The organism is Streptomyces sp. NPDC034670, assembly GCF_055574875.1.
Map to the genome: position 1 here is coordinate 1 of NZ_JBVITR010000036.1, position 47026 is coordinate 47026.

Below are 47026 nucleotides of genomic sequence, written 5' to 3' on the forward strand. Positions count from 1 at the left end.
CCCCCCCCCCCCCCCCCCCCCCCCCCCCCTCCCCCCCCCCCCCCCCCCCCCCCCCCCCCCCCCCCCCCCCCCCCCCCCCCCCCCCCCCCCCCCCCGCCGCCTCAGCAGGGGCGCAGGGACCAGATCGGGTCCCAGGTCGCCGTTCCCGCCTGGTAGGCCGTGGACGTCCAGCGGACGCTGCCGTCCTTGTTGTAGAACCGGGCCACCGTGCCCGGCGTCTGGTTGTTGGTGAACGGACCGTCTCCGGTCCAGTTGGTCAGCTTCCAGGTCTGGCACTTGTAGAAGTCGAACTTGGTGCCGTTGACGACCATGCACAGGTGCCCGTAACCGCAGGCCAGAGCCTTGGCGGAGACCTCGCCCCGGGGTGCGGCGGTGACGGTCAGGCCGTCGTACCGGACCGCGTCGGCGGACGCCTCCAGGACCTTCGGGCTGCCGGCCAGCACCCGGTCGGCCGTCTCCTGGAGGGAGGTGACCCTGGTGCCGTCCGGGTCGGGGGCGGCGGAGGCCGCGACCGTGGTTCCGGCGACGAGGGCCGAGGCCGCGACGAGCAGCGCGGCGGACTTGAGCGTGTTCACTGTTTCCCCCATGAACGTCGTGGTGGTACCGCCGAGGCGGTGTGCTCACACCGTGCCGGGGGCGGGCGCCGCGCGGTACCTCGCACCTCCCAGGGTCAGGTCCGGCCCGGCGGGGTGTACTCCTCGAGGTAGTGGGCGACGCGGTCGGCGTAGGAGCGGTACTTCGGGGGAACACCGCCCGCGTCGTTCACTCTCCGGTACGACGTCCGGTAGGCGGCGGCGAGCAGCACCCGGCGGTCGTCCGGGAGGTCCGCGTGCAGGCGCGGCGCGATCCAGCAGAGGTAACGGCCCATGGCGGGGACGGACTCGGCGGGCGGGAACGGCGGTTCGGGGACGGTCTCGCCGGGCGTGCCGTCCTCGTTCATCCACCAGCGCAGCACGCTCGGCGTCCAGCGGGCGATGCCGTACTCGTCCTTGACCGGGTCGGCGAGGTCGGGGTCGAAGTCGCTCTCCACCTTCAGCATGGCGGCGATCAGTGCCGGGGTGACGCCCTCGCGCCCGCAGTCGTGCGCCGTCTCCACGATCAGCAGCCGGTAGGCGGGCGGTACGCCCCGGTCGGTGCGGAGTTCGCCGGCGCCGTACGAGGCGGCGCCGGCGTTCGCGGTTCCCCCCGCGTCCCGGCCGCCGCGGTCGGACGCGGCCCAGGTGTCGATGCCGTACCCGAGGGCGGCCGCGGCGGCGGTGGCGGCGGCGGTCGAGGCGACGACGGCCCGCCGCGAGCGGCGGCGGGCGGGCGGCAGCCGGGGCAGCCGGAACGGACGTCCCGTGCCGGCCGCCGCCCGCACCCGCCGCAGCAGCGCCTCCCCGTCGACGCGGTCCTCGTGGGTCCGGGTCAGGCAGGCCCGCACGACGTCCCGCCAGGCGTCCGGCAGTGCGGGGGAGAGCCGCAGCCCGTCGGTGCCGGACGCGTAGGCGGCGGCCGCGTCGCGGCGGACCGTCGGGGTGGCGCCGGGCAGCGGGAAGGAACCGGTGAGGACGAGGTGGGCGAGCACGCCGAAGGCCCACACGTCGGCGGACGGGCGGATCCGGCGGCCCCGTTCACCGATCTCGGACCACAGCAGCTCGGGCGGGGTGTAGTCGGGGGTGGAGAAGGCGGACGTGTAGGCGTGGGTGCCCTCGAGCTCGGCGGCCGTGTTGAAGTCGGCGAGGCGGACCGAACCGTCCGCCATCAGCAGCACGTTGGCCGGTTTCAGGTCCCCGTGCACCCAGCCCGCCCGGTGCAGCTGGGCCAGCCCCTCGCAGACCTGGAGGAGCAGCCCGGGGCCCGACTCGGGCCGGGGCGAGTCGGCGAGCAGGGCGGACAGGGAGCCCTCCGCCCTCTCCAGCACGAGCACGGTGGCGCCGTCCAGGTCCGGGCGGCCGGGGTCGTCGACGGTGAGCGTCTCGTACATCCGGATCAGCCGCGGCCGTCTGAGCCGGCGCAGCACGTCGACCTCCCGCTCGACCAGTTCGCGCAGGTGGTTCAGTCGGCGGGGCGTGTTCGTGCCGGTGGGCAGGAACTTCAGGGCGGCGGTCCGCGGCAGGTCCTCCCCGCCCCCGGTGCGCCGGCCGGCGTACACGCTGCCGAAGGCGCCGGTCGCGATCGGCTCGCGCACCTCCCACTCGCCCACCCGGTATCCCTTGGGGACCGGCACGGCGTAGGCCTCGGTCACCGGACCCCCTGACGCGGCGGTGCCCCCAGGACCGCCAGGTCGTCCTCGCGGACCAGGTCGAAGCGGAGCGCCAGGGAGACCAGCGACTCCTTCTTGCCGTTCAGCCGCGGTCCCGGGTCCGCGGTCCCGGGGTCCTGTTTGAGGCGCAGCTTCACGGCGAGGTAGTCGATGTTCCACTGCACCGAGGTGCGGGACGCGGCGGGCCAGGCCGGCCGCAGCCGCTCCACGACCTGCTCGACCGTGGGCAGCGGGGCGTGCGGGGCGCCGCGCAGCCGGGGTTCGCACAGGGCGGCCAGCACCGCGAAGTAGCGCGTGGCGCGGTCCAGGGAGAAGGCGGGCGCGGTGGCGGCGCCGTCGGGATCGCCGTCGAGGCGCACGTGGTCGTGGCACGGGGCCCAGACCTCCAGCGGCAGCAGCTCGCCGGAGGCCGGCAGCACGATCCGCGAGAACTCGAACGGCACCGGCGCGTCCAGCCGCCCCGGCCCGACCTTGATGTGCTCGCCCGCGCCCTCCGGGTTCTCCACGACGTACGTCTGCTCCCGGCTGAGGTTGCTCAGCAGCCAGAAGGCGCCCTGGGCGGTGATCTCACCGGCCCTGCGGGAGACGCCCCCGTGCTCGATGCGCAGGTCGTTGCCGTGCGCGGAGCGGCCGAAGGCGAGGCGCTCGCCGGGGGCGAGACGGAAGTGGGCGCGGTGGTCCGGGTCCTTCTCCGCGGTCGGCGGAGGTACGACGATGAGGCTGTACAAGGCGCATCCCCCCGTGCCTGACGGCTACTCGGCCAGGGTAGGGCGACGCGCCGGGGCCGTGTCTCCCCCGTTCGGGTGGGACACGGCCCCGCGGCGTGTTTGGCGGGAAAGGCGCGGTCCGGTGCCCGTGCGGGCGGGGGACGCACCAGGGCCGTGTCCCCCTCGTTCGGGTGGGACACGGCCCTGTGGCGCGTTCGGCGGGGAAGGCGTGCGAACCGGGAGGGGTTTCAGTACTTCGGCCGGTTGAACCAGAGTCCGCCGTTCTTGTTGGCGCAGAACACGATGATCAGGATGCCGAGCACCAGGCTGACCAACGCGAACACGTTGGCGCCGAGCAGGCTGATCACGCTGAACAGCGTGACCAGCGAACCGTAGATGATCGCGGAGATGCGTATGCCGCCGCGGCCCGTGGCGAACTTGGCAGCCGTGAAGATCGCCCAGAACGCGAACCCCAGCACGATCAGCCCGATGAAGATCATGACGCCCGCGCCGATGCTCGCGGCGGCGTCCGCGTCCTCCGCGGAGATGGTCGGGTCGGAGGAGACGATGTCTTCGAACTGGTCCGCGAACCAGGCGCTGGCGATCATCATCAGCAGGCCGCCGAGCACCTGGAAGCCGCCGAGCACGAACAGCATCACGCGCGCGGCCTTGACGCCGCCGGGCATGACCGCCGGCGCGCCGGGGTGGCCGTAGGGCTGGAGCGGCGGGGCCGCGGGGTAGCCGTAGCCGGGCTGGCCGGGCTGCTGCGGGTAGCCGTAACCGGGCTGCTGGCCCTGCGGGGCGCCGTAGGGGTTGTTCGGGTCGCCGAAACTCATGGCGGTTCTTCCTCCGTTGTCATCAACGCGTGCGGGGACGATGCGAGGCACGGCGCGGAGGAATTTCTACAGGTGCTGTCCGTCCCCCCGGTTCTGCCTGCGGCACTGTGCGACTCATCGTTCTTGACCGGCCTCTTTCTTGTCCAGTCGCATCCCGTATGTGTTGTGCAAGTGCAACATCACTGATCTTGACCGGAAACGGGTGATCCGTGTTCGGGGCGGGACCGGGGCGTCGCGGCCGTCCGCCGTGCGGGCGGATTGGAACCCGGGGCCGGTCATCCGCGAGGATGGGGCCATGACCGCCCAGATTCTCGATGGCAAGGCCACCGCAGCCGAGATCAAGTCCGATCTGACCGCCCGCGTGGCGGCGCTGAAGGAGAAGGGCGTCACGCCCGGCCTCGGCACGATCCTCGTCGGGGAGGACCCCGGCAGCCAGAAGTACGTCGCCGGGAAGCACCGCGACTGCGCCCAGGTCGGCATCTCCTCCATCCAGCGCGAGCTGCCGGGCACGGCCACGCAGGAGGAGATCGAGGCGGTCGTCCGCGAGCTGAACGAGGACCCCTCCTGCACCGGTTACATCGTCCAGCTGCCCCTCCCCAGGGGCATCGACGAGAACCGCATCCTCGAACTGATGGACCCGGACAAGGACGCCGACGGCCTGCACCCGATGAACCTCGGCCGCCTCGTCCTCAACGAACCGGCCCCCCTGCCCTGCACCCCCAACGGCATCCTGACCCTGCTGCGCCGCTACGGGGTGGAGACCAAGGGCGCCGAGGTCGTGGTCGTCGGCCGCGGCGTGACCATCGGCCGTCCGATGCCGCTGCTGCTGACCCGGCGCAGCGAGAACGCCACCGTGACCCAGTGCCACACCGGCACCCGCGACCTGTCGGCCCACCTCAGGCGCGCGGACATCATCGTGGCCGCCGCCGGTTCGGCCCACCTGATCCGCCCGGAGGACGTCAAGCCCGGCGCGGCCGTCCTCGACGTCGGCGTCTCCCGCAGCGCCGAGGGCAGGATCGTGGGCGACGTCCACCCGGGTGTGGCCGAGGTGGCCGGCTGGGTCGCCCCCAACCCCGGCGGCGTCGGTCCGATGACGCGGGCCCAGTTGCTGGTCAACGTGGTCGAGGCGGCGGAGCGCAGTGTCGGCTGAGCACGGCGCCCGCGACGGCCGGGACGCCCCGGACGCGGCCGGGCGGGACGAGGGGACCGGTGAGGAGATCACCGTCCGCGATCCGGTCAGCGCGCCGGACGCCGAGGGCCGGCCGCGTCGTGCCACCCGCCGGTTCCCGCTGTTCACCCGGGACACCGCCCGCCCGGAGGGCGGTGGCCGGGCAGCTCCCCGCGACGCCCCCGCGCCCGCCCGCCAGTGGCCGATCCTCGCCGTGCTGCTCACGGTCGGACTGGGGCTGCTGCTGACCGCGCTCGACCTGTTCCGGTTCGGCGCGCTGCTGATCGGCGCGGCGCTGCTGACCGGGGCCGTGCTGCGGTGGCTGGTGCCGCACGTCGGGATGCTCGCGGTGCGCTCCCGCTTCACGGACATCGTCACGTACGGCGTGCTGGGCCTGGCGATCGTGCTGCTGGCGCTGATGGTGCAGCCCAAGCCGTGGCTGGAGATCCCGTTCCTGAAGGACACGCTGCACTTCACGGTCAGCGGGTAGCGGCCCGCGGAGCGCAGTGCCGCGTGCGGCGGCCCGTCCTCACCCCCGTGAGAGGGCGGGCCGCCGCCGGGAACAACCTTCCTGCACGGCGAAGCGCCTGTTCAACGGCTGTCCGGCCGCTGTGGCACGGAAGTGACCATTCCGCTACGCGCTCCGGAACCCCCTGACCACTCCAGGACCTCCCCCTGCGCGAGGCGGAGGGCCCGGCCGGGTTTGTGCGGGGTTCCGTTCGGTCGCGGGGGCGGCCGGTGGGACACTGGTCCGCGAGCGAGTACGAGCGGGCGCGCGACGGCGTGCGCCCCTGGCCCGATGCTCTCGTGCGCCCCCACCTCGGGAACTGAGCCCCTGCCCGGCGGCATCCCTGTGGGTAGCCGGAGCGGGGCTCGGCGGAGGGCACCATGCGCGAGGGAAACACCAGCACGAACCCGGGGGAAGAGGGGGGAAGCAATGCCTCGTTGGAAGGCCTTGCCGGATGAACTCGATCCGCAGATCAGGGAGTTCACGAGCCAGCTCAGGCGGGTGGTGGACCGCAGCGGCCTGAGCGTCGCCTCGGTCGCCGACAGCACGGGTTACAGCAAGACGTCCTGGGAGCGCTACCTGAACGGCCGGCTGCTCGCGCCCAAGCGCGCGATCGTGGCCCTGGCCGAGGTCACCGGGACCAACCCGGTGCACCTGACCACCATGTGGGAGCTCGCCGAGCGTGCCTGGAGCCGCTCGGAGATGCGGCACGACATGACGATGGAGGCGATCCGGATCTCGCAGGCGCGCGCCGCGCTCAGCGAGCTCGCCGGCCCGCCGGCGGGCCCGGGCGGCAGGAGCCGCAAGGGCGGTGCCGCCGTCCGTCCGGGGGTCGCGGGGCCGGCCGGTGTCTCCCCGGGCGTGCCGCCGCAGCCGACCGCCGCCGACGCCCCCGACGCCTCCGCGGTGAACTCGTGGGGCGTCGACGGACGCGCCGGGGCGCCGCAGCCGGGCCGCGGCGCCGGGGCCGTGGCCGCACCGCCCGCCGGGTACGGCGGGACGCCGGGAGCGCACGGCGCGCCGCCCCGGGGCACGGCCGACCGCGGCCGCTCCGGCGGTGCCGGGGGCAAGCGGCGCACGGCGAGGTTCGTCGTCGGCGCCGTGGGAGTGCTGGTGGTGATCGCCGCCGCGCTCTACGTCACCGGGACCGAGGGCGACGGGAAGAACGAGGCCGCCGCGTCCCCGTCGCCCACCGCCACCACCGACGCGAACCTGCCCCCCGGCGTGAAGTGCAGCGGCGACGGCTGCGCGGGCAAGGACGCGGAGAGCATGGGGTGCAGCGGCGACCTCGTGACCACCGCCGGGACCGCGACCGTCGGCACCACCACCGTGGAGGTCCGCTACAGCGAGGTCTGCGGCGCCGCCTGGGGCCGCATCACCCAGGCCGCGCAGGGCGACAAGGTCGAGATCACCGCGGGCGGGGCGCGGCAGAGCGACACCGTCACCGAGGCCGGTGACGCGGTCGCGTACACCGCGATGGTGGCGGTCGAGGACGCGGCGCAGGCGAAGGCCTGTACGGTGCTCGCCTCCGGCGAGGAAGGCTGCACGGGGTGAGGGGCCGCGCGGGGCCGACGCCGTACGGGTGAGGGCCGCGCGGGACGGGAGCCGTGCGGAGCGGCCGGACGGACCGAAGGCTCGCCCCCTTCACCCGGTCGGGGGGTGCTTCCCGCCTCCTCGCGGAGTTCTCCGGGAGATATGTGGGGAATGTGTGACGGGCCCGCATGGCCCGGCGAAAGCCGGGCACGCGCACCGTACCCCCACGGGAGTCCGGCACGGTCGGCCCCCGACGGCGGCCGACCCGTCCCCCACCTCTCCCGGACGGGCGGCCGCCTTTTCGCGTCCGTACCGCGTACCGGAGGGGGCCGCTCTGTGGGATGGGCCACAGAGAGCCCTGCCCTCCGTGATCGCGGATGCCGCGATAGCCTGACCGCTGGATCTCTCTTGACGCCAAGAGATCGATCATTCCCATCCGTGATCGATCATCGCGGCGGACGGCGCCGGACCAACCCGTTCCGGCGACCGGTCACCGCGAACCGGCCGCGGGGATCCCGCACCCCGGGGCAGGGACCGCCCCACCGCCAGCTGTCATACGGAGAACGCCATGACCCGCACTCCCGTGAACGTCACCGTCACCGGCGCGGCCGGCCAGATCGGTTACGCCCTGCTCTTCCGCATCGCCTCCGGCCAGCTGCTCGGCGCGGACGTACCGGTCAGGCTGCGCCTGCTGGAGATCACCCCGGCGCTCAAGGCCGCCGAGGGCACGGCCATGGAGCTGGACGACTGCGCGTTCCCGCTCCTGCGGGGCATCGACATCACGGACGACCCGAACGTGGCCTTCGACGGCGCCAACGTCGCCCTCCTCGTCGGCGCCCGCCCGCGCACCAAGGGCATGGAGCGCGGTGACCTGCTGGAGGCCAACGGCGGCATCTTCAAGCCGCAGGGCCAGGCCATCAACGCCCACGCCGCGGACGACATCCGCGTCCTGGTCGTCGGCAACCCGGCCAACACCAACGCGCTGATCGCCCAGGCCGCCGCGCCGGACGTCCCCGCCGAGCGGTTCACCGCCATGACCCGCCTGGACCACAACCGCGCGCTGACCCAGCTGTCGAAGAAGACCGGCGTCCCCGTCTCCGAGATCAAGAAGCTGACGATCTGGGGCAACCACTCCGCCACCCAGTACCCGGACATCTTCCACGCCACCGTCGCCGGCAAGAACGCCGCCGAGGTCGTGAACGACGAGAAGTGGCTGGCCGAGGACTTCATCCCGACCGTCGCCAAGCGCGGTGCCGCGATCATCGAGGCCCGCGGCGCCTCGTCGGCCGCCTCCGCCGCCAACGCCGCCGTGGACCACGTCCACTCCTGGGTCAACGGCACCCCGGAGGGCGACTGGGTCTCCATGGGCATCCCGTCGGACGGCTCCTACGGCGTCCCCGAGGGCCTGATCTCCTCCTTCCCGGTCACCGTCAAGGACGGCACGTACGAGATCGTCCGGGGCCTGGAGATCAACGACTTCTCCCGCGCCCGCATCGACGCCTCCGTCAAGGAGCTCGAGGAGGAGCGCGAGGCGGTCCGCGGTCTCGGCCTCATCTGACGCGCCCCGTTCGACGCACCCCGTTCCCCCGGTGATCCCCGGCCCGCCCACGCGGGCCGGGGATCACCGCTTGGTGGGGCGGACGGCCGCGAGGACGAGCGCGCACGGTGCGGGCGGCCCCCGGCCGCTTCCGTCCGCCGCGCACCCCCTGCGGCACGGGCGCCGGCGCGGGAACCGGCCGGGCCCCCGGCCGGCGTTCCCCGCCGCACGCCCCCGGTGACGGAGCGCTCACGGGGCGGGGGATTCGCACCCTTTCGCCCTCGCTATCCGTGAGACGGCGCACTTTCGGCCGGTCCCGCGCATGGATCCGCGGGGCAGGGGCAGGTGCACCCGGTCCCCTGGGCGGCACCCGTGCGCCCCGGGGACGCGGCACAGAACGGAAGGTCAGTAAGGGATCATGGCGGACAGTACGGAACTCCGGGCGCGCGACACCATCCACGCGGGGGGTGCATGGCGAGCGGCCGTCTCGGGGGCCACGCGCGAGGTCCTCGACCCCGCGGACGCCCTGCCGTTCGCCGTGGTCGCCGAGGGCGACGAGAAGGACGCCGACCTGGCGGTGGCCGCCGCCCGGCAGGCCTTCGACGAGGGCCCGTGGCCGCGCACCCCCGTCGCCGAGCGGGCCGCGCTGCTGCGCCGCGTCGCCGACCTGCTCGTGCGGGACCGGGAGGAGCTCGGCCTGCTGGAGAGCCGGGACGCGGGCAAGACCGTCGAGGAGGGGCGCGTCGACATCGACTGCGTCGCCGACGCCTTCCGCCACTTCGCCGACCTGGTCGCCGCCGAGGCGCCCGGCCGGGTCGTCGACGCGGGCTCGCCCGACGTCCACAGCGTCGTCGTGCACGAGCCGGTCGGCGTGTGCGCGATGATCACGCCCTGGAACTACCCGCTGCTCCAGGCCAGTTGGAAGATCGCCCCGGCTCTGGCGGCCGGCAACACCTTCGTCGTCAAGCCCAGCGAGATCACCCCGATGACCACCGTCGCGCTCGTCGAGCTGCTCGTCGAGGCGGGGCTGCCGGCCGGGGTCGCCAACATCGTCACCGGGCCGGGCCACACGGTCGGCGCCCGGCTCGCCGAGCACCCCGACGTCGACCTGGTCTCCTTCACCGGCGGGCTGGCCAGCGGCGTCAAGGTCGCCCAGGCCGCCGCCCCGGGAGTGAAGAAGGTCGCCCTCGAACTCGGCGGCAAGAACCCCAACGTCGTCTTCGCCGACGCCTGCGCCACCGAGGAGGGCTTCGACACCGCCGTCGACCAGGCCCTGAACGCGGCCTTCATCCACAGCGGCCAGGTCTGCTCGGCCGGTGCCCGGCTCATCGTCGAGGAGTCGGTCCGGGACCGCTTCGTCGCCGAACTCGCCCGCCGCGCCGAGCGGATCAGGCTCGGCCGGGGCACCGAGGAGGGCGTCGAGTGCGGACCGCTGGTCTCCGAGCAGCAGCGCGCGAAGGTCGAGGCGTACGTCGAGTCCGCGCTCGCCGAGGGCGCGGTGCTGCGCTGCGGCGGCAAGCGGCCCGAGCCGTCCGCCGCGCGTCCCGCGGCCGGTTACTTCTACGAGCCGACCGTCCTCGACCGCTGCCACCGCGAGATGCGCGTGGTGCGCGAGGAGGTCTTCGGCCCGGTGCTCACCGTCGAGACCTTCCGCACCGAGGACGAGGCCGTCGCCCTCGCCAACGACACCGAGTACGGGCTGGCCGGCGCCGTCTGGACCGCCGACGCGGGCCGCGCCCGCCGCGTGGCCGGACGGCTGCGCCACGGCACCGTGTGGATCAACGACTTCCACCCCTACCTCCCGCAGGCGGAGTGGGGCGGTTTCGGCAAGAGCGGAGTGGGCCGCGAACTCGGCCCGGCCGGTCTCGCCGAGTACCGCGAGACCAAGCACGTCTACCAGAACCTGGCGCCGAAGCCGGTGCGCTGGTTCGCCGGCTGAGCCGCGACCGGCGCCGCGGCGTCACGGGCGCGAGGACGCCCCCGTGACGCCCGCACGGCGCGCGGGGTGACGCGACGGGGCGCGACCGGGCACCTTCCCGCGCCCGCGGACCGGCACCTTCCCGCGCCCGCGGACCGCCGCGCCCCGCATCGCCGTCCCCACGCCGGCCGGAACGCCGTCCCGAGCGCATCCGGCGTCACCACCCGTCCACCCGTCCCGAGTTCCGGAGGAGTACCCCTGTCATGTCCGACCACACCCGTGAACAGGAATACGACTACGTCGTCATCGGCGGTGGAACCGCCGGTTCCGTCATCGCCTCCCGGCTGACCGAGAACCCGGACGTCACCGTCGCCGTCATCGAGGGCGGCCCCACCGACGTCGGCCGCGACGACGTGCTCACCCTGCGCCGCTGGATGGGCCTGCTCGGCGGCGAACTCGACTACGACTACCCCACCGTCGAGCAGCCGCGCGGCAACTCGCACATCCGGCACAGCCGGGCCCGCGTCCTCGGCGGCTGCTCCTCGCACAACACGCTCATCGCGTTCAAGCCGCTGCCGTCCGACTGGGACGAGTGGGAGGCGGCCGGCGCCGAGGGCTGGGGCGCGGTGCAGATGGAGGCGTACTACGCCCGGCTCGAGAACAACATCGTCCCGGTCGACGAGAAGGACCGCAACGCCATCGCCCGCGACTTCGTCGACGCCGCCCAGGCCGCGCTCGGCGTGCCCCGCGTGGAGGGCTTCAACAGGAAGCCGTTCCACGAGGGCGTCGGCTTCTTCGACCTGGCCTACCACCCGGAGGACAACAAGCGCTCCTCGGCGTCGGTGGCCTACCTGCACCCGGTGATGGACGAGCGCCCCAACCTCACGATCCTGCTGGAGACCTGGGCGTACCGGCTGGAGCTGAACGGCACCCGCGCCGAGGGCGTCCACGTCCGCGCCAAGGACGGCGAGGAGATCCTGGTCAAGGCCCGCCGCGAGGTCGTCCTCTGCGCCGGGGCCGTCGACTCGCCCCGGCTGCTGCTGCACTCCGGCATCGGCCCGAGGGCCGACCTGGAGGCGCTCGGCATACCCGTGGCGCACGACCTGCCCGGCGTCGGCGAGAACCTGCTCGACCACCCCGAGTCGGTGATCGTCTGGGAGACGAACGGCCCCATCCCGGACAACTCCGCGATGGACTCCGACGCCGGCCTGTTCGTGCGCCGCGACCCCGAACACGCGGGCCCCGACCTGATGTTCCACTTCTACCAGATCCCGTTCACCGACAACCCGGAGCGACTGGGCTACGAGCGGCCGGAGTTCGGCGTCTCCATGACCCCGAACATCCCCAAGCCCAAGTCCCGCGGCCGGCTCTACCTCACCAGCGCCGACCCCGAGGTCAAGCCCGCCCTGGACTTCCGCTACTTCACCGACGAGGACGACTACGACGGCCGCACCCTCGTCGACGGCATCCGGATCGCCCGGGAGATCGCGAGGACCGAGCCGCTGGCCGGCTGGCTCAAGCGCGAGGTGTGCCCCGGCCCGGACGTCACCGGCGACGAGGAGCTGAGCGAGTACGCCCGCAAGGCCGCCCACACCGTCTACCACCCGGCGGGCACCTGCCGGATGGGCGCCGCGGACGACGGGGACGCCGTGGTCGACCCCGAGCTGCGGATCAGGGGCCTGGAGGGCATCCGGATCGCCGACGCCTCCGTCTTCCCGACCATGACCGCCGTGAACCCGATGATCGGGGTGCTGATGGTCGGCGAGCGGGCCGCCGACCTGATCGGGGGCGATGCCCGGTGAGCACCGCCACCGACACCGCGGACCATACCCCCGTCTTCTCCGTCGACGGCCTGTGGAAGGTCTTCGGACCGAAGGCCCACCGCGTCCCCGGCGACCCGCAGCTCGCCGCCCTCGGCCCGGCCGAGCTGCGCGCCCGCACCGGCTGCACGGCCGCCGTCCGGGACGTGGGCTTCGACGTCCGCAGGGGCGAGGTCTTCGTCGTCATGGGACTGTCCGGCTCCGGCAAGTCCACCCTGGTGCGCTGCCTGACCCGGCTGATCGAGCCGACCGCGGGCACCATCGCCATCGACGGCGAGGACGTCCGCGCCATGGACCGGGCACGGCTGCGCGCACTGCGCCGCCACCGTGCCGCCATGGTCTTCCAGCACTTCGGCCTGCTGCCGCACCGCACCGTCCTCGACAACGTGGCCTACGGCCTCCAGATCCAGGGCGTCGGCAGGGCGGAGCGCCGTGCGCGGGCCGCCGAGGCCGTCGCCAAGGTCGGCCTGGAGGGCCTGGAGCAGCGCAGGCCCGCGCAGCTCTCCGGCGGCCAGCGGCAGCGCGTGGGACTGGCCCGCGCGCTGGTCGCCGACCCCGAGGTGCTGCTGTTCGACGAGCCGTTCAGCGCGCTCGACCCGATCGTCCGGCGCGACATGCAGGAGGAGGTGGTCCGGCTGCACCGCGAGGAGGGCCGCACGATGGTCTTCATCACCCACGACCTCGGCGAGGCGCTGAAGCTGGGCGACCGCATCGCCCTGATGCGCGACGGCCGCGTGGTCCAGCTCGGCACCCCCGAGGAGATCGTGGGCGCGCCCGCCGACGACTACGTCCGCGCCTTCGTCCGGGACGTCCCGCGCGAGCAGGTCGTGACCGTCCGCACGGCCATGCGCCCCGCCGTCAGTGCCGAGGAGGCCGGCAGCGGCCCGGCGGTGCGGCCCGACGCCACGGTGTCGGAGGCCATCGAGGCCGTCGCCCGCGCGGGCGGCCCGGCCCGCGTCCTGGACGGGGGCCGCTGCCTGGGCGTGGTCGACTCGGCGGCCCTGCTGGGCGTGGTGGCGGGCGTGACCGGCCCGGGCGCGGCCGGTGCCGGGCAGGCACCGGCCGGGCGCCGCGCGCCGGCCGCCCTCACGGCCGGCGGCGAGGAGCCGGTGTGATGGCGACGATCACGGCACCGGCCCGGAAGGCCCCGTCGCCGGGCGCCCCGGCCCGTCCGGCCCTGCGCAAGCTCCTCGCGCTGGCCCTCGTGGCCGCGGTCCTCGTCCCGCTCGCCGCCGCCCGCTGGGCGAGCGGCGGCTGGCCGGAGGCGCTGACCGTCGACCTCTCCGGGCCGCTGGACCGGGCGAGCGACTGGATCATCGACCACCGGGACTCCCACCCCCTCTTCCTGTACTTCCTCGGCCACGTCAGCAACGTCGTCGTCATCGCCGTACGCGCCGTCTACCTCGCCCTCCTCGCCGTCGGCTGGGCGGGGACGACCGCCCTCGCCGCGCTCGTCGCCTGGCGGGTCGCGGGCGTCCGGCTCGCCCTCGGGACCGCCGCCGCCCTCCTCGCCTGCGGGCTGCTCGGCATGTGGGTGCCGACCATGCAGACGCTCGCCCTGATGGTCGTCGCGGTGACCGCGTCGGTCGCCGTCGGCGGGCTGCTCGGGCTCGCCGCCGGGCTGTCCGACCGGACGCACCGCGCGCTGCGCCCGGTCCTGGACACCATGCAGGTGCTCCCGGCCTTCGCCTACCTCCTGCCGGTCGTCCTGGTCTTCGGCATCGGCGTCCCGGCGGCCGTGCTGGCCACCGTCGTCTACGCCGCGCCGCCCATGGCCCGCCTCACCGCGCTCGGTCTGCGCGGCGCCGATCCGGAGGTGCTGGAGGCGGTCGAGTCGCTCGGCGCCACCGCCCGCCAGCGCCTGCTGACCGCCCGTCTTCCGCTGGCCCGCAAGGAGCTCCTGCTCGGCCTCAACCAGACGATCATGATGGCGCTGTCCATGGCCGTCATCGCCTCCGTGATCGGCGCCGGCGGCCTCGGCGACCGCGTCTACCAGGCGCTGGCCTCGGTCGACGTGGGCGCCGCGCTCGCCGCCGGCATCCCGATCGTGCTGCTCGCCGTCGTCCTGGACCGGGTGACCGGCGCGGCCGGCGCCCGGCTCGGCCAGGAGCCCGCGCCGCACGCCCGCGCGCTGTGGCTGTGCGCCCTGGCCGGCGCCGCGGCCGTGGCGGTCGCCGGGCGCTTGGCCGGCGCGCTGCAGTGGCCCGACGGACGGGTCGTCGGCATCGCCGAGCCGGTCAACCGCGCCGTCGACTGGATGACCGCCCACCTGTACTCGGGCGTCCCCGTCGTCGGCGGCACCGCGGACTGGGCGGGCCGCTTCACCACCTGGGTGCTCGACCCGCTCCGCGACGGCCTGCAGGGGCTGCCCTGGTGGGCGGTGCTGCTCGCGGTCGCCGCCCCGGCCTGGCTGATCGGCACCTGGCGCACCGCGCTCACCGCCGTCCTCGCCATGGCCGCGATCGGGGTGCTCGGCGTGTGGCGGCCGTCGCTGGACACGCTCGCGCAGGTCCTCGCGGCCGTCGCCGTCACCCTCGTCACCGGCATCGCGACCGGGATCGCGGCCGCCCGCAGCGACCGCTTCGAACGGCTGCTGCGGCCGGTCCTGGACGTGTTCCAGACGATGCCGCAGTTCGTGTACCTCATTCCGGTCGTCGCCCTGTTCGGCGTCGGCCGCGCCCCGGCCGTCGCCGCCGCGGTCGTCTACGCGCTGCCGGCCGTCGTCCGCATCACCGCCCAGGGCCTGCGCCAGGTCGACCCGGCCGCCCTGGAGTCGGCCCGCTCGCTCGGCGCGACCGGCGCCCAGCAGCTGCGCCAGGTCCAGCTCCCGCTGGCCCGGCCGGCCCTGCTGCTCGCCGTCAACCAGGGCGTCGTCCTGGTGCTCGCCGTCGTCATCATCGGCGGCCTGGTCGGCGGCGGCGCGCTCGGCTACGACGTCGTCCTCGGCCTCGCCCAGGGCGACCTGGCGACCGGACTGGTCGCCGGGGCCGCGATCGTCTGCCTGGGCCTGATGCTCGACAGGGTGACCCAGCCCACCGGACGCCGCGCGACGAAGGGAGCGTGACATGCGACGCCGTACGACCTCCGCCGCGGCCGGAGTCCTCGCGCTCGCCCTGCTCACCGGCTGCGGTGCCGCCGACATGACCCGGCAGGCGTCCCCCTTCGCGAACGCCCGGGGGGCGAAGACGGTCACCCTGTCCGTGCAGTCCTGGGTGGGCGCCCAGGCCAACGTGGCCGTCGCCCGGTACCTGCTGGAGCACGAGCTCGGCTACCGCGTCGACACCGTCCAGATCGACGAGGTGCCCGCGTGGGACGCGCTCAGCCAGGGCCGGGTCGACGCCATCCTGGAGGACTGGGGCCACCCCGAGCAGGAACGGCGCTACGTCGAGGACAAGAAGACGATCGTGAACGGCGGCGACCTCGGCGTCACCGGACACATCGGCTGGTTCGTGCCGACGTACTTCGCCGAGCAGCACCCCGACATCAAGGACTGGAGGAACCTCAACAAGTACGCCGACCGGTTCCGCACCCCGGAGAGCGGCGGCAAGGGCCAGCTGATGGACGGCTCGCCGTCCTACGTCACCAATGACAAGGCGCTGGTGAAGAACCTGGAGCTGGACTTCAAGGTGGTCTTCGCCGGCTCCGAGGCCGCGCAGATCACCCAGATCCAGCAGTTCGCCAAGGGGAGGAAGCCCTTCCTCACCTACTGGTACACCCCCCAGTGGCTGTTCGAGAAGGTGCCGATGACCGAGGTGGAGCTGCCCCCGTACGAGGAGGGCTGCGACGCCGAACCGGAGGAGGTCGCCTGCGCCTACCCGCACACCCCGCTGCAGAAGTACCTCAACGCGGACTTCGCGCGCAACGGCGGCGAGGCGGCGGACTTCCTGAAGCGGTTCACCTGGACGACCGAGGACCAGAACGAGGTCTCCCTGATGATCGCCGACCAGAAGCTGTCCCCCGAGGAGGCGGCGGAGAAGTGGGTGGGCGGCCACGAGTCCGTCTGGAAGGAGTGGCTGCCCTGACCCTCACCCCGCGAGACCGGCCGCGACGTCGCGCAGCGCCCGCACGGCACGGCGCTGCAGTCCCGGCCCGAACGTGACGCGCGTGGCCCCGAGTTCACCGAGCGCGGTGGGCGAGGGGCCCTCGCCGTCCAGCCGCGCGAGCACGTTGAGGGGCCCCTCGATCCCGGCCCGCAGCAGGGGCAGCACCTCCACCGGGGCGCCGATCGGATACACGCAGTCGGCGCCGGCCTCGACGTACAACCGGGCCCGGAAGAGGGCCTGTCCGGGATCGGCGACCCCGCGGACGAAGGTGTCCACACGGGCGTTGACGAAGAGCCGGCCGCCCGCGGCGGCCCGCACCCCGGCCAGCCACGCGGCGTGCTCGTGCGGGTCCTTGAGGACACCGTCCACGGAGTCCTCGAGGTTGCAGCCCACGGCGCCCGTCTCCAGCAGCCGCTCCACCAGCTCCCCCGGCGCGAGCCCGTACCCCGCCTCCACGTCCGCCGACACCGGGACCTCCACCGCCCGGGCGATCCGCGCGACCGCCGCGAACATCTCGTCCGCGGGCGTCCCGCCGTCCTCGTACCCGAGCGAGGCCGCCACCCCGGCGCTGGGCGTCGCGAGGGCCGGGAACCCGGCCTCGGCGAACACCCGGGCGCTCGCCGCGTCCCACGGGCCGGGCAGGACCAGGGGATCGCCCGGCGCGCGGCGGCGGTGCAGCGCGCGGAAGGCGTCCGCCCCGCTCACCACGCGGCGCTCCCCGGGGGGATCCGCCGGGCGACCATCAGCCGGTTCCAGCCGTTGACGACGGTGACCAGCGCGATCAGGTGGGCCAGCCGGACGTCGTCGAAGTGCTTCGCGGCCCTCTCGTACACCTCGTCCGGCACGGAGCCTCCCCCGGGGCCGAAGGCCCGGGAGGCGCTCCCGGTCAGCACCGTGACCGCCTCGGTCAGCGCCAGCGCGGCCCGCTCCCGCTCGTCGAAGACGTCCCCGGCCTCCTGCCAGGCGGCCAGCAGACCGAGCTGCCGTTCGTCCACCCCCTGCTCCCGGGCGATCGCGAGGTGCAGGTCCAGGCAGAACGCGCACCGGTTGAGCTGCGAGGCGCGGATCTGGACCAGCTCGGCGAGCGCGGGATCGCCCAGCCCCTTCCCGGCGGTGGCGCTCAGCGCCAGGAGGGCGGCGCGCACCCCGTCGTCGAGGTGTGTCGTCCGGGCCGTCACGCGTGCCGCTCCGGCCGGTGGTGCCCCGGCACCCGGCGCGTGGTCACGCCGAACCGGTTCCACGCGTTGATCACCGCGATGGCGGCGATCAGCTGGGCCAGTTCCGCCTCCTCGAAGTGCCCGGCCGCCCTCTCGTACACCTCGTCCGGCACGAAACCGTCGGTGAGGACGGTCACGGCGTCCGTCAGCTCCAGCGCCGCCAGCTCCTTCTCCGTGTAGAAGTGCCGGGACTCCTCCCAGGCGCTCAGCTGCACGATCCGCTCGACGCTCTCGCCCGCCGCGAGCGCGTCCCTGGTGTGCAGGTCCAGGCAGAAGGCGCAGCGGTTGAGCTGCGAGGCGCGGATCCTCACCAGCTCGCGCAGCCCGGCGTCGAGTCCGCGCCCGGCCGCCGCGTCGAGCCGGAGCATCGCCTTGAACACGTCGGGAGCCAGCGCGGCCCAGTCCATCCGGGGCACGGGCTCGGCGGCGTGCACGGGGGCCGTCGTGGTGTCGTCGGTCGTCATGCCACGACCCTAGGGACGAAGCAGCCCGGTTGTATGGTCCATTCCCATGGCGGAACACCGGGCCACTTTGGGCATCGACCTGCACCTCGAACCGACCGGCCCGGGCCTGCGCCGCGGTCTGACCGACGCCCTGCGCGAGGCCGTCCGCACCGGACGGCTCACCCCGGGGACCCGGCTGCCCTCCTCCCGCTCCCTCGCCGCCGACCTGGGCATCGCCCGCAACACCGTCGCCGACGCCTACGCCGACCTGGTCGCCGAGGGCTGGCTCACCGCACGGCAGGGCTCCGGCACCCGGGTCGCCGACCGCGCGGTGCCCCGGCCGCCGGCCCGCCCCGCCGCCCCGCGACGGGACCCCGGCCGGCCCCGCTACGACCTCCTCCCGGGCACTCCCGACCTCGCCTCCTTCCCCCGCGCCGCCTGGCTCAAGGCCACCCGCCGCGCCCTGGCCGCCGCCCCCAACGACGCCTTCGGCTACGGCGACCCGCGCGGCCGGCCCGAGCTGCGCACGGCGCTCGCGGACTACCTGGCGCGCGCCCGGGGCGTGCGCGCCGACCCCGAACGCCTCGTCGTCTGCTGCGGGTTCGCCCACGGCCTCCAGCTGCTGTGCGCGGTCCTGCGCGCCCGCGGCGCCCGCACGCTGGCCGTGGAGCCCTACGGCCTGGACGTCCACTGGGACCTGGCCGAACGCACCGGGCTGCGCACCGTCCCGCTCCCCTTCGACGGCCTCGGCACGTGCGCGCGGCCCCCCGGCGACGCCGACGCGGTGCTGCTCAACCCGGCGCACCAGTTCCCGCTGGGCGGCGCCCTGGCCCCCGACCGCCGCGCCGCGGCGGTCGACTGGGCGCGCCGCACGGGCGGACTGGTCCTGGAGGACGACTACGACGGCGAGTTCCGCTACGACCGCCAGGCCGTCGGCGCGCTCCAGGGCCTCGACCCCGACCACGTGGTGTACCTCGGCACGGCCAGCAAGTCCCTCGCCCCCGGACTGCGCCTCGGCTGGATGGTCCTCCCGCCGTCGCTGGTGCCGGAGGCCGTCGCGCACGGCGGCGGCCGGTCCGTCGGCGTCCTCGACCAGCTCGCCCTCGCCGAGTTCCTCGCCTCCGGCGCCTACGACCGTCACGTCCGCGCCGCCCGCCTGCGCTACCGGCGCCGTCGCGACGCCCTGGTCGAGGCGCTCGCGGCCCGGGCCCCCGGCGTACGGGTCACCGGCATCGCGGCGGGGCTGCACGCGGTCCTCGAACTCCCGCCGGGCACCGAGCCGTCGGTGGTCCGCGCGGCCGCCTGGCAGGGCCTCGCCGTGCACGGCCTCTCCCGCTACCGCCACCCCGCCGCCGCGGTCGCCCGCGAGGACGCCCTGGTCGTCGGCTACGCGACCCCGCCGGACCACGCCTGGGCGGGCACGCTGGAGGCACTGTGCCGGGCACTGCCCTGACCGACGGCCGGACCAAAGGCGCATCCGGTGCCAAACACCGCCGAACGACGGCGGGGGAGGGCCCGCGGGCGGGGGGCTCCTGTACGCGCCGTCCGGCCGGTCCCTAGGCTGTCCGCCGCGAGCCGGGGAGCGGAACGCCCGGCGAGGACACCGGAAGCACACGGGGGAGTGAAGGACATGGCCCGGACTCGACGACGGCTGCGGTCCAGCACGGTGGTGCTGGGCGGCATGGGGGTCCTCGCGGCGGCCCTGTCCGCGTGCGGGTCGGACCCGGACCGGCGCTGCGTGGACCGGAACAGCTACGCCTACCCCCACGGCTACAAGGTCGTCGCCGACAAGAACTGCAAGACCTCCGGTTCCTCCGGCAAGGGCCGCAAGGCCGGCACCGCCGACGCCGACTGGTACTACGACGCCGAGGTCAGCCGCGGGTACGCCGACAACGGCACCTTCAGCCGCAGCGAGGCCGTCGACCGGGGCGGCTTCGGCTGCTCGGGCTCCGGCAGCGGCGGCGGCTGAGCGCCCCGCCGACCGCTGGAGGAGGAACAGGCCCGTGGAACGCCGCACCATCGACCCCCGGCCCGGCTGGCAGCGGACCGTCGAGGAGCAGGGGCTCATCTACCCCCTCACCCGCCACCCCGACGGCTCCCTGCGCCCCTACTGGGACGAGAGCGCCCACTACGTCTTCACCCTGGAGGAGGTCGAGGCGCTGGAGGAGACCGTCGAGGAACTGCACCGCATGTGCCTCGCGGCCGCCGACCACATCGTCACCGCCGGCCGCTTCGCCGACCTGGGCATCACCGACCCGCGCGTCGCCCGCGCGGTCGCCGACGCCTGGCACCGGCGCGCCGAACTCCCCTCCGTCTACGGCCGCTTCGACCTCCACTACGACGGCACCGGCCCCGCGAAGCTCCTGGAGTACAACGCCGACACCCCGACCTCCCTCGTGGAGGCCGCCTCGCCCCAGTGGTTCTGGATGGAGGAACGCTTCCCCGGCGCCGACCAGTGGAACTCCCTGCACGAACGCCTCGTCGACGCCTGGCGGAAGCAGGCCGCCCTCCTCCCGCCGGGCAGCCCCCTGTACTTCGCCCACTCCTCCGACGACGAGAGCGGCGAGGACCTGATGACCGTCGCCTACCTCAAGGAGACCGCCGAGCAGGCCGGCCTCGACACCGACTGGATCTCCATGGAGGAGATCGGCTGGGACCGCCTCTCCGGCCGCTTCGTCGACAACGGGCTGCGGTTCATCCGCAGCATCTTCAAGCTCTACCCCTGGGAATGGCTCACCACCGACCGCTTCGCCGGCCACGTCCTCGACACCCTCGACAACGGCGGCGGCACCGGAAGCACCCTGTGGATCGAACCCGCCTGGAAGATGCTGCTCAGCAACAAGGCCCTGCTGGCGATCCTCTGGGAGCTCCACCCGGGTCACCCCAACCTCCTCCCCGCCCACCTCGACGGCCCCCGCGACCTGGCCGGCACCACCGGCTACGTCGCCAAGCCCCTGCTGGGCCGCGAGGGCGCCGGCGTGACCGTCCACGAGGCCGGCGCCGCCCCCGTCGTCCGCGACGAACCCTGCTGCTACCAGCAGCTCGCCCCCCTGCCCGCCTTCGACGGCAACCACGTCGTCCTGGGCGCCTGGGTCGTCGGGGACGAGTCCGCCGGCCTCGGCATCCGCGAGTCCTCCGGCCTGGTGACCGACGGGTACGCCCGCTTCCTGCCCCATGTGATCCTCTGACGCCGGGGGCGGGCCCCGGCCCCGGCGGGCGGCCCGGGACGACCCACATGGTGGACGCCCGGAACCTCCCCCGGCCGCTCCCGGTAGGCTGGCCCGCGGGCCGTGACTGGCGCGCTGGGATGGGACCGACCATCGGGGAGCGGCCCCTGGGCACCGCCCAGCACCGAGTGCCGTGCGCCTGGGCCGCACCGTGAACGCCGACGCCACGTCCGGAGGTCCCCCGTGTCAGCCGAGCCCCTCTCCACCGCTTCCACCGCCTTCCGCTCCGCCCTCGACGTGATCCGCGCCGTCGAGCCGCGCGTCGCCGACGCCATCGGCCAGGAGGTCGCCGACCAGCGCGAGATGCTCAAGCTGATCGCCTCCGAGAACTACGCCTCCCCGGCGACCCTCCTGGCGATGGGCAACTGGCTCAGCGACAAGTACGCCGAGGGCACCGTCGGCCGCCGCTTCTACGCCGGCTGCCGCAACGTCGACACCGTCGAGTCGCTCGCCGCCGAACACGCCAGGGAGCTGTTCGGCGCCCGCCACGCCTACGTCCAGCCGCACTCCGGCATCGACGCCAACCTCGTCGCCTTCTGGGCCGTGCTCGCCGACCGCGTGGAGGCCCCCTTCCTCGAGAAGACCGGCGTCCGCCAGATCAACGAGCTCTCCGACGCCGACTGGGCCGAGCTGCGGCAGGCCTTCGGCAACCAGCGCATGCTCGGCATGTCCCTGGACGCCGGCGGCCACCTCACCCACGGCTTCCGCCCGAACATCTCCGGCAAGATGTTCGACCAGCGCTCCTACGGCACCGACCCGGCCACCGGCCTCATCGACTACGACGCCCTGCGCGCCCAGGCCCGCGCGTTCAAGCCGCTGATCCTCGTCGCCGGCTACTCCGCCTACCCCCGTCTGGTGAACTTCCGGATCATGCGCGAGATCGCCGACGAGGTCGGCGCCACGCTCATGGTCGACATGGCCCACTTCGCGGGCCTGGTCGCCGGCAAGGTCCTGACCGGCGACTTCGACCCGGTCCCGCACGCCCAGATCGTCACCACCACCACCCACAAGTCGCTGCGCGGCCCGCGCGGCGGCATGGTCCTGTGCGACGACTCCCTCAAGGACCAGGTCGACCGCGGCTGTCCGATGGTCCTCGGCGGCCCGCTCCCGCACGTCATGGCCGCCAAGGCGGTCGCCCTGGCCGAGGCCCGCCAGGAGTCCTTCCGCGACTACGCCCGGCGCATCGTCGACAACTCCCGCGCTCTCGCCGAGGGCCTGATGCGCCGCGGTGCCACCCTGGTCACCGGCGGCACCGACAACCACCTCAACCTGATCGACGTCGCCACCTCCTACGGCCTCACCGGCCGCCAGGCCGAGGCCGCCCTGCTCGAGTCGGGCATCGTCACCAACCGCAACGCCATCCCGGCCGACCCCAACGGCGCCTGGTACACCTCCGGCATCCGCGTCGGCACCCCCGCGCTGACCACGCGCGGCCTGGGCACCGCGGAGATGGACGAGGTCGCCGGTCTCATCGACCGCGTCCTCACCACCGCGGAGCCCGGCACCACCAAGTCGGGCGCCCCCTCCAAGGCGGCCCACGTCCTCGACGCGAAGGTCGCCGACGAGATCTCCCGCCGCGCCACCGACCTGGTCGCCGGCTTCCCGCTCTACCCGGAGATCGACCTCGGCTGAGGCGCCCCTCCCCGACGCGTCCCGCGGCGGTCCGGCCACGTGCCGGGCCGCCGCGCGCCGCGGCCGGGCGTCCGGCGGCTCCCGCCGCGGTCCCGGCTCCTCCCGGTCCTCCCCGCGGCGGACCGGCGGCGACCGCGTCACGCACGGACGCGGCACCAGGGCCGGGGCCGCTCCGGGCGCCCCCGGTGGCGCCGCCACCAGCCGGGACCGGTGCCCGTCGCCGGCGCCGGGCACCGCCCCTCCCGCCGCGCGTCCGGGCCCCCGCCCGGCCGGCCGGCCGGACTCTCGCCCGGCCCGCCCACGGGCCGCCCGTCACCTCCGGCACACCGCCCGTGCGCGGTGCCCGCGCGGGCCCGCACCGGCCCCGCGCACGCCTCCGGCTCCCCGGCGCGCACCCGTGCGGTCACCGCGGCCCCGCCGACGGTGCGGCCGCCCTCCCGCGTCCCCACGCCCGCGTCGCACCGCCGGGGACGGTGCGGTCTCCCCCTGTTCCCGGTCCGTTCCCGACCCGGCCGCGGGACCTGAGAGAATGGGGCACATGGCCTCTGACCGACCCCGCGTGCTCTCCGGAATCCAGCCCACCGCAGGCTCCTTCCACCTCGGCAACTACCTCGGCGCCGTCCGCCAGTGGGTGGACCTGCAGGAGACCCACGACGCGTTCTACATGGTCGTCGACCTGCACGCGATCACGATTCCGCAGGACCCCGAGGAACTGCGCGCCAACACCCGTCTGGCCGCCGCCCAGCTGCTGGCCGCCGGACTCGACCCGGACCGCTGCACGCTCTTCGTCCAGAGCCACGTCCCCGAGCACGCCCAGCTCGCCTGGGTCATGAACTGCCTCACCGGCTTCGGCGAGGCCTCCCGCATGACCCAGTTCAAGGACAAGTCGGCCCGGCACGGCGCGGACCGCACCTCCGTCGGCCTGTTCACGTACCCGGTCCTCCAGGTGGCCGACATCCTGCTGTACCAGGCCGACGAGGTGCCGGTCGGCGAGGACCAGCGCCAGCACATCGAACTCACCCGCGACCTCGCCGAGCGCTTCAACGGCCGGTTCGGCCGGACCTTCACCCTCCCGAAGGCGTACATCCTCAAGGAGACGGCGAAGATCTACGACCTCCAGGACCCGACGGTCAAGATGAGCAAGTCGGCGTCCACGCCCAAGGGCCTCATCAACCTCCTCGACGAGCCGAGGACCACGGCGAAGAAGGTCAAGAGCGCGGTCACCGACACCGACACCGTGATCCGCTACGACGTCGAGAACAAGCCCGGGGTGAGCAACCTCCTCACGATCTACTCGACCCTCACCGGGGCGGGCGTCACCGAACTGGAGGAGCGGTACGCCGGCAAGGGCTACGGCGCGCTCAAGACGGACCTCGCCGAGATCATGGTCGAGTTCGTGACCCCGTTCAGGGAGCGCACCCGGCAGTACCTGGACGACCCCGAGACGCTCGACTCGCTGCTGGCCAAGGGCGCGGAGAAGGCGCGCGCCGTCGCCGCGGAGACCCTCGCCCAGGCGTACGACCGGGTCGGCTTCCTGCCCGCCAAGCACTGAGCCGGCGCACCGGAGCGGCCCCGGCGCCGGTCCGTACCACCGCACAGCGCTGCACATCACTCCGGTTGCGCCTGCCCGCGCCCGGGTCGTGGTCGTACAGTCGATAACCGGGTGACCGTCCGGGCGGTCACCCGGTGCTCACCGGAGCCACCGCACCGCGCTCCACCACCGTGCTTCACCACAGAGAGCTTCACCACAGAGACAGGAGACGACGTGGGGACCGTAACGATCGGTGTGTCGATCGCGGTCCCGGAGCCTCACGGCAGCCGGCTTCAGCAGCTGCGTGCGGGCTTCGGCGACGCCGCGGCGCACGGCATCCCCACGCACGTCACCCTGCTGCCGCCGACGGAGGTCGACGAGGCCGACCTGCCGGACATCGAGATACACCTGAGCGAGGTCGCCGCGGCCGGGCGGCCCTTCCCCATGCGGCTGTCGGGCACCGGCACCTTCCGGCCGCTGTCGCCGGTGGTGTTCGTCCGGGTCGTCGAGGGCGCCGAGGCCTGCACCTGGCTGCAGAAGCAGGTCCGCGACGCCTCCGGTCCCGTCGCCCGCGAGCTGCAGTTCCCGTACCACCCGCACGTCACCGTGGCGCACGGCATCGAGGAGGCGGCCCTGGACCGCGCCTTCGAGGAACTCGCCGACTACGAGGCCGAGTGGCCCTGCACCGGCTTCGCGCTCTACGAGCAGGGTGCCGACGGGGTGTGGCGCAAGCTGCGGGACTTCCCCTTCGGGACCGCCGTGGTGCCGTCGCAGGCCGGGCCCGTGGACCGGGGATCCGTCTCCGCGCACTGAGCCGCGCCCGCGCGGCCCCGCCGGACCTCAGAGCGGCAGCCGCCGGAACACCCCCCGCGGCAGGTGCCGCAGCGCCGACATCACCACGCGCAGCGAGCCCGGCACCCACACCGTCTCCGAGCGGCGCCGCAGCCCCAGTTCGACGGCCGCCGCGACCGCCTCCGGAAGGGTGGCGAGGGGCGCCTCGGGCAGACCGGCGGTCATCCGGGTGCGGACGAAGCCGGGGCGTACGACCATGACGTGCACGCCGGTGCCGTGGAGCGCGTCGCCCAGGCCCTGCGCGAAGGCGTCCAGGCCGGCCTTGCTGGAGCCGTAGATGAAGTTCGCGCGGCGGGCCCGCTCGCCCGCGACGGAGGACAGCACCACCAGGGAGCCGTGGCCCTGTGCCTGGAGCGCCCGCGCGCACACCAGACCCGCCGAGACCGCGCCGGTGTAGTTGGTCTGCGCGACGCGCACCGCGGCCCGCGGGTCCTGCTCGTCGCGGGCCTGGTCGCCGAGGACGCCGAAGGCGAGCAGGACCATGTCGACGTCGCCCTCGGCGAAGACCTTGCCGAGCGCCTCCTCGTGGCCGGCGGGGTCGAGCGCGTCGAAGGCGACGGTGCGCACCTCGGCGCCGAGGCCGCGCAGGTGGACGGCGGCCTCCTCCAGGCCGGGGGAGGGGCGGCCGGCCAGCCACACCGTGCGGGTGCGGCGGACGATCAGCCGGCGGGCGGTGGCCAGCGCGATCTCGGAGGTACCGCCGAGGACGAGCAGGGACTGGGGGAGGCCGAAGGCGTCCTTCACGACAGCTCCTAGGTCTTGCGTCGGGATCGTTCGGACCGGCGGACCGTTCGGACCGGACCGGGGCGGGGGAGCGGGCCGGGCCCGGCGCGACCCGGCGCGGTCCGGAGGACGGGTCCGGGCGGCGGTGCGGTGGTCTCAGAGGCGGAGCCGGCGGGCCAGGTCGGAGGTGAACACCCCGCGCGGGTCCAGTTCCGCGCGCAGTGCGCGGAAGTCGTCCAGGCGCGGGTACATGGCCGCGAGCAGCTCCGGGCGCAGCCGGGAGTCCTTGGCGAGGTAGACGCGTCCGCCGGCCGCGGCGACCTCCTCGTCGAGCTCGTCGAGGAGGGGGCCGAGGCCGGGCAGGGACGCCGGGACGTCCAGGGCCAGGGTCCAGCCCGGCACGGGGAAGGAGAGCCAGCCGGGGTCGGCCCCGCCGAAGCGCTTGAGGACGGCCAGGAAGGACGGGCAGCGGCGTTCGGCGATGCGGCGCACGATCCGCCGCAGGGCGTCCTCCCGGCCGTGGCCGACGACGAACTGGTACTGCACGAAGCCGCCGGGGCCGTAGACGCGGTTCCAGTGGGGCACGCCGTCCAGGGGGTGGAAGAACGTGGAGATCCGCTGGAGCTGCCCCGTCCGCGCGCGGGGCGCCCTGCGGTACCACAGCGCGTTGAACAGCCCCACGGTGGTGCGGCTGAGCAGGCCCCCGGGGACGAAGGACGGGGCGGCCGGGAACCGGGAGGTGCGGAAGGCCAGCGGCTCCCGGCGGGCGCGCGCGCCCTCGGGCAGCGCCGCCAGGGGGGCGTGGTCGCCGCGGGTGAGCACCGCGCGGCCGGTGGCCGCGCCGCGGGCCAGCAGGTCGATCCAGGCGACCGAGTAGCGGTAGCGGTGGTCGCCGGCGGACAGGCGGGCCATCAGGTCGTCGAGGTCGTCCGCGCGTTCGGTGTCGACCGTCATCAGCGAGGTCTCGACCGGCTGGAGCCGGAGCGTCGCGGTCAGGATCACCCCGGTCAGGCCCATGCCGCCCGCGGTCGCGTCGAACAGCGGCGTGCCCGGCGCGACGGTGCGGACCCGGCCGTCGGCGGTGAGCAGTTCCAGGGACAGCACGTGGCGGGAGAAGGAGCCCGACACGTGGTGGTTCTTGCCGTGGATGTCGGCGCCGATCGCCCCGCCGACGGTCACGTAGCGCGTGCCCGGCGTGACCGGCACGAACCAGCCGAGCGGCAGCAGCACCTCCATCAGCCGGTGCAGGGAGACGCCCGCGTCGCACCGCACGGTGCCGCCGTCGGCGTCGATCGCGTGGACGCGGTCCAGGCCCGTCATGTCGAGCACGGCACCGCCCGCGTTCTGCGCCGCGTCCCCGTACGCCCGTCCCAGTCCCCGCGCGATGCCCCCGCGGGCCCCGCACTCCCGGACGGCCCGGGCGGCCTCCTCGTACGTCCGCGGGCGGATCAGCCGGGCGGCGGTGGGGGCGGTGCGCCCCCATCCCGTGACGGGAACGGTGTCGGCAGGCATGGACGCGACCGTATCGCCCTCGTGTGGGCGGTTGGTTTCGAAACGTCAACCCCGTCCCCGAAACGGGTGATTAATGGGATGTCGCTCCCTGATGGTGGAATTCCGGCCCGCGGGGAGTGAACAGTGAGTCCACATGGACGACCTCCACGACCTCCACCGCCCGCGGAACGCCCGCCGCCCCCTCGGCCCGCACGGCATGGACCACCGGATCGGCGCGGCCCTCAGGGCGTGCGGTGCGGATCCGCGCGTGGCCGGCGCCGCGCGCGTCCTGTCCTGGGCGGGGGAGCACGGGGCACTGTGGCTCGCGGCGGGACTGGCCGGCGCCGCCGTGGACCGCCCGCGGCGCGGCGCCTGGCTGCGCGGCACCGCGCTCACCGCGGGTGCCCACGCCGTCAGCATGGGGGTGAAGCGGATCGTGCGCCGCCCGCGCCCGGCGGGCGTCGAGCCCCTGGTCGGCACGGTCGGCCGGCACTCCTTCCCCAGCTCCCACGCCACCTCCGCCGCGGCCGCCGCCGTCGCCTTCGGGGCGCTGGGGGCGCATCCGGTGCCCCCGCTCGCCGCCGCCGTCTGCCTCTCCCGCCTGGTGGCCGGCGTGCACCACCCCTCGGACGTGGCGGCCGGCGCCGCCCTGGGCGCGCTCACGGCCCGGCTCGGCGCCCGCTGGATGCGGGGAGGCGCGGCGTGACCGACACCGCCCTCCTGCACCGGCACCCGGACCGGCGGCGGACGGCGCCGCCCTCCGGCGGCCTCGGCGGACTCCTCAAGGGCCTGCTGCGCACCGCGCGGCCCAAGCAGTGGGTCAAGAACGTCCTGGTGGTCGCCGCCCCCGCCGCCGCCGGCGAGCTCTTCTCCTGGCCCGCCCTGGCGCGGGTCGCGCTGGTCTTCGTCCTGTTCACCGTCTGCGCCGCCGCCGTCTACCTGGTCAACGACGCCCGCGACGCCGAGGCCGACCGCGCCCACCCCGTCAAGTGCCGCCGCCCGGTCGCCGCCGGCCAGGTGCCGGTCCCGGTCGCCTACGCCGTCGGCGCCGTCCTCGGCGTCCTCGCGCCCGTCGCCGCGGCCCGGCTGTGCCCGCCGCAGGTGGCGGTGCTGCTGACCGCGTACCTCGGCATGCAGCTGGCGTACTGCGTCAGCCTCAAGCACGTCCTCGTCGTCGACCTCGTCGTCGTCACCACCGGCTTCCTGATGCGGGCGGTGGCCGGCGGGCTCGCGCTCGGCATCCCGCTGTCGCGCTGGTTCCTGATCACCACCGGCTTCGGCGCGCTGTTCATGGTCGCGGCCAAGCGCTACTCCGAGGCCGTCCAGATGGACGGGAAGGCGGGCGCCACGCGCGCGCTGCTCACCGAGTACACCGCCGGCTACCTCCGCTTCGTCTGGCAGCTCGCGGCCGGCGTCGCCGTCCTCGGCTACTGCCTGTGGGCCCTGGAGGAGGGCGGGGCGCCGCACGCCGGCGTGCTGCCCTGGCGGGAGCTGTCCGTGGTCGCCTTCGTCCTCGCCGTCCTCAGGTACGCCGTCTTCGCCGACCGCGGCGCCGCGGGCGAACCCGAGGAGGTGGTCCTGGGCGACCGCGCGCTCGCCCTCATCGGCCTGGTGTGGGCGGCGATGTACGCCCTGGCGGTGACGCACCGGTGAGACGGGGCCCGGCCCGGGGCGCGCCGTCCGGCGGGCGGTTCCGGGAGGCCGGGACATCGGTCCTGCGCGGCGGGGGCAGAGTCGGAGCATGGACTGGCTGAAGAGGCTCCCGCGCGTCGGGCCGTGGGTGGCGCGGCTGATGCTCACGCACGCGTGGCGGTCGTACGAGCGCCTGGACCGCGTGCACTGGACGCGGCTGGCCGCCGCGATGACGTTCACCAGCTTCGTCGCGCTGTTCCCGCTGCTCACCGTGGCCGCCGCGATCGGCGCCGCCACGCTCGGCCAGGACCGGCAGAAGTCCCTCCAGGACACGATCACCGACCAGGTGCCCGGCATCTCCGACGAGCTGAACATCGACGACCTGGTGCAGAACGCCGGCACCGTCGGCCTCATCGCCGGCGCCGCCCTGCTGTTCACCGGCATCAGGTGGGCCGGGTCCACGCGCGAGTGCCTGCGCGCGGTGTGGGAGCTGCCCGACGAGGAGGAGAACCCGTTCCTGCGCCGGGGCAAGGACGCGGGCGTCCTCGTCGGGCTCGGCGGCGCGGTCCTGACCACCCTGGCCGCCTCCGCCGTCGCCTCCGCGCTGATCGGCCGGATCAGCGACGCCATCGGGCTGGAGCAGGGCGGCTGGGGCGGGATCGTCCTGCGGATCGCGGCGTTCGCCGTCGCCGCGGGCGCCGACTTCCTGCTCCTGCTGTACGTCCTGACCCTGCTGCCCGGCGTCGAGCCCGCCCGGCACCGCCTGATGGTCGCCGCGCTCACCGGCGCGGTCGGCTTCGAACTGCTGAAGCTGCTGCTCAGCGGCTACATGCAGGGCGTCGCCACGAAGAGCGTGTACGGCGCCTTCGGCGTGCCGGTCGCCCTGCTGCTGTGGATCAACTTCACCGCGAAGCTCGTCCTGTTCTGCGCCGCCTGGACGGCGACGCCGAGCAAGGGGGGCGAACTCACGGACGCGAGTGGCGACGCACCAGGTCCGGCAGCGGCCAGCGGCGGTTGACCAGGAACGCGCCGCCCGCGAGCAGCACCAGCACCCCGCCGGTGATGCCCAGGGCGACCCCGGCGCCGCCGGAGCCGCTCCCGGCCGCGGCGCCCGCCACCGGCTTCGCCCCCGCTCCGACGACTCCGGCCGCGCCGTCCCCGGTGCCCCCGGCCTCACCGGGGGAGGCGGCCGCCCCCGGCCGGGCGTCCGTCCGCGCGGCGCTCCTCGGCGGCACCAGCTCGCCCACCGGCTCCACCTTGCCGGCCGCCTCGAAACCCCAGTCGAAGAGCTTCGCGGTCTCCTTGTAGACCTCGTTGCCCCCGTTCTTCTTCTCCGGGTTCATCACGGTGACCAGCAGCACCCTGCCGTCGCGCTCGGCGACCCCGGTGAAGGTGGCGCCCGCGTTGCTGGTGCTGCCGTTCTTCACGCCCGCTATGCCCGCGTAGACGGGCACGTCGCGGGCCCCGGCCAGCAGCCGGTTGGTGTTCTGGATCTCGAAGGACCCGCGGACCTCCTTGCCCTTCTTGTCCTTCTTCGTCTCGCCGGGGAACTTCGCGGAGACCGTCGAGCAGTACTCCCGGAAGTCCTTCTTCTGCAGCCCGGACCGGGCGATCAGCGTCAGGTCGTAGGCGGAGGACACCTGGCCCTCGGCGTCGTAGCCGTCGGGGCTGACCACGTGCGTGTCGAGGGCCTGGAGCTCCTCGGCGCGGTCGTTCATCTCCGCGACGGTCTTCTCCACGCCGCCGTTCATCGCCGACAGCACGTGCACGGCGTCGTTGCCGGACCGCAGGAAGACCCCGAGCCACAGGTCGTGGACGGTGTAGGTCTCCTCCTCCTTGATCCCGACCATGCTGGAGCCGGGGCCGACGCCGGCCAGGTCGGAGACCTCCACCCGGTGCTCCGCCGACTTGGGCCACTTCGGCAGCAGGGTGTCGGCGAACAGCATCTTCAGCGTGCTCGCCGGGGCCAGCCGCCAGTGCGCGTTGTGCGCGGCCAGCACCTCGCCGGACTCGGCGTCGGCGACGATCCAGGAGCGGGCGGACACGTCCTTCGGCAGCACCGGCACCCCGCTCGCGAGGTTGACCTGGGTCCCCGGCTGTCCGAGCCGGGCGCCGCCCACGGTCGACATCTTCGCCGGGGGCGTGGCCGAGGGGGTGGCCGACGGCTTCGGGGCCGCCAGGGCGGCGGGCGCGGTCAGCGCGGTGGACAGCAGGACGGCGGAGGCGAGCAGGAGCGGTCGCCGGACGGTGTTCTGGGGTGCGGGCACGGTCGGAAAGGTACATGCCACGCCCGGGGGCGTCCCGTCCCGGTGCCCACCCCGGGCGGGGAACCGGACGGGCGCCGGAGATACTGGACCCATGCCGTGCTCCTCCGGGGGACACTCCCCGGACACCCGGCCGGACGAGGGGGACCGGCGCCGCGATGAAAGGTCTGCTCTGGTGAAACTCAGCCGCCCCGTCTCCTGGTTCCTGCTCGTCTTCGGGGTGTGGAGCTGGGTCATCTGGATCACTTTCGTCAGAAACCTGGTCAAGGACAGCAGCGGGCTCGCGTTCGAGGACGGGGACCCGACGGCGTACTTCTGGGTGCACCTGCTGCTCGCCGTCGTCTCCTTCGTATGGGGGACGGTCATCGGGGGCATCGGGTTGCGCGGCCTGCGCGCACTGAGCCGGACGTCACGGACGTCCTGACCGGAAACAGGGGAACTCCGCACCGTGGCCATCGTTTTCGTACTCGTCGCGCTGCTCGTCCTGGCCGTCCTGGTGACGAGCAGCTGGTACGTGTGGCGCCGACTGTTCCGGGACACCACCCGGGGGCCGGGCCCGGCGCGCCGCGCGGGCGCGGCGGTGATCGCCGGCGGCTGGGCGCTGGCGGTGGCCGCCTTCGTCTTCGGGCGCGGCGACGCCCCCTTCTGGCTCCAGCAGGTCCTGGCCTGGCCCGGGTTCCTGTGGCTGGCCCTCTGCCTCTACCTCTTCCTGGCCCTGCTCGCGGGCGAGTTCGTCCGGCCCGTGCTGCAGCGGGTCCTCGAACGGCGGGCAAGGGCGAAGGCCGCGCCGGAGGCCGAGCGGCCGCGGCCGGCGCAGATACCGGCGGGCGCGACGGCCGCGCCCGCCGCGCGGCCGGCGGCCGCGGACCCCGAGGCCGGCTCCGGACCCGGGGCGCCGGAGGCCGGTGTTCCCGGTGACACCAGCGGGGCGCCGGACGCCGCTCCGGCCGCCGCCGCCCCCGACGCCGGGCCCTCCCGCCGCCTGTTCGTCTCCCGGGTCGTCGGCGGGGCCGCCGCCGCGGCGGCCCTGGGGACCGTGGGGTACGGGACGTACGGCGTGCTGCGCGGACCGCGGGTGAAGCGGGTCACCGTGCCGCTCGCCAAGCTGCCGCGCGCGGCGCACGGTTACCGCATCGCGGTGGTCAGCGACATCCACCTGGGCCCGGTCCTCGGCCGCGGCTTCGCGCAGAAGGTCGTCGACACGATCAACTCCACCCAGCCCGACCTGATCGCGGTCGTCGGCGACCTGGTGGACGGCACCGTGAAGGACCTCGGCCCGGCCGCCGCCCCGCTGGCCCAGCTGACGGCGCGTCACGGCTCCTTCTTCGTCACCGGCAACCACGAGTACTTCTCCGGTGCCGAGCAGTGGGTCGAGGAGGTGCGCCGCCTCGGCCTGCGCCCGCTGGAGAACGCCCGCACGGAGCTTCCGCACTTCGACCTGGCGGGGGTGAACGACCTGGCCGGCGAGGACGAGGGGCAGGGCCCGGACTTCGCGCGGGCGCTCGGCGACCGGGACCGGGCCCGCGCGTGCGTGCTGCTCGCCCACCAGCCGGTGCAGATCCACGAGGCCGTCGACCACGGCGTCGACCTCCAGCTCTCCGGCCACACCCACGGCGGCCAGCTCTGGCCCGCCAGCCTCGTCGCCGGGGCCGCCAACCCCACCCTCGACGGCCTGGACCGCTACGGCGACACCCAGCTCTACGTCTCCCGCGGCGCCGGCGCCTGGGGCCCGCCCACCCGGGTCGGCGCACCGTCGGACATCACGGTGATCGAACTCGCGTCGGCCCGGGCCTGAGGGGCCGGGCCGCCCCCGCGGGACGAGGGGCGCCGGCCACGGCCGGGCCCACCCCGCGTCCGGTGGGGCGGAGGCGGTCAGCCGGAGGGCGCGGGGCGCCCGTCGCCGACGGGCGGGTCCTGCCCCGCCGCCCCCTTCGCCGGGTCCGGCAGGGCCTTCGTCATCCCCGGCAGGAACTCGGTGAACAGCTCGTGCACCTCGCGCACGAGCGGCCGCAGGACCCGGAAGCGGGCCAGGGCGACACCGCGAGCGGTGAGCCGGGCGCCCCGCTCGGCGAGCCGGTAGCTGCGTTCGCGGCCCTCGGTGCGGTCGAAGATCCAGTACAGGACGAGTCCCATCTGGGACAGCCACATCAACTCGGGCAGGGCGTCGCGCAGTTCTCCGGGTACCTTGGTCCGCGCGCCGGCCAGCACCTCCCGGTGGATGGCGATCACCTCCTCGCGCGCGTGCTCCGACTCGGCGGAGAACGGGCTGAGCGGGCTGTCCGGATCGGCGGCGTTCTTGAAGAACTGCACCGCGAACTCGTGGTACGGCGTGGCGATGTCCAGCCAGGCCTTCAGCACGCCGGCCAGCCGGGCCTCCAGGTCGGTCTCCCGCGCCAGGACCTCCCGGACCGCCACCTGGTGCTCGGCGGCGATCCGGTCGTAGAAGCCCTGGATCAGGTGCTCCTTGCCCTCGAAGTAGTAGTACGCGTTGCCGACGGAGACCCCGGCCTCCTGGGCGATGGCCCGCATGGTCGTCCGGTCGTACCCGCGCTCCCGGAACAGCCGCATGGCCGTCTCGAGGATCAGGGCACGGGTCTGCTCGGACTTGCTGGGGGTGGCGCCGCCGTCGGGGCCGTCGTTCTTCACGGGCACGGGAAGAGAGCCTAACGCCAGGGGAGGGGCGTCCTACGGGGCGGCGCGGGAGCCGTCCGCGCAGCCCGGCGGGGTGTGGCGCCAGCCGTGGTGCGGGTCGTACGTCCAGCCGTCGGCCCGGTGGTACGCCCGGCCGCCCCAGCCGGACCCCCGCGCGCCGTCCCGTCGCGTCCCGCGCCACTCGGCGGCGGCCAGCACCGCGCCCCTGGCGAGCCGGGCGCCGGACGGGGTGGCCAGCCGGTGGGCCAGCGGCCGGTGCTCGCGCAGCGCCCACAGGGCGACGATCCAGGCGGCGGCGCCCCGGTAGACCTGCCCGGCGTCGCCGACCACGGTGATCTCCCGGAGGGTGGCGTCGTGGTCGAGGCCGGGGAAGCGGGCCCGGGCCGCCGGCGAGCCCGCCGGGACCGGCTCCAGGGGCACCAGCTGCGGCCGGCGGACCAGCCAGTCCCGTACGAAGGCGCACGGGGAGCACTCGGCGTCGTAGAGCACGGTGAGCCGGCGGACCGGGACGCGCGCGGCGCCCCGGACCCCGCGCGTGGCCGTCACGCCGCTCACGCCCCGGCCGGGGGGGCCACCCAGTCCTGCGGCGCGACCGGCGGCACCTGTTCCCGCTCCATCACCCGGCGCCGCCGGATCCGGTCGAGCACGTACACGTTGCCCAGGTGCAGGGCGCCCAGCACCAGCAGGACCACGCCGAGCTTGGCCGACAGCGCCTCGAAGACGCCGCGGGTGTCGGCGATCACGCCGTCGCCGCTCAGGTACAGCGCGACGAACCCGAGGTTGACCAGGTAGAAGCCGACCACCAGCAGGTGGTTGACGGCGTCGGCGAGCTTCTCCTCGCCGCGCAGCACGTCGGCGAGGAAGGCCCTCCCGTTGCTGCTGAGCGTGCGGGCCACCCAGACGGTCAGCGCGATGCTGACCACCAGGTAGACGACGTAGGCGATGACCGTGCGGTCCATGTCCCCCAGCCTCTCTTGAACGCGTTCAAAACGCTGACGGGAGGACTGTAGGGCCTCTTTTTGAACATGTTCAACCCGGTGGCCGGGTGGACTGCGTCACGGTCGTCGTCCCGGTCCCCGCACGAGCGCTGTCGGTGCCGTCCCGTACGGTCCTCGCCATGGGAACCGTGACATGCGTCGACGAGACGACGACGGGGCGGCGGCGCGCCGTCCTGGACCTGGAGATCACCGAGGAACGGCTGACGGTGGGCGAGCTGATCCGGCGCCGGGTGTTCCAGGAGGTCGCCGAGTACCACGCGCGGACACCGCAGGTGTTCCAGGGGCTCGTGCAGCCGACGGACGCGGAGCGCGTCGTCAACGGCTACGCGCTCCGCTCCCCCCGTCGCATCGATCCGGAGGCCCAGACCGAGCTGGCCCTGCGCGCCTTCGCGGGCAACGGCTTCCTGGTGCTGGTGGGGGACCGCCAGGTCACCGACCCGGACGAGGAGATCGATCTCCCGCTGGGCACCGAGGTCACGTTCCTCAAGCTCGTACCGCTGGTGGGTGGCTGATGCGCACACCCACGTCGTACACGGCGCGGATGCGCGACAGGGCCGAGGACGGCGACGCGGGCCGGGCCGCCGAGGAGGTGCTGGGGGCCCTCGGCGCGCGCAGCGGGGGCTGGAGCGGGCAGTGGGACGCCGTCCTGGAGGCGCTGCGGGACCTTCCGGCGGAGCGGCGCCGGGACCTGGTGCACGCCGTGGCCGACCGCTTCGACTCGGTCGACGACGACCTGGAGGCACGCGGCCGCGTCCTCGCCCTGTGCTGCCGCCTCCAGGAGGGCACGGGCGGCGACCCCCTGGCCGCCGAGCGCCGCAAGGCCCTGGACGAGGTGGGGCGACGGACCGCGTTCTGGTACACCTCCCGTTTCGACGTGCTGGTCCGGGCGGAGCTGGACGCGGGCCGCCCGCCCGCACCGGCCCTCGTGGCGGTCGTCCGCCGTTCGGCGTTGAACGCCGCCACCTGCAAGGAGTTGGCCCAGTTGGGCGAGAGCCTCACCGACCCGGTCCTCAACATCGGCGAGCAGTGGTCCGAGCGGGCCCTGCGCGACGCCACCGGCCCCGACTGGCGGGCCCTGCTCGCCCACGCCGCCACCGCCGGCTCGTCCAGGCCCACCGCCGAGTGGGACGCACGGGCCCGCGCCCTCGTCGACGCCCTCGGCGCCGACCGGGTCCGCGAGACCGTCCTGTCCTGGTTCGCCCTCGTCGGCCGCCCCCGCACCCTCCCGCTGAGGCGCCCCGCGTACGGGCCGGACCCCAACGACACCTTCGACCCCTGCAACGCCACCGCCCTGCGCGGCCTGGCCTGGCTGCTCTCCCTGCTGCCGCCGCACCCCGACACCGCCCGGACGCTGGGCGCGCTGGTCGAGACGTCCCTGAAGAAGGTGGCGGGCCTCGGTCCCCGCAGTCCCAAGGTCGCGGGCGCCGCCGTCCTCGGGCTCGCCCGGACCGACGGCGAGGCCGCCCTCGCCGAACTCGCCCGTCTCGCCGCCCGCGTGACGTTCAAGACCACCCTCAAGCTCCTCGACACGGCCCTCCAGGAGCGGGCCGCCGCGCTCGGGCTCGGCCGCGAGGAGATCGAGGAGCTGGCCGTCCCGGCGTACGGGCTGACCGGGGTCGGCCGCGCGGAGCACCGGTTCGGCGACGCCACCGCCGTGCTGGCGGTGGAGGGCACCCGGGCCCGGCTGACCTGGCGCAACGCGGCCGGCAAGACGGTGAGGAGCGTGCCCGCCGCCGTGCGGCGCGACCACGCCGAGGAGTTGAAGGAGCTCAGGGCGGTGGTCAAGGACGTCGACCGGATGCTCCCGGCGCAGAGCGAGCGCCTGGACCGCCAGTTCCTGGCCCGCCGCACCTGGTCCTACGCCGCCTGGCGCGAGCGCTACCTCGACCACCCCCTGGTCGGCACCCTGGCCCGCCGCCTGCTGTGGACGGTCGACGGCACGACGGCCGGCTACGCGGACGGCGCCCTGCGCACCCTCACCGACGTCCCCGTGACCGGGGGCACCGAGGTCGCCCTGTGGCACCCGGTCGGCCGGGAACCCGCCGAGGTCGTCGCCTGGCGGGACTGGCTGGAGCGGCACGGCGTGACCCAGCCGTTCAAGCAGGCCCACCGCGAGGTGTACCTGCTCACCGACGCCGAGCGCGCCACCCGCACCTACTCCAACCGCTTCGCGGCCCACGTCCTGCGCCAGCACCAGTTCCACTCCCTGGCGGCGGTCCGGGGCTGGCGCAACAAACTGCGGCTGTGCGTCGACGGTTCGGCGCCGCCGGCCACCCGCGCCCTGCCGGCCTGGGGGCTGCGCGCCGAGTACTGGATCGAGGGCGACGGCCAGGAGTACGGCGTCGACACCACCGACTCCGGCAGCTACCTGCGCCTGCGCACCGATCAGGTCCGCTTCTACCCGATCGACGCCCCGGAGAACTCCGCGCACTGCTACGGCGACGGGTACGGCATGGCGCCGCACGACGGCCGGGGCCCCGTCGACCCGGTCCCCCTGGAGGACGTCCCGCCCCTGGTCCTCTCCGAGGTCCTGCGGGACGTGGACCTGTTCGTCGGCGTGGCGAGCGTCGGCAACGACCCCACCTGGCAGGACGGCGGGCCCGGCGGCCGCTTCGGGGAGTACTGGACGTCGTACGCCTTCGGCGATCTGAACCAGGGCGCACAGACCCGCCGGGCCCTGCTGGAGCGCCTGGTACCGAGGCTCGCGATCGCCGACCGCTGCACCCTCGAGGGCCGCTTCCTGCGCGTGCGGGGCGACCGCCACGCCTACAGGATCCACCTCGGCTCGGGCAACGTCCTCAGGACCCCGAACGACCAGTACCTGTGCATCGTCCAGAAGTCCGACCCGGCCGCCCCGCAGACCGGTTACCTCCCGTACGAGGGCGACCGCATGCTGGCCGTCATCCTCAGCAAGGCGATGCTGCTGGCCGACGACACCTCCATCACGGACCCGACGATCCTGAGCCAGCTGTAGGAGCCCAGCGCCCCCGGCCGCCCGTCCGGCGGCGGGGAGGGGCGGAGGGCGCCCTCGGGGCCGTCCCGGACGCTCCCCCGCCCGAAGGCGTGGCACACCTGCCGTGAGGGCCCCGTCTCCGCCGGAGACGGGGCCCTCACGGACCTGCGGCGACGTGCCTCAGTAGCGGCGCGTGATCAGCGCGCGCTTCACTTCCGCGATCGCCTTGGTGACCTCGATGCCGCGCGGGCAGGCGTCCGTGCAGTTGAAGGTCGTGCGGCAGCGCCACACGCCGTCGCGGTCGTTGAGGATCTCCAGGCGCTGCTCGCCGGCCTCGTCGCGCGAGTCGAAGATGAAGCGGTGCGCGTTGACGATGGCGGCCGGGCCGAAGTACTGGCCGTCGTTCCAGAACACCGGGCACGAGGTCGTGCAGGCGGCGCACAGGATGCACTTGGTCGTGTCGTCGAAGCGCTCGCGGTCCTCGGCGGACTGCAGCCGCTCACGCGTCGGCTCGTTGGTCTCCTTCGTGACCAGGAAGGGCATCACGTCCCGGTACGCCTGGAAGAACGGCTCCATGTCCACGACCAGGTCCTTCAGGACCGTCAGGCCCTTTATGGCCTCGACCGTGATGGGCTTGTCCGGGTTGATGTCCTTGATCAGCGTCTTGCAGGCCAGGCGGTTCTTGCCGTTGATCCGCATGGCGTCGGAGCCGCAGATGCCGTGGGCGCAGGAGCGGCGGAAGGTCAGGGTGCCGTCCAGGTCCCACTTGATCTTGTGCAGCGCGTCCAGGACGCGCTCCTTGGGGTCGATCTCCAGCTGGAAGTCTTCCCAGGTCGCCTCCGCCGAGACCTCCGGGTTGAACCGGCGGATCCGGAAGGTGACGGTGATGTAGGGGGAGTCGGCGGAGCCGGGCTCGGGCGAGCCGGCCGCGTCCGCCTTGTCCAGAACAGGGGTAGCCATCAGTACTTACGCTCCATCGGCTGGTAGCGGGTCTGGACGACCGGCTTGTAGTCCAGACGGACGGTCTCGGAGCCGTCGGCGCCGACCTCGCGGTACGCCATGGTGTGGCGCATGAAGTTGACGTCGTCGCGGTTCGGGTAGTCCTCGCGGTAGTGACCGCCGCGGGACTCCTTGCGGGCCAGTGCGGAGACGGCCATGACCTCGGCCAGGTCGAGCAGGTTGCCCAGCTCGATGGCCTCCAGCAGGTCGGTGTTGAACCGCTTGCCCTTGTCCTGGATGGCGACGTTCTTGTAGCGCTCGCGCAGCTCGGCGATCTTCTCGACCGCCGTCTTGATCGTCTGCTCGGTGCGGAACACCATGACGTTGGCGTCCATGGTCTCCTGCAGCTCGCGGCGGAGCTCGGCCACCCGCTCGTTGCCGGTGGAGGAGCGCAGCCGCTCGATCTGCCCGACGACGAACGCCTCCGGGTCCTCGGGCAGCTCGACGAAGTCGGCCCGCTGCGAGTACTCCGCCGCCGCGATGCCGGCGCGCTTGCCGAAGACGTTGATGTCCAGCAGCGAGTTGGTGCCCAGGCGGTTGGCGCCGTGCACGGACACGCAGGCGACCTCGCCGGCCGCGTACAGGCCCGGCACGACGGTGGTGTTGTCCGCCAGGACCTCGCCCATCACGTTGGTCGGGATGCCGCCCATCGCGTAGTGCGCGGTCGGCTGGATCGGGATCGGGTCCGTGTAGGGCTCGATGCCGAGGTAGGTCCGCGCGAACTCCGTGATGTCGGGCAGCTTGGCGTCCAGCTGCTCCGGCGGAAGGTGGGTCAGGTCCAGGTAGACGTGGTCGCCCTCGGGACCGCAGCCGCGGCCCTCGCGGATCTCCGTGTAGATGGAGCGGGACACGACGTCGCGCGACGCCAGGTCCTTCATGACGGGAGCGTACTTCTCCATGAAGCGCTCGCCGTCCTTGTTGCGCAGGATGCCGCCCTCGCCGCGGGCGCCCTCGGTGAGCAGGATGCCCATGCGCCAGATGCCGGTCGGGTGGAACTGGAAGAACTCCATGTCCTCCAGCGGCAGGCCCCGGCGGTACACGGCGGCCTGGCCGTCACCGGTCAGGGTGTGCGCGTTGGACGTCACCTTGAAGAACTTGCCGCAGCCGCCGGAGGCGTAGATCACGGCCTTCGCCTGGAAGACGTGGATCTCACCGGTGGCCAGCTCGTAGGCGACCACACCGGCCGACTTCTTGACGCCGTCGACCTCGGTGATCAGCTGGTCCAGGACGTAGAACTCGTTGAAGAACTCCACGCCCTCCTTGACGCAGTTCTGGTACAGCGTCTGGAGGATCATGTGGCCGGTGCGGTCGGCCGCGTAGCAGGAGCGGCGGACCGGGGCCTCGCCGTGGTTGCGGCTGTGGCCGCCGAAGCGGCGCTGGTCGATGGTGCCGTCCGGGGTCCGGTTGAACGGCAGGCCCATCTTCTCCAGGTCGAGGACGGAGTCGATGGCCTCCTTCGCCAGGATCTCGGCGGCGTCCTGGTCGACCAGGTAGTCACCGCCCTTGACCGTGTCGAAGGTGTGCCACTCCCAGTTGTCCTCCTCCACGTTGGCCAGCGCGGCGGCCATGCCGCCCTGCGCGGCGCCCGTGTGGGAGCGGGTGGGGTAGAGCTTGGTCAGCACGGCGGTGCGGCTGCGCTTGGTCGACTCGATGGCGGCGCGCATGCCCGCGCCGCCGGCGCCGACGATGACGGTGTCGTACTTGTGGATCTTCATGATTCTCGCAGCCCCGTGCCTAGCGGATGTTCGGGTCGAAGGTGAAGATCACCAGCGTGCCCAGCAGGATGGTGAACACCGTGGCGGTGTAGAGCAGGCCCTTGAGCCACAGCCGGGTGTTCGGCCGTTCCGCGTAGTCGTTGATGACGGTACGCAGGCCGTTCGCGCCGTGCAGCATCGCGAGCCACAGCATCAGCAGGTCCCAGACCTGCCAGAACGGCGAGGCCCAGCGGCCCGCCACGAAGGCGAAGCCGATCTTGGAGACGCCGCCGTCCAGGACGAGCTGGATCAGCAGGTGGCCGATGACCAGCACCACCAGCACGACGCCGGACAGGCGCATGAACAGCCAGGCGGCCATCTCGAAGTTGCCCCGGGTGCTCCTCGGGGACTTCTTGGTGCGCTTGCGCGGGGGTTCGATGACCGGTGCCGGGTTGTCGACGGAGTAGAGGGCGTCGCCCTCGACGGGGCCGATGCCCGAGGTGGAGGTTTCAGAGGTGGACATGGGCGTCAGCTCCCGAACAGTTCACGAGCGGCGTGGCCGAGGACGGGGTAGATCGCCCCGAGCATCAGCACGACCCATACGGCGACGACGGTCCAGAGCATCTGCTTCTGGTAGCGGGACCCCTTGATCCAGAAGTCGACGGCGATGACGCGCAGGCCGTTGAGCGCGTGGAAGAGGATGGCGGCGACGAGGCCGTACTCCAGCAGCGCGACGATCGGCGTCTTGTACGTGGCCACGACCTGGTCGTAGGCCTCCGGGGACACCCGCACGAGGGCGGTGTCCAGCACGTGAACGAACAGGAAGAAGAAAATGAGGACGCCGGTGACTCGGTGAGCCACCCAGGACCACATTCCTTCCCGGCCGCGGTACAGCGTTCCAGCCGGCACGGAAGTTTCCTCCGGGAGCGGTGATTGGGGCCGCGCCGGCTTTCCTTGTCGGTCGGGCCCGGCCGGGTACGGTCCACCGGCCCCCAGCATCGTAGCCAGGTGCGCCTGCGGCGTTCACAGCGGGCCTGCCGGTGTGATCAAACTTGCACTCAAAGGAGTGCGGAGGCGGCCCTCCCGGCGGTTCTCACGGTGCCGGACGCGGGCATTCGCCCTGCTTGCCGGGTTCGCCGGGGGTGGAGGGCGGGCCCGCGGCCGTCCCGTCCGTCAGGAGGGCGGCCAGCCGGCCCCGCGCCAGGCGCCGGAGTTCCTCCGCCGCCACCGGCCGCTCCTCCTCCGGATCGTTGGCCAATCGTGACCGGATTCCTTCGAGCACGTGGTCCAGGACGGCGTGCGGCCCCAGGCCGTCGAGGCAGATGACGAACACGTGTCCGAATTTGGCCTCGTAGGCGGCGTACGCCGCGTTCAGGGCCGTGTGGGCGGCCGCGTACGTGTCCTGCGGCAGGGCGGGCAGGGCTTCCGCCGCCAGCGCCCGGGAGAGTTCCGCCGCGGTCAGGTCGTAGGCCGCCTCGTCGGCGGCGGCCAGCAGGGACGCCAGGTCGGGGTAGGGGCGGTGGCCGGCCACGCGCAGGGCCCAGCGGAGGCTGTCCAGGCAGGTCAGCAGGGCGCGCTCGGCGTCCTCGGCGGGAGCGGCGTTGAAGTGCTCCAGCGGGGACGGGGCCCCGGGTCCGCCGCGGGACTGTCCGGGTACGGCGACCCGGCCGGGGAGGTCGGGGAGGCGGTGCGCAGGCAGCGTGAGTCCTCGGTGGGCGTCGCGTGTGTGTCGGTGGCGCAGGGTGTGAGAGTTGTGGCGACACGTTATCGAGTGAGTGCGCGCCGTGTCCGATCAATGCTCCCGATTCACCCGTACGGCAGAGTTTCGGAACGGCTCGTCGACGCGTCTCACCCGTTCGGGTCGTACGTTGGCGGAGTGAGTCGGCACAGGCAGCACAGGCAGCACGGGCAGCACAGGCGTCGGGCGGCGACGCGGACGGCGGGGCGGCGGGGCGCACTGGTCGTGGCCGTCGCCGCGGGGACGCTGGTGACCGGGGCCGGGGTGGGCCTCGGGCTCTGGGCGACCTCGGACGGCGGCGGTCCGGCGGCGGGCCCGGCGACGGCCCCCCGGGGCTCGGACGGGGCCGCCCCGAGCCCCAGCCGGTCCCACCCCCTGTCCCGGGCGCCGCGCACCATCCCCGCCGTCCGCGAGCACACCGCCGAGCGCGGCCCCGGCTGGCGCCCCGAGCGGACCCACCGGGTGGTCGTGAACGACGGCGCGCTGGCCGACGAGGGGCGCCTGATAGCCGACGAGCTGGGACTGGCGTACGCCGGTGAGAAGGACGACGAGCGGGACGGGGACCTGCGGCTGGTGCTGAACCGCGACGCGGGCGCGAACCCCGAGTCGTACACGATGACCGTGCGGGGCGGGCGGGTGACCGTCAGCGGCCCCGGCGAGGCGGGCGTGTTCTACGGCACCCGCACGCTCAAGCAGGAGATCAAGGGCGCCGGCGCCGCCCCCGAGGGCGTGGTGCGCGACGAGCCCGCCAAGCAGCGGCGCGGGCTGATGCTGGACATCGCGCGCAAGCACTACACCGCCGACTGGATCGCGGACCGGATCCGCGAGCTCGGCGACCTGAAGTTCAACGAGCTCGGCCTGCACTTCTCCGACGACCAGGGCTTCCGCATCGAGTCCGACGCGCACCCGGAGGTCGTCTCGCGGGAGCACCTGACCAAGGCCCAGGTCAAGGAGCTCGTCGACCTCGCGTCGAGCCGGCACATCACCGTCGTCCCCGAGATCGACTCGCCCGGCCACCTCGGCGCGGTCATCGCCGCCCACCCCGAGCTCCAGCTGCGCGACGTGAACGGCCGTGCCGTGCGGGGCGCGATCGACATCTCCGAGAAGGAGTCCGCCGAGATCGTCGACGACCTGCTGGACGAGTACGCGGGGCTGTTCCCCGGCGGGCGGTGGCACCTCGGCGGCGACGAGTACCAGGCGCTGGTGGTGTCCGACCCCGAGGCGTCGTTCCCGGGCCTCGCCGCCGCCGCGCGGGAGCGGTACGGCTCCGGCGCGACCGTGGAGGACCTGGCCACGGGCTGGCTGAACGACCGCGCCGCCACCGTCCGCGCCCACGGCCGCACGCCCCGCGCCTGGAACGACGGCTTCTTCCGGGACACCTCGGTGCGGGCCGCGAAGGACATCGAGGTCGCCTACTGGACCGGCAAGGAGATCGGGGCCCGGCAGCCCGTCGAGTACCTGGACGAGGGCCGCGAGGTCGTCAACTACAACGACGAGTTCCTCTACTACGTGCTCGGCGAGCCGCTGACCTTCGTCTACCCGACGGGGGAGCGGATCTACGAGCGGTGGACGCCGCGGGTGCTGCGCGGCACCACCCCCGTGCCGGCGCGGTACGACGACCGGATCCTCGGCGGGTCGTTCGCCGTCTGGGGCGACCTCCCCCGCTCCCAGACCCAGGAGCAGGTCGCGTCCGGGATCCGGCTGCCGCTGCGGGCGACCGTCCAGAAGCTGTGGGACCCGGAGCGGCCGGCGCTGTCCTGGGAGGAGTTCCGGGCCCTGGCGGACGAGCTGGACTGACATCCATAGGAGCATCCCGCGGGTCCCCGCCGGGGCACGGGGACGGATTGCCGCATACGCCTGCGCGTCCCCGTGCGGCTGTGGTGGTGTTCCGGTGGGAAGGACCGGGACGCCGGCGAGCAGAGGAACCGGGGGACACCAGCGCATGGGCTACTGGGGGTATTTCGTCGTGGGCCGCGGGGAGCGGCCGCTCGCCGGGCTGGACGCGCTGGCCGGGGCGGCCCCGGGCATGACCCTGCGCACCTCGGCGCCGCGCGGATGGCAGGTCTGGGAGTACCCGGGCGGCGGGGGCGACGTCGGGAACATGAACGACCTCGCCCGGGCGACCGGCGCGCCCGCGCTGTTCGGATACGTCATGGGCGGCGACTGCGCGGTGGTGGAGGCGGCCGCGCCGAGGAGCGGGGCGTGGACGACCTGCCTGGCCCGGACCGCGATGGCCGGGTACCTCGGCGGACAGCGGGAGGGGCTCACCCTGGAGGACTACTTCCTGGAACCCGCCGACGCCGCCGACCGCGCCGTCCTGTGGGCCGAGGAGGCCGGGCACACCGTGTCCGCCGAGGCGCTGCTCGAGGTGCTGACCGCCGACCCGGGGCCCGACTCCCTGGCCGAAAACCTCTTCTTCCGCCTGGTGGACCGGCTCGGAGTGGTGCCCCTGCGACATTCCCGGGCCGTCGCACGCAGTAAGGGGAAATGCGGGCTCCGTAAGAGGCTGGTGAAAGGCCTCCTCGGGGTCCGAGGGACCCGCTGAGGGAGGCGTGGATGAGCCTGGTGGAACTGATCGCACAGGCCGACGAGCGCGGGCTGGCCGTGAGCGGGTTGGCTTGTTTGGATCGGTGCGTGCCCTTGCTGGGCGGCGACGACGAGGCACTGCGGCCCCTGTGGGCGAGCCTCGCGGAGGACGCCGGCGCCGACGACTGGGCACGGCGGCTGGAGGAGGCGCGCGGCAGGCTGGACGCGGCGGCGGAGGACGGGGCCGGCGACGAGGCCGCGGCGCTCGCGCACCGGATGCTCACCGCCGCGCCCGTCCGGCGGACCGCCGCCGAGCTGCGGCCGTGGGCCGACGCCTGCTCCGTCGCCGCGCTGCGCGTCCACCGGCTCCTGGACGGCGGGGCGGCCGGGGACGACGGCGCGGACCCGGCCGGCGCCCTCCCCCCGGACCTCCGCGCGGCCCGGGAGGCGGAGGCCTTCGCCGAGGGCCGCACGGAGGGCGTGTCGCCGCTCGTCGCGGCGGAACTGCGCCGCCAGGTCGCGGTCCTGGAACTGCTGGCCGCCCACGGCCCGACGGGCCTGCGCGGGGCGCTGGAGGTGTCGACGGAGGGGCGGCGGGTGCTGCGCGCCGCGGTGTCCCGGCGCAGCCGCAGGAACGACTGAGGCGGCCGTGCGGCGGCCGCCGTGCGGCGCACCCCGTCGTTGTGACGGTCCTGAGGCGGAGTCGGGGCGGTTCTGCACCGGTTGCGGGAAACCCCCGGGAACGGGGTGACGAAACGCTTCGCCGGTGCGCTCTTGAAGGTGTGACGACTGCGACGACTGTGACGACACAGCAGGAGACCAGGCCCTCGGCCGCGGCGAAGCCGGTCCGCTGGGCGGCGGACGCGGTGGCGGCGATGCGCGAAGGGGCGCGGCTGCGCCTCGACTACTCGGCGCGCAGTCTGTGGAGCGTCGACCGTGTGATCGAGGAGATACGCCGGGAGGGGGCCCCGTACGCCGCCGTGGAGCTGGTGCTGCGGGGGTTCGGCGCCTACACCGGTGAGGTGATCGTCCGCCAGACCGGCGGCGAGTGGTGGGTCACGGGCGGCGACCACTGGGTCCGCACCCCCGACGGCCGGCTCTGGGACCCGATCGAGGAGGCCGCCCGCTGCTACACGGGCGACGGGTCCCTGCGGCTGCTGTGCCGGGACGCGTCGAGCGGGGGACCGCGTCCCCGGCACCGGGCCTGACGGCGCGGCCCGGGGCGGGCGCCCCGCCCCGCACGCGCGCCGTACGGGCCGGTCACCGGCTGTGACACTTTCGTAGCGCCCGACGCTGATGACCGTGGGAGGCGTGGGCACCGCCGGACGCGTTCGCGCCGGGCGGACGCGCTCCGCGCTCGGTACGGACGAGGACGGTTCTTGGGCCACGGAAGGGAACCCCGCCGCGCACAGGCGTACGACGGGGAACTGGGCGCGGCCGTCGCGCGGGCCCAGGAAGGGGACGAGGCCGCCTTCGCCGCGGCCTACCGGCTCGTGCACCCCGCGCTGCTCGCCTACGTGCGCGGGCTGGTCGGGGACGACGCCGAGGACGTGGCGTCCGACGCCTGGCTGGAGATAGCCCGGGACCTGGGGCGGTTCAGGGGCGACGGAGCCGGCTTCCGGGGCTGGACGGCGACCATCGCCCGGCACCGGGCCCTGGACCACCTGCGCCGGCAGCGGGTGCGGCCCCGGCCGTCGGCCCTGGAGCAGGACGTGCTGGAGCTGCCCGGTCCGCAGAGCACCCACGACCAGGCCATGGAGGCCCTGTCCACCGAACAGGCCCTGGCACTGGTCGGCGAGCTGCCGCGGGACCAGGCCGAGGCCGTGCTGCTGCGGGTGGTCGTCGGTCTCGACGGTCCCGCCGCCGCCCGTGTCCTCGGCAAGCGGCCGGGGGCGGTCCGGACGGCCGCGTACCGGGGGCTGAAGCGCCTGGCCGAGCGGCTGGGCGCCGACGGTGTGACGGATGAGGGGCCGCCGACGCTGGGTGAGTCGACATGAACGGCCGCCGGGACGGCGGACACGGCGGGCGGGGCGACGGCGCCCCGCCCGCCGGCCGGCCCCGGGGGGGGGGGGGGGGGGGCGGGGGGGGGGGGGGGGGGGGGGGAGGGGGGGGGGGGACGGGTCCTGGGGAGAGGGCCGG

General features: G+C 74.2%; 44 protein-coding genes and 1 pseudogene. 27 read left to right on the top strand and 18 right to left on the bottom strand.

Annotated features, from left to right (window positions below):
* Positions 1-101 precede the first annotated feature (101 nt).
* The 4 genes from ACZ56B_RS22220 to ACZ56B_RS22235 form a co-directional block, all read right to left on the bottom strand.
* Positions 102-587 (bottom strand): hypothetical protein, encoded by a 486-nt coding sequence (locus tag ACZ56B_RS22220; protein ID WP_468793246.1) that lies wholly within the window; start codon positions 585-587, stop codon positions 102-104.
* A gap of 83 nt (positions 588-670) precedes the next feature.
* Positions 671-2227 (bottom strand): serine/threonine protein kinase, encoded by a 1557-nt coding sequence (locus ACZ56B_RS22225; RefSeq protein WP_468793249.1) that lies wholly within the window; start codon positions 2225-2227, stop codon positions 671-673.
* Positions 2224-2973, bottom strand: a complete 750-nt coding sequence (locus ACZ56B_RS22230; RefSeq protein ID WP_468793253.1) for an FHA domain-containing protein — start codon at positions 2971-2973, stop codon at positions 2224-2226. Before ACZ56B_RS22230 ends, ACZ56B_RS22225 begins: the two co-directional genes overlap by 4 nt.
* A gap of 227 nt (positions 2974-3200) precedes the next feature.
* Complete coding sequence (locus ACZ56B_RS22235) at positions 3201-3788, bottom strand: hypothetical protein (protein ID WP_468793257.1); 588 nt, start codon at positions 3786-3788, stop codon at positions 3201-3203.
* Positions 3789-4083: 295 nt separating this feature from the next.
* Between ACZ56B_RS22235 and ACZ56B_RS22240 the strand changes: the two genes are divergently transcribed.
* The 9 genes from ACZ56B_RS22240 to ACZ56B_RS22280 all read left to right on the top strand — a co-directional run bounded on the left by ACZ56B_RS22240 (position 4084) and on the right by ACZ56B_RS22280 (position 16294).
* Entirely contained in the window at positions 4084-4938 is an 855-nt protein-coding gene (locus ACZ56B_RS22240; RefSeq protein WP_468793262.1) for a bifunctional methylenetetrahydrofolate dehydrogenase/methenyltetrahydrofolate cyclohydrolase, read from the top strand.
* The gene (locus tag ACZ56B_RS22245; RefSeq protein ID WP_468793290.1) at positions 4928-5446 is read left to right on the top strand and encodes a DUF3017 domain-containing protein; all 519 of its coding nucleotides are present in this window, start codon (positions 4928-4930) and stop codon (positions 5444-5446) included. Before ACZ56B_RS22240 ends, ACZ56B_RS22245 begins: the two co-directional genes overlap by 11 nt.
* 447 nt (positions 5447-5893) lie before the next feature.
* Positions 5894-7018, top strand: a complete 1125-nt coding sequence (locus tag ACZ56B_RS22250; protein WP_468793294.1) for a helix-turn-helix domain-containing protein — start codon at positions 5894-5896, stop codon at positions 7016-7018.
* A gap of 547 nt (positions 7019-7565) precedes the next feature.
* Positions 7566-8555: a malate dehydrogenase gene (locus ACZ56B_RS22255; protein ID WP_468793298.1), complete on the top strand. Its 990-nt coding sequence runs from the start codon at positions 7566-7568 to the stop codon at positions 8553-8555.
* Between the two features lie 397 nt (positions 8556-8952).
* Positions 8953-10473 carry an aldehyde dehydrogenase family protein gene (locus ACZ56B_RS22260; protein ID WP_468793301.1) on the top strand — a complete coding sequence of 507 codons (1521 nt, stop codon included), beginning with the start codon at positions 8953-8955 and terminating at the stop codon, positions 10471-10473.
* Positions 10474-10715: 242 nt separating this feature from the next.
* Entirely contained in the window at positions 10716-12254 is a 1539-nt protein-coding gene (locus ACZ56B_RS22265) for a GMC family oxidoreductase (protein ID WP_468793306.1), read from the top strand.
* Positions 12251-13387 carry a betaine/proline/choline family ABC transporter ATP-binding protein gene (locus ACZ56B_RS22270; RefSeq protein WP_468793309.1) on the top strand — a complete coding sequence of 379 codons (1137 nt, stop codon included), beginning with the start codon at positions 12251-12253 and terminating at the stop codon, positions 13385-13387. Before ACZ56B_RS22265 ends, ACZ56B_RS22270 begins: the two co-directional genes overlap by 4 nt.
* Entirely contained in the window at positions 13387-15336 is a 1950-nt protein-coding gene (locus tag ACZ56B_RS22275) for an ABC transporter permease (RefSeq protein WP_468793314.1), read from the top strand. The genes ACZ56B_RS22270 and ACZ56B_RS22275 overlap by 1 nt, the downstream gene beginning before the upstream one ends.
* 1 nt (position 15337) lies before the next feature.
* On the top strand, positions 15338-16294 hold the full coding sequence (locus tag ACZ56B_RS22280; protein WP_468793317.1) for an ABC transporter substrate-binding protein: 957 nt from the start codon (positions 15338-15340) through the stop codon (positions 16292-16294).
* Between the two features lie 3 nt (positions 16295-16297).
* Here the strand turns inward: ACZ56B_RS22280 and ACZ56B_RS22285 are convergent, their stop codons facing one another.
* Genes ACZ56B_RS22285 through ACZ56B_RS22295 form a run of 3 tightly spaced genes read right to left on the bottom strand, consistent with a single transcriptional unit; the run spans position 16298 to position 17996 of the window.
* Positions 16298-17020, bottom strand: coding sequence for an isocitrate lyase/PEP mutase family protein (locus ACZ56B_RS22285; RefSeq protein ID WP_468793505.1), 723 nt, complete (start codon positions 17018-17020; stop codon positions 16298-16300).
* On the bottom strand, positions 17017-17493 hold the full coding sequence (locus ACZ56B_RS22290) for a carboxymuconolactone decarboxylase family protein (RefSeq protein ID WP_468793320.1): 477 nt from the start codon (positions 17491-17493) through the stop codon (positions 17017-17019). Before ACZ56B_RS22290 ends, ACZ56B_RS22285 begins: the two co-directional genes overlap by 4 nt.
* Positions 17490-17996 (bottom strand): carboxymuconolactone decarboxylase family protein, encoded by a 507-nt coding sequence (locus ACZ56B_RS22295; RefSeq protein WP_468793325.1) that lies wholly within the window; start codon positions 17994-17996, stop codon positions 17490-17492. The genes ACZ56B_RS22290 and ACZ56B_RS22295 overlap by 4 nt, the downstream gene beginning before the upstream one ends.
* 46 nt (positions 17997-18042) lie before the next feature.
* Here ACZ56B_RS22295 and pdxR point away from each other — a divergent pair, with 46 nt between their 5' ends.
* The 6 genes from pdxR to ACZ56B_RS22325 all read left to right on the top strand — a co-directional run bounded on the left by pdxR (position 18043) and on the right by ACZ56B_RS22325 (position 25178).
* On the top strand, positions 18043-19428 hold the full coding sequence (pdxR, locus tag ACZ56B_RS22300) for a MocR-like pyridoxine biosynthesis transcription factor PdxR (RefSeq protein ID WP_468793330.1): 1386 nt from the start codon (positions 18043-18045) through the stop codon (positions 19426-19428).
* 177 nt (positions 19429-19605) lie between these two features.
* Positions 19606-19944, top strand: coding sequence for a hypothetical protein (locus ACZ56B_RS22305; RefSeq protein WP_468793333.1), 339 nt, complete (start codon positions 19606-19608; stop codon positions 19942-19944).
* Positions 19945-19978: 34 nt separating this feature from the next.
* Positions 19979-21163 (top strand): glutathionylspermidine synthase family protein, encoded by a 1185-nt coding sequence (locus ACZ56B_RS22310; RefSeq protein WP_468793336.1) that lies wholly within the window; start codon positions 19979-19981, stop codon positions 21161-21163.
* A 222-nt stretch (positions 21164-21385) separates the two neighbouring features.
* The gene (locus tag ACZ56B_RS22315; protein WP_468793339.1) at positions 21386-22834 is read left to right on the top strand and encodes a glycine hydroxymethyltransferase; all 1449 of its coding nucleotides are present in this window, start codon (positions 21386-21388) and stop codon (positions 22832-22834) included.
* Positions 22835-23372: 538 nt separating this feature from the next.
* Positions 23373-24386, top strand: coding sequence for a tryptophan--tRNA ligase (gene trpS, locus ACZ56B_RS22320; RefSeq protein ID WP_468793342.1), 1014 nt, complete (start codon positions 23373-23375; stop codon positions 24384-24386).
* Between the two features lie 213 nt (positions 24387-24599).
* A complete protein-coding gene (locus tag ACZ56B_RS22325; protein WP_468793345.1) occupies positions 24600-25178 on the top strand; it encodes a 2'-5' RNA ligase family protein in 579 nt (192 codons plus the stop codon).
* Between the two features lie 27 nt (positions 25179-25205).
* Here ACZ56B_RS22325 and ACZ56B_RS22330 read toward each other — a convergent pair whose 3' ends face one another.
* A complete protein-coding gene (locus tag ACZ56B_RS22330) occupies positions 25206-25961 on the bottom strand; it encodes a decaprenylphospho-beta-D-erythro-pentofuranosid-2-ulose 2-reductase (RefSeq protein WP_468793348.1) in 756 nt (251 codons plus the stop codon).
* 135 nt (positions 25962-26096) lie between these two features.
* A complete protein-coding gene (locus ACZ56B_RS22335) occupies positions 26097-27452 on the bottom strand; it encodes an FAD-binding oxidoreductase (protein ID WP_468793352.1) in 1356 nt (451 codons plus the stop codon).
* A 133-nt stretch (positions 27453-27585) separates the two neighbouring features.
* Here ACZ56B_RS22335 and ACZ56B_RS22340 point away from each other — a divergent pair, with 133 nt between their 5' ends.
* From ACZ56B_RS22340 to ACZ56B_RS22350, 3 genes are all read left to right on the top strand, one after another.
* Positions 27586-28137: a phosphatase PAP2 family protein gene (locus tag ACZ56B_RS22340; protein WP_468793356.1), complete on the top strand. Its 552-nt coding sequence runs from the start codon at positions 27586-27588 to the stop codon at positions 28135-28137.
* Positions 28134-29084 (top strand): decaprenyl-phosphate phosphoribosyltransferase, encoded by a 951-nt coding sequence (locus ACZ56B_RS22345; protein WP_468793359.1) that lies wholly within the window; start codon positions 28134-28136, stop codon positions 29082-29084. Before ACZ56B_RS22340 ends, ACZ56B_RS22345 begins: the two co-directional genes overlap by 4 nt.
* A gap of 88 nt (positions 29085-29172) precedes the next feature.
* Positions 29173-30081 (top strand): YihY/virulence factor BrkB family protein, encoded by a 909-nt coding sequence (locus tag ACZ56B_RS22350; RefSeq protein WP_468793362.1) that lies wholly within the window; start codon positions 29173-29175, stop codon positions 30079-30081.
* Here the strand turns inward: ACZ56B_RS22350 and ACZ56B_RS22355 are convergent.
* Positions 30029-31330 carry a D-alanyl-D-alanine carboxypeptidase family protein gene (locus ACZ56B_RS22355; RefSeq protein ID WP_468793365.1) on the bottom strand — a complete coding sequence of 434 codons (1302 nt, stop codon included), beginning with the start codon at positions 31328-31330 and terminating at the stop codon, positions 30029-30031. The genes ACZ56B_RS22350 and ACZ56B_RS22355 overlap by 53 nt on opposite strands.
* Positions 31331-31502: 172 nt before the next feature.
* Between ACZ56B_RS22355 and ACZ56B_RS22360 the strand changes: the two genes are divergently transcribed.
* On the top strand, positions 31503-31751 hold the full coding sequence (locus tag ACZ56B_RS22360) for an SCO4848 family membrane protein (protein ID WP_345579298.1): 249 nt from the start codon (positions 31503-31505) through the stop codon (positions 31749-31751).
* Between the two features lie 24 nt (positions 31752-31775).
* Positions 31776-33122, top strand: a complete 1347-nt coding sequence (locus ACZ56B_RS22365; protein WP_468793369.1) for a metallophosphoesterase — start codon at positions 31776-31778, stop codon at positions 33120-33122.
* 77 nt (positions 33123-33199) lie between these two features.
* On the opposite strand, the gene ACZ56B_RS22370 is transcribed toward ACZ56B_RS22365, so the two are convergent.
* From ACZ56B_RS22370 to ACZ56B_RS22380, 3 genes are read right to left on the bottom strand one after another with little or no spacing between them, the layout of a single operon-like run.
* Positions 33200-33979 carry a TetR/AcrR family transcriptional regulator gene (locus ACZ56B_RS22370; RefSeq protein ID WP_468793372.1) on the bottom strand — a complete coding sequence of 260 codons (780 nt, stop codon included), beginning with the start codon at positions 33977-33979 and terminating at the stop codon, positions 33200-33202.
* Positions 33980-34012: 33 nt separating this feature from the next.
* Positions 34013-34534 (bottom strand): thiol-disulfide oxidoreductase DCC family protein, encoded by a 522-nt coding sequence (locus ACZ56B_RS22375; RefSeq protein ID WP_468793375.1) that lies wholly within the window; start codon positions 34532-34534, stop codon positions 34013-34015.
* Entirely contained in the window at positions 34531-34938 is a 408-nt protein-coding gene (locus tag ACZ56B_RS22380; protein ID WP_468793378.1) for a hypothetical protein, read from the bottom strand. The genes ACZ56B_RS22375 and ACZ56B_RS22380 overlap by 4 nt, the downstream gene beginning before the upstream one ends.
* 158 nt (positions 34939-35096) lie before the next feature.
* Here ACZ56B_RS22380 and ACZ56B_RS22385 point away from each other — a divergent pair, with 158 nt between their 5' ends.
* The gene (locus ACZ56B_RS22385) at positions 35097-35489 is read left to right on the top strand and encodes a hypothetical protein (RefSeq protein WP_468793381.1); all 393 of its coding nucleotides are present in this window, start codon (positions 35097-35099) and stop codon (positions 35487-35489) included.
* Positions 35489-37951 carry a DUF4132 domain-containing protein gene (locus ACZ56B_RS22390; protein WP_468793384.1) on the top strand — a complete coding sequence of 821 codons (2463 nt, stop codon included), beginning with the start codon at positions 35489-35491 and terminating at the stop codon, positions 37949-37951. The genes ACZ56B_RS22385 and ACZ56B_RS22390 overlap by 1 nt, the downstream gene beginning before the upstream one ends.
* A gap of 159 nt (positions 37952-38110) precedes the next feature.
* Here the strand turns inward: ACZ56B_RS22390 and ACZ56B_RS22395 are convergent, their stop codons facing one another.
* The 5 genes from ACZ56B_RS22395 to ACZ56B_RS22415 form a co-directional block, all read right to left on the bottom strand.
* The gene (locus tag ACZ56B_RS22395) at positions 38111-38890 is read right to left on the bottom strand and encodes a succinate dehydrogenase iron-sulfur subunit (RefSeq protein WP_468793387.1); all 780 of its coding nucleotides are present in this window, start codon (positions 38888-38890) and stop codon (positions 38111-38113) included.
* A complete protein-coding gene (gene sdhA / locus ACZ56B_RS22400) occupies positions 38890-40644 on the bottom strand; it encodes a succinate dehydrogenase flavoprotein subunit (RefSeq protein WP_468793390.1) in 1755 nt (584 codons plus the stop codon). The genes ACZ56B_RS22395 and sdhA overlap by 1 nt, the downstream gene beginning before the upstream one ends.
* A gap of 19 nt (positions 40645-40663) precedes the next feature.
* Positions 40664-41146: a succinate dehydrogenase hydrophobic membrane anchor subunit gene (locus tag ACZ56B_RS22405; RefSeq protein ID WP_468793393.1), complete on the bottom strand. Its 483-nt coding sequence runs from the start codon at positions 41144-41146 to the stop codon at positions 40664-40666.
* A 5-nt stretch (positions 41147-41151) separates the two neighbouring features.
* Positions 41152-41532, bottom strand: a complete 381-nt coding sequence (gene sdhC, locus ACZ56B_RS22410) for a succinate dehydrogenase, cytochrome b556 subunit (protein ID WP_468793395.1) — start codon at positions 41530-41532, stop codon at positions 41152-41154.
* 184 nt (positions 41533-41716) lie between these two features.
* Entirely contained in the window at positions 41717-42322 is a 606-nt protein-coding gene (locus tag ACZ56B_RS22415) for a 2-oxo-4-hydroxy-4-carboxy-5-ureidoimidazoline decarboxylase (protein ID WP_468793508.1), read from the bottom strand.
* Positions 42323-42580: 258 nt separating this feature from the next.
* On the opposite strand from ACZ56B_RS22415, the gene ACZ56B_RS22420 reads away from it, so the two are divergent.
* The 5 genes and pseudogenes from ACZ56B_RS22420 (at position 42581) to ACZ56B_RS22440 (ending at position 46884) form a co-directional block, all read left to right on the top strand.
* A complete protein-coding gene (locus tag ACZ56B_RS22420) occupies positions 42581-44158 on the top strand; it encodes a beta-N-acetylhexosaminidase (protein ID WP_468793511.1) in 1578 nt (525 codons plus the stop codon).
* A 145-nt stretch (positions 44159-44303) separates the two neighbouring features.
* A pseudogene (locus ACZ56B_RS22425) lies at positions 44304-44813 on the top strand (hypothetical protein); the annotation flags it as partial.
* Between the two features lie 104 nt (positions 44814-44917).
* Positions 44918-45529 (top strand): hypothetical protein, encoded by a 612-nt coding sequence (locus ACZ56B_RS22430; RefSeq protein ID WP_468793398.1) that lies wholly within the window; start codon positions 44918-44920, stop codon positions 45527-45529.
* 158 nt (positions 45530-45687) lie between these two features.
* Positions 45688-46095: a hypothetical protein gene (locus tag ACZ56B_RS22435; protein WP_468793401.1), complete on the top strand. Its 408-nt coding sequence runs from the start codon at positions 45688-45690 to the stop codon at positions 46093-46095.
* Positions 46096-46266: 171 nt separating this feature from the next.
* Positions 46267-46884 (top strand): RNA polymerase sigma factor, encoded by a 618-nt coding sequence (locus tag ACZ56B_RS22440; RefSeq protein ID WP_468793404.1) that lies wholly within the window; start codon positions 46267-46269, stop codon positions 46882-46884.
* The last annotated feature ends 142 nt before the right edge of the window (positions 46885-47026 follow it).

What these genes read in the sequence shown, in the direction of transcription:
- ACZ56B_RS22220 (WP_468793246.1), bottom strand. Translation starts at nt 587, where the DNA reads ATGGGGGAAACAGTGAACACGCTCAAGTCCGCCGCGCTGCTCGTCGCG.
- ACZ56B_RS22235 (WP_468793257.1), bottom strand. Translation starts at nt 3,788, where the DNA reads ATGAGTTTCGGCGACCCGAACAACCCCTACGGCGCCCCGCAGGGCCAG.
- ACZ56B_RS22240 (WP_468793262.1), top strand. Translation starts at nt 4,084, where the DNA reads ATGACCGCCCAGATTCTCGATGGCAAGGCCACCGCAGCCGAGATCAAG.
- ACZ56B_RS22250 (WP_468793294.1), top strand. Translation starts at nt 5,894, where the DNA reads ATGCCTCGTTGGAAGGCCTTGCCGGATGAACTCGATCCGCAGATCAGG.
- ACZ56B_RS22255 (WP_468793298.1), top strand. Translation starts at nt 7,566, where the DNA reads ATGACCCGCACTCCCGTGAACGTCACCGTCACCGGCGCGGCCGGCCAG.
- ACZ56B_RS22260 (WP_468793301.1), top strand. Translation starts at nt 8,953, where the DNA reads ATGGCGGACAGTACGGAACTCCGGGCGCGCGACACCATCCACGCGGGG.
- ACZ56B_RS22265 (WP_468793306.1), top strand. Translation starts at nt 10,716, where the DNA reads ATGTCCGACCACACCCGTGAACAGGAATACGACTACGTCGTCATCGGC.
- ACZ56B_RS22275 (WP_468793314.1), top strand. Translation starts at nt 13,387, where the DNA reads ATGGCGACGATCACGGCACCGGCCCGGAAGGCCCCGTCGCCGGGCGCC.
- ACZ56B_RS22280 (WP_468793317.1), top strand. Translation starts at nt 15,338, where the DNA reads ATGCGACGCCGTACGACCTCCGCCGCGGCCGGAGTCCTCGCGCTCGCC.
- ACZ56B_RS22295 (WP_468793325.1), bottom strand. Translation starts at nt 17,996, where the DNA reads ATGACGACCGACGACACCACGACGGCCCCCGTGCACGCCGCCGAGCCC.
- pdxR (WP_468793330.1), top strand. Translation starts at nt 18,043, where the DNA reads ATGGCGGAACACCGGGCCACTTTGGGCATCGACCTGCACCTCGAACCG.
- ACZ56B_RS22305 (WP_468793333.1), top strand. Translation starts at nt 19,606, where the DNA reads ATGGCCCGGACTCGACGACGGCTGCGGTCCAGCACGGTGGTGCTGGGC.
- trpS (WP_468793342.1), top strand. Translation starts at nt 23,373, where the DNA reads ATGGCCTCTGACCGACCCCGCGTGCTCTCCGGAATCCAGCCCACCGCA.
- ACZ56B_RS22335 (WP_468793352.1), bottom strand. Translation starts at nt 27,452, where the DNA reads ATGCCTGCCGACACCGTTCCCGTCACGGGATGGGGGCGCACCGCCCCC.
- ACZ56B_RS22340 (WP_468793356.1), top strand. Translation starts at nt 27,586, where the DNA reads ATGGACGACCTCCACGACCTCCACCGCCCGCGGAACGCCCGCCGCCCC.
- ACZ56B_RS22350 (WP_468793362.1), top strand. Translation starts at nt 29,173, where the DNA reads ATGGACTGGCTGAAGAGGCTCCCGCGCGTCGGGCCGTGGGTGGCGCGG.
- ACZ56B_RS22380 (WP_468793378.1), bottom strand. Translation starts at nt 34,938, where the DNA reads ATGGACCGCACGGTCATCGCCTACGTCGTCTACCTGGTGGTCAGCATC.
- ACZ56B_RS22385 (WP_468793381.1), top strand. Translation starts at nt 35,097, where the DNA reads ATGGGAACCGTGACATGCGTCGACGAGACGACGACGGGGCGGCGGCGC.
- ACZ56B_RS22390 (WP_468793384.1), top strand. Translation starts at nt 35,489, where the DNA reads ATGCGCACACCCACGTCGTACACGGCGCGGATGCGCGACAGGGCCGAG.
- ACZ56B_RS22395 (WP_468793387.1), bottom strand. Translation starts at nt 38,890, where the DNA reads ATGGCTACCCCTGTTCTGGACAAGGCGGACGCGGCCGGCTCGCCCGAG.
- sdhA (WP_468793390.1), bottom strand. Translation starts at nt 40,644, where the DNA reads ATGAAGATCCACAAGTACGACACCGTCATCGTCGGCGCCGGCGGCGCG.
- ACZ56B_RS22405 (WP_468793393.1), bottom strand. Translation starts at nt 41,146, where the DNA reads ATGTCCACCTCTGAAACCTCCACCTCGGGCATCGGCCCCGTCGAGGGC.
- ACZ56B_RS22430 (WP_468793398.1), top strand. Translation starts at nt 44,918, where the DNA reads ATGAGCCTGGTGGAACTGATCGCACAGGCCGACGAGCGCGGGCTGGCC.